The 57,671-nt window shown below is 49.8% G+C and carries 54 protein-coding genes, 1 pseudogene and 1 other annotated feature (2 of these 56 running past the window's edge); of the genes and pseudogenes, 36 read left to right on the top strand and 19 right to left on the bottom strand.

From position 1 onward, the window contains the following. Both WKJ03_RS09305 and WKJ03_RS09300 read left to right on the top strand, forming a co-directional pair. A protein-coding gene (locus tag WKJ03_RS09305) for a sensor histidine kinase (protein WP_337841916.1) crosses the window boundary here: on the top strand, positions 1–124 show its end. 908 nt of this gene lie to the left of the window's left edge; 124 of the gene's 1,032 nt are visible here — the last part of the coding sequence; its start codon lies beyond the left edge, outside the window; it ends in the stop codon at positions 122–124. Next, positions 105–827 (top strand): LytTR family DNA-binding domain-containing protein, encoded by a 723-nt coding sequence (locus tag WKJ03_RS09300; RefSeq protein ID WP_337841915.1) that lies wholly within the window; start codon positions 105–107, stop codon positions 825–827. The genes WKJ03_RS09305 and WKJ03_RS09300 overlap by 20 nt, the downstream gene beginning before the upstream one ends. A 1-nt stretch (position 828) precedes the next feature. On the opposite strand, the gene WKJ03_RS09295 is transcribed toward WKJ03_RS09300, so the two are convergent. Together WKJ03_RS09295 and WKJ03_RS09290 are read right to left on the bottom strand one after the other, a co-directional pair. Then, a complete protein-coding gene (locus WKJ03_RS09295) occupies positions 829–1,404 on the bottom strand; it encodes a hypothetical protein (protein ID WP_337841914.1) in 576 nt (191 codons plus the stop codon). Further along, positions 1,388–1,903, bottom strand: coding sequence for an RNA polymerase sigma factor (locus WKJ03_RS09290; protein WP_337841913.1), 516 nt, complete (start codon positions 1,901–1,903; stop codon positions 1,388–1,390). The genes WKJ03_RS09295 and WKJ03_RS09290 overlap by 17 nt, the downstream gene beginning before the upstream one ends. A 240-nt stretch (positions 1,904–2,143) precedes the next feature. Between WKJ03_RS09290 and WKJ03_RS09285 the strand changes: the two genes are divergently transcribed. Next, the gene (locus WKJ03_RS09285) at positions 2,144–2,422 is read left to right on the top strand and encodes a superinfection immunity protein (RefSeq protein ID WP_337841912.1); all 279 of its coding nucleotides are present in this window, start codon (positions 2,144–2,146) and stop codon (positions 2,420–2,422) included. A gap of 81 nt (positions 2,423–2,503) precedes the next feature. Here the strand turns inward: WKJ03_RS09285 and glyS are convergent, their stop codons facing one another. From glyS to dnaA, 8 genes are all read right to left on the bottom strand, one after another. Then, on the bottom strand, positions 2,504–4,558 hold the full coding sequence (gene glyS / locus WKJ03_RS09280; RefSeq protein ID WP_337841911.1) for a glycine--tRNA ligase subunit beta: 2,055 nt from the start codon (positions 4,556–4,558) through the stop codon (positions 2,504–2,506). A gap of 2 nt (positions 4,559–4,560) precedes the next feature. Next, positions 4,561–5,481 (bottom strand): glycine--tRNA ligase subunit alpha, encoded by a 921-nt coding sequence (glyQ, locus tag WKJ03_RS09275; RefSeq protein ID WP_337841910.1) that lies wholly within the window; start codon positions 5,479–5,481, stop codon positions 4,561–4,563. Positions 5,482–5,580: 99 nt separating this feature from the next. Beyond that, positions 5,581–6,954: a reverse transcriptase domain-containing protein gene (locus tag WKJ03_RS09270; protein WP_337841909.1), complete on the bottom strand. Its 1,374-nt coding sequence runs from the start codon at positions 6,952–6,954 to the stop codon at positions 5,581–5,583. Beyond that, positions 6,951–7,514, bottom strand: a complete 564-nt coding sequence (locus WKJ03_RS09265; protein WP_337841908.1) for an SLATT domain-containing protein — start codon at positions 7,512–7,514, stop codon at positions 6,951–6,953. Before WKJ03_RS09265 ends, WKJ03_RS09270 begins: the two co-directional genes overlap by 4 nt. 327 nt (positions 7,515–7,841) lie before the next feature. After that, entirely contained in the window at positions 7,842–10,262 is a 2,421-nt protein-coding gene (gene gyrB, locus WKJ03_RS09260; RefSeq protein ID WP_337841907.1) for a DNA topoisomerase (ATP-hydrolyzing) subunit B, read from the bottom strand. A gap of 1 nt (position 10,263) precedes the next feature. Further along, positions 10,264–11,364: a DNA replication/repair protein RecF gene (gene recF / locus WKJ03_RS09255; protein WP_337841906.1), complete on the bottom strand. Its 1,101-nt coding sequence runs from the start codon at positions 11,362–11,364 to the stop codon at positions 10,264–10,266. 3 nt (positions 11,365–11,367) lie between these two features. Continuing rightward, positions 11,368–12,480, bottom strand: coding sequence for a DNA polymerase III subunit beta (gene dnaN, locus WKJ03_RS09250; protein WP_337841905.1), 1,113 nt, complete (start codon positions 12,478–12,480; stop codon positions 11,368–11,370). A 15-nt stretch (positions 12,481–12,495) separates the two neighbouring features. Beyond that, complete coding sequence (gene dnaA, locus WKJ03_RS09245; protein WP_337841904.1) at positions 12,496–13,854, bottom strand: chromosomal replication initiator protein DnaA; 1,359 nt, start codon at positions 13,852–13,854, stop codon at positions 12,496–12,498. Positions 13,855–14,303: 449 nt separating this feature from the next. Here dnaA and rpmH point away from each other — a divergent pair, with 449 nt between their 5' ends. From rpmH to mnmE, 5 genes are all read left to right on the top strand, one after another. Beyond that, positions 14,304–14,441 carry a 50S ribosomal protein L34 gene (rpmH, locus tag WKJ03_RS09240; protein ID WP_337841903.1) on the top strand — a complete coding sequence of 46 codons (138 nt, stop codon included), beginning with the start codon at positions 14,304–14,306 and terminating at the stop codon, positions 14,439–14,441. Between the two features lie 13 nt (positions 14,442–14,454). Further along, entirely contained in the window at positions 14,455–14,826 is a 372-nt protein-coding gene (rnpA, locus tag WKJ03_RS09235; protein WP_337841902.1) for a ribonuclease P protein component, read from the top strand. After that, entirely contained in the window at positions 14,778–15,041 is a 264-nt protein-coding gene (yidD, locus tag WKJ03_RS09230) for a membrane protein insertion efficiency factor YidD (RefSeq protein ID WP_337841901.1), read from the top strand. The genes rnpA and yidD overlap by 49 nt, the downstream gene beginning before the upstream one ends. Positions 15,042–15,044: 3 nt before the next feature. Further along, positions 15,045–16,679 carry a membrane protein insertase YidC gene (gene yidC / locus WKJ03_RS09225; RefSeq protein WP_337841900.1) on the top strand — a complete coding sequence of 545 codons (1,635 nt, stop codon included), beginning with the start codon at positions 15,045–15,047 and terminating at the stop codon, positions 16,677–16,679. Positions 16,680–16,766: 87 nt separating this feature from the next. Continuing rightward, positions 16,767–18,131 carry a tRNA uridine-5-carboxymethylaminomethyl(34) synthesis GTPase MnmE gene (gene mnmE / locus WKJ03_RS09220; protein ID WP_337841899.1) on the top strand — a complete coding sequence of 455 codons (1,365 nt, stop codon included), beginning with the start codon at positions 16,767–16,769 and terminating at the stop codon, positions 18,129–18,131. Positions 18,132–18,191: 60 nt separating this feature from the next. Here the strand turns inward: mnmE and WKJ03_RS09215 are convergent, their stop codons facing one another. The 3 genes from WKJ03_RS09215 to WKJ03_RS09205 all read right to left on the bottom strand — a co-directional run bounded on the left by WKJ03_RS09215 (position 18,192) and on the right by WKJ03_RS09205 (position 21,011). After that, positions 18,192–18,677: a YbhB/YbcL family Raf kinase inhibitor-like protein gene (locus WKJ03_RS09215; protein ID WP_337841898.1), complete on the bottom strand. Its 486-nt coding sequence runs from the start codon at positions 18,675–18,677 to the stop codon at positions 18,192–18,194. Between the two features lie 14 nt (positions 18,678–18,691). Continuing rightward, the gene (gene trxC, locus WKJ03_RS09210) at positions 18,692–19,126 is read right to left on the bottom strand and encodes a thioredoxin TrxC (protein ID WP_337841897.1); all 435 of its coding nucleotides are present in this window, start codon (positions 19,124–19,126) and stop codon (positions 18,692–18,694) included. Between the two features lie 94 nt (positions 19,127–19,220). Next, entirely contained in the window at positions 19,221–21,011 is a 1,791-nt protein-coding gene (locus WKJ03_RS09205; protein ID WP_337841896.1) for a DEAD/DEAH box helicase, read from the bottom strand. 163 nt (positions 21,012–21,174) lie between these two features. On the opposite strand from WKJ03_RS09205, the gene mioC reads away from it, so the two are divergent. The 16 genes from mioC (at position 21,175) to WKJ03_RS09125 (ending at position 36,721) form a co-directional block, all read left to right on the top strand. After that, a complete protein-coding gene (mioC, locus tag WKJ03_RS09200; protein ID WP_337841895.1) occupies positions 21,175–21,609 on the top strand; it encodes an FMN-binding protein MioC in 435 nt (144 codons plus the stop codon). Between the two features lie 509 nt (positions 21,610–22,118). Further along, complete coding sequence (gene mnmG, locus WKJ03_RS09195) at positions 22,119–24,008, top strand: tRNA uridine-5-carboxymethylaminomethyl(34) synthesis enzyme MnmG (protein ID WP_337841894.1); 1,890 nt, start codon at positions 22,119–22,121, stop codon at positions 24,006–24,008. A 13-nt stretch (positions 24,009–24,021) separates the two neighbouring features. After that, on the top strand, positions 24,022–24,645 hold the full coding sequence (gene rsmG, locus WKJ03_RS09190) for a 16S rRNA (guanine(527)-N(7))-methyltransferase RsmG (protein ID WP_337841893.1): 624 nt from the start codon (positions 24,022–24,024) through the stop codon (positions 24,643–24,645). Positions 24,646–24,667: 22 nt separating this feature from the next. Further along, positions 24,668–25,456: a ParA family protein gene (locus WKJ03_RS09185; RefSeq protein ID WP_337841892.1), complete on the top strand. Its 789-nt coding sequence runs from the start codon at positions 24,668–24,670 to the stop codon at positions 25,454–25,456. 18 nt (positions 25,457–25,474) lie between these two features. Beyond that, positions 25,475–26,365 (top strand): ParB/RepB/Spo0J family partition protein, encoded by an 891-nt coding sequence (locus tag WKJ03_RS09180; RefSeq protein WP_337841891.1) that lies wholly within the window; start codon positions 25,475–25,477, stop codon positions 26,363–26,365. Positions 26,366–26,495: 130 nt separating this feature from the next. Beyond that, complete coding sequence (locus WKJ03_RS09175) at positions 26,496–26,888, top strand: ATP synthase subunit I (RefSeq protein WP_337841890.1); 393 nt, start codon at positions 26,496–26,498, stop codon at positions 26,886–26,888. Positions 26,889–26,890: 2 nt separating this feature from the next. Beyond that, positions 26,891–27,685 carry a F0F1 ATP synthase subunit A gene (gene atpB / locus WKJ03_RS09170; RefSeq protein WP_337841944.1) on the top strand — a complete coding sequence of 265 codons (795 nt, stop codon included), beginning with the start codon at positions 26,891–26,893 and terminating at the stop codon, positions 27,683–27,685. A gap of 52 nt (positions 27,686–27,737) precedes the next feature. Next, complete coding sequence (gene atpE, locus WKJ03_RS09165; RefSeq protein WP_337841889.1) at positions 27,738–27,971, top strand: F0F1 ATP synthase subunit C; 234 nt, start codon at positions 27,738–27,740, stop codon at positions 27,969–27,971. A 48-nt stretch (positions 27,972–28,019) separates the two neighbouring features. After that, complete coding sequence (atpF, locus tag WKJ03_RS09160; RefSeq protein ID WP_337841888.1) at positions 28,020–28,490, top strand: F0F1 ATP synthase subunit B; 471 nt, start codon at positions 28,020–28,022, stop codon at positions 28,488–28,490. Between the two features lie 12 nt (positions 28,491–28,502). Continuing rightward, complete coding sequence (gene atpH / locus WKJ03_RS09155) at positions 28,503–29,036, top strand: F0F1 ATP synthase subunit delta (RefSeq protein WP_337841887.1); 534 nt, start codon at positions 28,503–28,505, stop codon at positions 29,034–29,036. A 14-nt stretch (positions 29,037–29,050) separates the two neighbouring features. Further along, positions 29,051–30,592 (top strand): F0F1 ATP synthase subunit alpha, encoded by a 1,542-nt coding sequence (gene atpA / locus WKJ03_RS09150; protein WP_337841886.1) that lies wholly within the window; start codon positions 29,051–29,053, stop codon positions 30,590–30,592. Positions 30,593–30,646: 54 nt separating this feature from the next. Continuing rightward, positions 30,647–31,507, top strand: a complete 861-nt coding sequence (atpG, locus tag WKJ03_RS09145; RefSeq protein ID WP_337841885.1) for a F0F1 ATP synthase subunit gamma — start codon at positions 30,647–30,649, stop codon at positions 31,505–31,507. Positions 31,508–31,538: 31 nt separating this feature from the next. Next, a complete protein-coding gene (atpD, locus tag WKJ03_RS09140) occupies positions 31,539–32,924 on the top strand; it encodes a F0F1 ATP synthase subunit beta (RefSeq protein WP_337841884.1) in 1,386 nt (461 codons plus the stop codon). Positions 32,925–32,946: 22 nt separating this feature from the next. Further along, positions 32,947–33,363 carry a F0F1 ATP synthase subunit epsilon gene (locus WKJ03_RS09135; RefSeq protein ID WP_337841883.1) on the top strand — a complete coding sequence of 139 codons (417 nt, stop codon included), beginning with the start codon at positions 32,947–32,949 and terminating at the stop codon, positions 33,361–33,363. A 262-nt stretch (positions 33,364–33,625) separates the two neighbouring features. Then, complete coding sequence (gene glmU, locus WKJ03_RS09130) at positions 33,626–34,990, top strand: bifunctional UDP-N-acetylglucosamine diphosphorylase/glucosamine-1-phosphate N-acetyltransferase GlmU (protein WP_337841882.1); 1,365 nt, start codon at positions 33,626–33,628, stop codon at positions 34,988–34,990. Between the two features lie 144 nt (positions 34,991–35,134). Next, positions 35,135–36,721: a winged helix-turn-helix domain-containing protein gene (locus WKJ03_RS09125; protein WP_337841881.1), complete on the top strand. Its 1,587-nt coding sequence runs from the start codon at positions 35,135–35,137 to the stop codon at positions 36,719–36,721. Here the strand turns inward: WKJ03_RS09125 and WKJ03_RS09120 are convergent. Continuing rightward, positions 36,687–37,751, bottom strand: coding sequence for a serine hydrolase (locus WKJ03_RS09120; protein WP_337841880.1), 1,065 nt, complete (start codon positions 37,749–37,751; stop codon positions 36,687–36,689). The genes WKJ03_RS09125 and WKJ03_RS09120 overlap by 35 nt on opposite strands. A gap of 138 nt (positions 37,752–37,889) precedes the next feature. Further along, positions 37,890–38,075 carry a hypothetical protein gene (locus tag WKJ03_RS09115; protein WP_337841879.1) on the bottom strand — a complete coding sequence of 62 codons (186 nt, stop codon included), beginning with the start codon at positions 38,073–38,075 and terminating at the stop codon, positions 37,890–37,892. Between the two features lie 143 nt (positions 38,076–38,218). Between WKJ03_RS09115 and WKJ03_RS09110 the strand changes: the two genes are divergently transcribed. The 8 genes from WKJ03_RS09110 (at position 38,219) to glmS (ending at position 47,981) form a co-directional block, all read left to right on the top strand. Next, positions 38,219–38,788 (top strand): DUF1439 domain-containing protein, encoded by a 570-nt coding sequence (locus tag WKJ03_RS09110; protein ID WP_337841878.1) that lies wholly within the window; start codon positions 38,219–38,221, stop codon positions 38,786–38,788. Positions 38,789–38,895: 107 nt separating this feature from the next. Beyond that, positions 38,896–39,684, top strand: a complete 789-nt coding sequence (locus WKJ03_RS09105) for a DUF4198 domain-containing protein (protein ID WP_337841877.1) — start codon at positions 38,896–38,898, stop codon at positions 39,682–39,684. Between the two features lie 8 nt (positions 39,685–39,692). Then, the gene (locus WKJ03_RS09100; RefSeq protein ID WP_337841876.1) at positions 39,693–40,589 is read left to right on the top strand and encodes a hypothetical protein; all 897 of its coding nucleotides are present in this window, start codon (positions 39,693–39,695) and stop codon (positions 40,587–40,589) included. Further along, the gene (locus tag WKJ03_RS09095; RefSeq protein WP_337841875.1) at positions 40,589–41,884 is read left to right on the top strand and encodes a DUF2271 domain-containing protein; all 1,296 of its coding nucleotides are present in this window, start codon (positions 40,589–40,591) and stop codon (positions 41,882–41,884) included. The genes WKJ03_RS09100 and WKJ03_RS09095 overlap by 1 nt, the downstream gene beginning before the upstream one ends. Positions 41,885–42,072: 188 nt before the next feature. Beyond that, positions 42,073–44,379: a TonB-dependent hemoglobin/transferrin/lactoferrin family receptor gene (locus tag WKJ03_RS09090; RefSeq protein WP_337841874.1), complete on the top strand. Its 2,307-nt coding sequence runs from the start codon at positions 42,073–42,075 to the stop codon at positions 44,377–44,379. Between the two features lie 135 nt (positions 44,380–44,514). Beyond that, positions 44,515–45,258 carry a ZIP family metal transporter gene (locus tag WKJ03_RS09085; protein ID WP_337841873.1) on the top strand — a complete coding sequence of 248 codons (744 nt, stop codon included), beginning with the start codon at positions 44,515–44,517 and terminating at the stop codon, positions 45,256–45,258. Between the two features lie 108 nt (positions 45,259–45,366). Continuing rightward, positions 45,367–46,137 carry a DeoR family transcriptional regulator gene (locus WKJ03_RS09080; RefSeq protein ID WP_337841872.1) on the top strand — a complete coding sequence of 257 codons (771 nt, stop codon included), beginning with the start codon at positions 45,367–45,369 and terminating at the stop codon, positions 46,135–46,137. A gap of 14 nt (positions 46,138–46,151) precedes the next feature. Further along, positions 46,152–47,981, top strand: a complete 1,830-nt coding sequence (glmS, locus tag WKJ03_RS09075; protein WP_337841871.1) for a glutamine--fructose-6-phosphate transaminase (isomerizing) — start codon at positions 46,152–46,154, stop codon at positions 47,979–47,981. Positions 47,982–48,275: 294 nt separating this feature from the next. On the opposite strand, the gene WKJ03_RS09070 is transcribed toward glmS, so the two are convergent. Both WKJ03_RS09070 and WKJ03_RS09065 read right to left on the bottom strand, forming a co-directional pair. Next, positions 48,276–48,998, bottom strand: a complete 723-nt coding sequence (locus WKJ03_RS09070) for a CBS domain-containing protein (RefSeq protein ID WP_337841870.1) — start codon at positions 48,996–48,998, stop codon at positions 48,276–48,278. A gap of 60 nt (positions 48,999–49,058) precedes the next feature. Continuing rightward, positions 49,059–50,274 (bottom strand): annotated as a pseudogene (locus tag WKJ03_RS09065) (IS3 family transposase). Next, positions 49,881–49,997: a sequence feature (AL1L pseudoknot), on the bottom strand. Its footprint overlaps the pseudogene before it by 117 nt. Before the next feature lie 334 nt (positions 50,275–50,608). Between WKJ03_RS09065 and WKJ03_RS09060 the strand changes: the two are divergent. The 4 genes from WKJ03_RS09060 (at position 50,609) to WKJ03_RS09045 (ending at position 55,821) form a co-directional block, all read left to right on the top strand. After that, positions 50,609–51,748 carry a DNA cytosine methyltransferase gene (locus tag WKJ03_RS09060; RefSeq protein WP_337841869.1) on the top strand — a complete coding sequence of 380 codons (1,140 nt, stop codon included), beginning with the start codon at positions 50,609–50,611 and terminating at the stop codon, positions 51,746–51,748. Between the two features lies 1 nt (position 51,749). After that, a complete protein-coding gene (locus WKJ03_RS09055) occupies positions 51,750–53,150 on the top strand; it encodes an ATP-binding protein (RefSeq protein WP_337841868.1) in 1,401 nt (466 codons plus the stop codon). Continuing rightward, on the top strand, positions 53,147–54,115 hold the full coding sequence (locus WKJ03_RS09050) for an O-methyltransferase (RefSeq protein ID WP_337841867.1): 969 nt from the start codon (positions 53,147–53,149) through the stop codon (positions 54,113–54,115). The genes WKJ03_RS09055 and WKJ03_RS09050 overlap by 4 nt, the downstream gene beginning before the upstream one ends. A 1,100-nt stretch (positions 54,116–55,215) precedes the next feature. After that, the gene (locus WKJ03_RS09045; RefSeq protein ID WP_337841866.1) at positions 55,216–55,821 is read left to right on the top strand and encodes a 2Fe-2S iron-sulfur cluster-binding protein; all 606 of its coding nucleotides are present in this window, start codon (positions 55,216–55,218) and stop codon (positions 55,819–55,821) included. Between the two features lie 298 nt (positions 55,822–56,119). Here the strand turns inward: WKJ03_RS09045 and modF are convergent, their stop codons facing one another. Both modF and WKJ03_RS09035 read right to left on the bottom strand, forming a co-directional pair. Further along, the gene (gene modF, locus WKJ03_RS09040) at positions 56,120–57,574 is read right to left on the bottom strand and encodes a molybdate ABC transporter ATP-binding protein ModF (protein WP_337841865.1); all 1,455 of its coding nucleotides are present in this window, start codon (positions 57,572–57,574) and stop codon (positions 56,120–56,122) included. A gap of 24 nt (positions 57,575–57,598) precedes the next feature. After that, positions 57,599–57,671 carry the 3' end of a dienelactone hydrolase family protein gene (locus WKJ03_RS09035; protein WP_337841864.1) on the bottom strand. The gene runs 839 nt beyond the window's last position, so only the last 73 of its 912 coding nucleotides appear in the window; the start codon falls outside the window, past its right edge — the gene reads right to left on this strand; the stop codon is at positions 57,599–57,601.

Raw genomic sequence — 57,671 nt, 5'->3', positions numbered from 1 at the left:
TCTGCAGCAGCGCTGTCAGCAGATACTCGGCTTGCCGATAGCAATTCTGGCAGGGACCGATCATTTCGAAGTGAAGCTGCCACTACAACAGAAGGAGGCCGCAGGTGCGTTACTTGCTGATTGAAGATGAAGTATTGGCGGCGGAAAAGCTACAGGCGTTTATGACTCGTTACCAACCAGAGGCACGGATGGTTGCGCAGTTAAGCTCGGTGGCACAAGTGCTGGCATTTTTCCAGGCGCCGGAGCCTCTGGATTTAATAGTGGCAGATGTGGAACTGACCGACGGCCAGGTGTTTCACGCGCTGGAGCGACTGCAGCTGCCTTGCCCTGTGTTATTCAGCACGGCCTACGATCAGTACTGGATGCAGGTATTTCAATACCAGGCGGTGGATTATCTGCTGAAACCCTATACCTACAGTCGTTTTACTGAAGCGATGTCGAATCTGGAACAGCGCCGTTTGCAGCAGCCTTTTCACCACAAAGCGGGGTTTAAGAAACGATTTTTGATTCGTCAGAACCAGCAGTTGCTGGTGCTGCCGGTGGAACAGGTATGGCTGATCCAGGCTGCTGGCGGCGCTCTGGTCGCCACAGACCTGCAGGCACGGCAACATGTGCTGCAGGAGACGAACCTTTCTGAGCTGGAAGCCCAGCTCGACCCACAACAGTTTTTCCGGTTAAACCGCAGTGATCTGATCCATATAGACGCTGTAACGCGTATTGAGCCTTACACTAAAGACAGCCTGGCGGTGTTTTGTGCAGGCAGCAAGGAAGCTCTGCTAACCAGTAAAACCCGCACCGCCGCCTTCCGGCGCTGGCTGAATCAATAACTCAGCCAGCCGCCAGCTCGCTGATCAAAGTCTGCAAATGCTCCAACTTTGCTTTGGCCACTTTTTTCTTATGTTCTAACCAGAGCCAAGCTGTCAAACAGAGCGGAGTCACCAACAGACTGTATGCATTTAACAAGGCTTCAGGAACCTGCTGTGGCTGCCACCAGGCCAAGGCCCACATCAGCAGGATGAAAAATAACAGGGCGACACAGCTGTACTGGTTGTAACTTAAATAACGGACTGATGCTTGCTGACTGCGCAACCTGAATTGCAGCAAACCCGAACTGCTCCAGTCGGCATAAGCCAATAAAGGTAAATGCAACTTCCAACTTAATACTGCCTGCACCAGAGCACCTACAACCAAAAACACTGCAGATAAGCCCCCTAACCAGGTTGGCAGTAGCAGCCAGGCAGCTCCGGCTCCAGCCAGCATCACCACACTGGCAATCAGTTCAGCCACTGCAACCCAACGTCGTCGTTGCTGGCGCTGCAAGGCAGCCGAAAGATCCAGCTCGACCTGAGGCTGCTGCTGTTGCCAGCTTTTGGCGAATTCAGAAAAATCAACGGGCTCTGACATGGTCTAACAACTCCTGTAATTCTGTTTTGGCCCGGCTTAGCCGAACCCGCACTGCGCCATGGCTTAAACCCAGGATGTCTGCTATCTGCTGTGGGTCTGTATCTTCCATGGCCAGCAAGACAACCTGACGGTGTGCAGGTGACAGTTGCTGCACCGCCTTCAACAATAGGTTACTTTGTTGCTCTGAAGCCCTCAGCTCTGAAGGGCAAGGCTCCACCAACTCGTCCGGTAAATCCTGTTCTTCCAACGACTGCCAGCGCTGTCGGCTGGCCCTGGCTATATGATCCACAGCCACATTGTGCATGACCCGAAACAGGTAAGCGCGCTGATTTTCAGCGGCTGCCAGTCGCTCGGCCGAATGATACAAGGCCAGGTACAATTCCTGCGTCAGGTCCTGTCGTAATGAGGGGTCCGCTTCATAACCCAACAAGGTTCGGCTGATAGCCGCTTTGTACTGTTGCCATAATGCCAGCACCTGCTGATGGGCTGTTTTGCTCATAGTTTTATCGCTTTCTTCCCTGTATCTGTATCGACCATACCTTGCCCTAGTCTGCCCTAACTACGAATTTGTTACAAAAAAATAAAAAATATTTTCTGTAACAGTTTGAGGTGATTCAACGACTTAAGTTACGAACCCAAAAAAATCAGCAGACATCTTGAGTCCCTTGGGTGAGTTAGCCGCTTGTCCAAGGGCAGAAAATTAACCAACAAATTGAAATCAACTTACGGAGTGTGACATATGGAATTTATCAACGAATTTACCGCGAAACTGATGGCGATGAACGGCTTTACATTGGCAGGCTTTATCCTGCTGTTTTTACTGGTCTGGTTTTTGCCAACTCTGCTCGCCAGTTTGTTTAACCGCAAGCATTTGGGAAAAATTGCCCTGCTGAATATTCCGGCGGGATTTTCCTGGATTGCCTGGGTAGCATTGATCGGCTGGGCCGCCACAGGAAAGCTAACCGACGCCATGGCGCGTAAGGCCAAGTTGCCAGCGAAAGAACATGCGGCCCACTAACCCAGTCACGCCAGTCGCCTTTCGCAGAAAATAAAAAAGGAGCATCAGCTCCTTTTTTATTGGGGTGTTGTCAGCGCTGTATTACTGCAGTACAGAAATATCGGCAACTCGCAGGAATAAGTCGCGTAAACGCGCCAACAAAGCCTGACGGTTTAACCGTACCGCAGCGTCTTCGGCATTCACCATCACCTGATCAAAGAACTGATCCACAACGTCACGCAGTGCCGCTAAATGCGCCAGCGCTTCTGTGTAGTTGTCGACTTTCGCCTGATACGCCAGCTCCGCACTGATGGCGCTGTACAGTGCTTTTTCGGCCGCTTCAGTTAACAGCGCTTCATTGACCCTTGCAGGGATGGCTTCGGTTACTTTGGCCAGAATATTCCCCACCCGTTTATTGGCGGCAGCCAATGCCAGCGCAGCATCCAGTTTACGGAACTCAGCCACAGCTTTAACCCGGCGGTCAAAATCGGCCGGGTTGGTTGGACGACGCGCCAACACAGCCTGGATTACATCGACACCCACACCTTCAGCTTCATACCAGGCGCGGAAGCGGCCCAGCATAAAGTCCAGTACTTCATCAGACACTGTCGCCTGGGTCAGTTTGTCACCAAAGGTGGTTTTGCTGAACTCAATCAGTTCGACCAGGTCCAGTGGCAGTTGTTTCTCAACCATAATACGCAAAGCACCAATAGCGGCACGGCGCAGGGCAAAGGGGTCTTTATCGCCTTTTGGCGCCTGACCAATACCAAAGATACCGACCAACGAATCCAGTTTATCGGCAATAGCTACAGCACAGGCTTCCAGCTGGCTTGGCAGGCTGTCGCCAGCAAAACGAGGCTTGTATTGCTCGTTCAGCGCCACAGCAACTGCCTCGGCTTCACCATCCAGCCTGGCATAGTGCATACCCATCACGCCCTGCACCTCCGGGAACTCGCCAACCATATCGGTCATCAGATCCGTTTTGGACAACAGACCAGCACGTTCGGCATGCTGTGTATCGGCGCCAATTTTACCGGCAATAAAGGCCGCTACTTTGGCAATACGCTCAGACTTCTCCAACAAAGTGCCCAGCTTTTGCTGGAACAGCACTGTGCCTAATGACGGCAGACGGTCCACCAGTTTGGTTTTACGGTCTGTCTGGAAAAAGAACTGCGCGTCCGTCAGACGTGGACGTACCACTTTTTCGTTGCCGCTGATGATTTGGCTTGGGTCTTTGCTGGCAATGTTGGCGACAAAAATGAATTTGTTCAGCAACTTGCCGTCTTTACCCAGCAGCGGAAAGTACTTCTGATTGTCCTTCATTGTGGACACCAGCGGCTCAGGTGGCACTTGCAGGAAGCGCTCTTCAAAACTGCCTACCAGCACCACAGGCCACTCGACCAAAGACGCCACTTCGTCCAGCAAGTCTTCATCCATCGGCACTACACCGTTCAGGCTGGCCGCTGTTTTCTCCACTTCCGCGCGAATAAAGGCTTTGCGCTTGTCGTAGTCTGCCACCACATAAGCTTGTTCTAAGGTCGGCAGATAGGCATCCGCATCAGCAATTTCAACCAGTGCTGGCGCATGAAATCGGTGACCAGGCGTCACACGGCCTGCGACTTTACCCAGCACTGTGGCCGGCACCACGTCCTTCCCAAACAGCATAATGACGGTATGAACCGGGCGGATAAACTCGGCGTCGTTAGCCCCCCAACGCATGGGTTTGGCGATAGGCAACCTGGCCAGCGCAGTTGTCACTACCTGCTCCAGTAAAGTTACAGTCGCAGCGCCCAGCACCTTCGCGGTATGAATCAGCCAGGCACCTTTATCTGTTTCCAGCTTTTGAGCCTGGTCTACAGTAATGCCATTGGCTTGTGCCCAGGCCTGTGCCGCTTTGGTAGGATTGCCTTGTGCATCAAAAGCACCGGCTAAAGACGGGCCACGTTTTTCCACTTCTTTATCGGCTTGCTGTTCGGCCAGGCCGTTCACGCGCACGGCTAAACGACGCGGAGCGGCATACCAGTGACTGCTGGTAAAAGCTAAATCCAGTTTGCTCAGCTCATCTGTGATGTTCTGCTGCAGCGCTGTGGCTAAGGTCTTCAGCGCCTTTGGTGGCAACTCTTCAGTGCCAATTTCTACAAAAAAATCTTGTGCCACTGTCAGGCCTCCTGGCTTTGTTTACTGCTACGGCATAACGGGAAGCCCAGCTTTTCGCGCGCGGCGTAATAGGCTTCAGCACAGGCTTTGGCCAGAGTACGGACCCGCAGAATGTAACGCTGACGTTCAGTCACGGAGATGGCGTGACGGGCGTCCAACAGATTAAAGGCGTGCGAGGCTTTCATCACTTTTTCATAGGCCGGCAATGCCAGGCCCGCTTCAATCAAACGCTGGCTTTCCGCTTCGCATTGGTCGAAGTACGCAAACAATGCCGGTACGTCGGCGTATTCAAAGTTATAAGTGGATTGTTCAATCTCGTTTTGCAGGAACACGTCACCGTAAGTCACACGACCTAACGGACCGTCAGTCCAGACCAGATCGTAAATAGAATCGACGCCCTGAATATACATGGCCAGACGTTCTAAACCATAAGTAATTTCGCCTGTGACCGGACGGCATTCTAAGCCCCCCACCTGCTGGAAGTAAGTAAACTGAGTCACTTCCATGCCGTTGAGCCAGACTTCCCAGCCCAGACCCCAAGCGCCCAGCGTTGGCGATTCCCAGTTGTCTTCCACAAAACGGATATCGTGAACCAGGGTATCAATGCCTAGTTCACGTAATGAGCCAAGATACAGTTCCTGAATATTGTCTGGTGATGGCTTTAAGATCACCTGGAACTGGTAATAATGCTGCAGACGGTTTGGATTTTCACCGTAGCGGCCATCGGTCGGACGGCGACAGGGTTGCACATAAGCGACGTTGGTTGGCTCTGGGCCTAAGCTGCGCAGAAAGGTCATAGGGTGGAAAGTACCGGCCCCTACTTCCAGGTCCAGTGGCTGCACAATAACACAGCCCTGACGCGCCCAATAATCTTGTAATGCCAGGATTAACCCCTGGAAGGTCTTGATGTCGTACTTTTGCATTCGCCTGACCTGTGACTTCAAAAAATGACTGAAAAGTATACCCATTTGCGGCCTTGAACTGTAGCGCCAAGCCGCGTTTTTTAAGGGTTTTATTCAGATTTAAAGGCTTGAAGAGTCTTGAGAGGTGTCTTGCTCTAACTCTTTGATGATATCTCTGAGTTTCATTTTGAATAAGGAGTCAATTTGCGCATCACTTAGTTTGTCCACTTTATTCGCTCCTAAGTAACGTCGAAGAATCAACTTTTTCTCTACGGTGCTCATAGTGTCAAAGTTAACCACATATTTATGAGTAGATTTGTCTGTTCTACGCGCTTCATAATATGCCTTTAGAACCTTTTTAACTTTTATCTTATCTTTGATCCCTGCCCTAATAAGCATACTGTTCACAGTCGAATCAATATGACGAAAACTGGTTGTATTATCAGCTTGTGAAAAATAAAAAACCCAACCGAGCCTTTTTGATTGGAAAATACATCCCGAAAGTTTCAAGTTCAAGCGCCACTGACAAACGTCAAGAGCTTTTATTCGATCAGCAGCATTTTTTGAAAGTTCATTTTTATATTTATAGGCTGTTAGTACAGAGGCAATCTTCGATTCAAAATTTTTTATGCTGCTATCTTTAGGAGATATGCGACCAGCTTTGAATGAATACCCCAAATACTCAAAACCTTTTGAAACAGGTTCAACCTGAGTCTTAGAGCCAATTAAATCCCTTTCATGTGGTTCTAAAAGTTTGCTCTTTAAATAACTAATAGCCCGCTCATAGATGGCTTCCGAGTCTTCCGTATTACATAGGATTAGAATATCGTCAACATACCTAGTGTAGTGAAGACTAGGGTCTTCATAAAAATGTTGGTCAACATCTGAGATATAAATTTCAGCTAGTAAGTTTGATATGGATAGTCCTTGCGGCACACCTTTGTCATTAATGCTTGCGCTCACTCCCCCCCTCGGCACAGTAGGCGTTCTGATAGCATTTTGAATCAAAACTAACATTTGTTTTTTTCGTATCTTTTTCTTAAGTATCTTTAACAGCTGCTCGTGAGGTATTGATGGATAAAAGTTCTTCAAATCTATTTTGATAAAAGCATCGTAACTACCACTTTTGACAGCCTCAACAACACGATTAATTTTAATTTGAGGAATTTCAGTAATTGCTTGCGGATATAGTTTTGCAAGCAGCTTTGACAGCGCTTTAAGGATTACTCGGTCTCGTATTGTCGGGATAGATAACACTCTTGGGGGTTTGTTTGCGCCTTTTGAGATAAGTTTCTCTTTATACTGTGAGAATCTATAGCAATTAGAATGAATCCTTTCAAGTGCAGCCGAAATATCCTGCTTTGCCTCTTTCTCATAAATAAATGCGCGGCAGTTATCTATACCTGTTGCAGTACTATCTTTTATATATTTGGCATAAATCCCTAGTAATGAAGACAGCTTAAATAATTTGCTAAACTCTCGGCTCGCACTCATATGGAATACATTCCGAAAATAATGATTAGAGGTGTGATGATGAACGCAATTAAAAACAACCAAACAGCTGTTTTGACTACATAATAAAAAATGAACTCATGCCAGGCTGGCTTTCTAGTTGTCGAATTTTTGACTCTAAATGTCAAATCATCAAATTCAGTATGGTTTTCGCCTTTAGCTATGATTAATTGATATCTGTCGTCTACTTTACTGAACTCATCGATGGGAATCTCATTTTTAAATTCGAGTTCTCGGTACAAGTTTTGTAGTTCTAGGTAGTTCTTTCTCATTTCAATTTCGCGACCACGATAATCACGGTTTGATACAACCAACGATAGAACCAGTACGAATAGAGAAATGCACGTTAATAGAATGTCGCCGTTACTACCAAAAATCATAGGGAAGCGGATCATTACTATTGAAGATATAACTGTGATCAATGAGTACCAAATTAGTAGATACTGACTGGCTTTGTTGAGAAACATTAACCTTTCGTGGGCCATGATTCGCGCTTTGTAGGTAAACCACGCTTTATTCTTTAATGCATCTACATTTTTCATCCTTGAACTGCTCGGTGGGAATAATTAAGCACGTTAATACTTCAAATTGCTTCGAAGTCAAAACAAACACAAGTGTTGTTCATTAGATCCATCTCTAACCCGAAAGCTAGAAACCTGACACCCACCGAGCAGTTAAATAGTAACAAAGAATGACACAAAAATGCTGCAGAATGTACCCATCTAAACACTAATATCCCATCAAGGCCCTGTACAGCAATTCATTCATGGCCAAAGCAGTTAACTAAAGTGAAAATTTTGGTTTGTAACAGTATTAAAAAAGCAGGCTTTGTTTAGCCTGCTTTTTGTTTTTCCAGTTAACCAGAAAATTTACACATCCAGATTCGCGACTTTCAGTGCGTTCTCTTCAATAAAGTTACGACGAGGTTCTACTTCATCCCCCATCAGCGTGTTAAACAACTGATCGGCTGCGATGGCATCTTCAATAGTGACACGCAGCATACGACGGGTGTTTGGATCCATGGTGGTTTCCCACAGCTGCTCCGGGTTCATCTCCCCCAGACCTTTATAGCGCTGAATATACAAACCTTTTTTCGATTCAGCCATCAGCCATTCCAGCGCTTCAGCAAAGCTCTGCACTGGTTTGGTTTTTTCACCACGACGGATGTAACCACCTTCTTCCATCAGGTCACGAATCGCGTTGCCTAACTCCACAATACGCCCATAGTCGACCGAGTTGATAAAGTCATAATGCAGCGCATATTCGTTGTCGATGCCGTGCTGACGAATAATCACTTTTGGCACAGATAACTGACGCTCACGGTCTTCTGTGACTGCAAAACTGTAGCTGGAACCATCACCTTCACGTTCTTGCAGACGAGTCACCAGGTTTTTCACCCAGGCCTCTGTCGCTGCGGCATCTTTGCAGATGTCCACAGTGACAGCTGGCACATACACCAACTCAGTCAGCAGATTGATTGGGATCTTACGACTTAAGCGGGCAATAATGCTCTGTACCTTATGGTACTGCTGCACCAGGCTTTCCAGTGCTGCACCGCCAATACCTGGTGCATCGGCATTCACATGCAGGCTGGCTTCATCCAGCGCCAAAGTGGTCAAGAATTCAGTTAAGGCTGAATCGTCTTTAATATACTGTTCCTGCTTGCCTTTCTTCACTTTATACAGTGGTGGCTGCGCAATATAGATATAGCCCCGCTCAATCAGCTCAGGCGTCTGGCGATAGAAGAAGGTCAGCAGCAAAGTACGGATGTGGGAACCGTCAACGTCGGCGTCCGTCATCAGAATGATGCTGTGATAGCGGGTTTTATCCGGGTTGTATTCTTCGCGACCAATACCACAACCCAAGGCCGTGATCAGGGTCCCCACTTCCTGTGATGAAATCATTTTGTCGAAACGGGCTTTTTCCACGTTCAGGATCTTACCTTTCAACGGCAGAATGGCCTGGTTTTTGCGGTTGCGTCCCTGCTTGGCCGACCCCCCCGCAGAGTCACCCTCCACCAGGTAAAGTTCGGATAACGCCGGGTCTTTTTCCTGGCAGTCCGCCAGTTTTCCTGGTAATCCTGCGATATCCAATGCGCCTTTGCGGCGGGTCATTTCGCGGGCTTTACGGGCAGCTTCACGGGCACGGGCTGCGTCGACAATTTTGCTGACGATGATTTTGGCTTCACCCGGGTTTTCCAGCAGGTACTCGTTCAGCTTCTCGTGCATCGCACTTTCAACCGCCGATTTCACTTCGCTGGACACCAGTTTATCTTTGGTCTGCGAGCTGAATTTCGGGTCTGGCACTTTGACAGAGATAACGGCGGTCAGGCCTTCACGGGCGTCATCCCCTGTGGTCGCCACTTTCATTTTTTTGGCAAAACCTTCGGCTTCCATATAAGTGTTCAGTACCCGCGTCAAAGCGGAACGGAAGCCAGCCAGGTGAGTACCACCATCACGCTGAGGGATGTTGTTAGTGAAACAGTAGATGTTTTCCTGGAACGAGTCATTCCACTGCATCGACACTTCCACTGAGATACCATCTTCTTCACGCTGGGACGTAAAGTAGAATGCTTTCTGGTGCACAGGGGTTTTGGTACGGTTCAGGTACTGCACAAAGGCTTCGATACCACCTTCATATTTAAAGTGGTCTCGCTTATCTTCCCGCTCATCGGTCAGAATGATGCTGACACCAGAATTCAGGAATGACAGTTCACGCAGACGCTTGGCCAGAATATCGTAGTGGAAGTTGATGTCGCTGAATATGGTCGGGCTTGGCCAGAAACGAATTTCAGTTCCCGTGGAATCAGTTTCACCAACTACAGCCAAAGGTGCATCCGGCACACCTAAGCGATAGATTTGAGAATGCACCTGGTTTTTGCGGCGAATGGTCAGTTCCAGTTTGTCAGACAAAGCATTCACCACCGACACGCCCACACCATGCAAACCACCAGACACTTTATAAGAGTTGTCGTCGAACTTGCCACCGGCGTGTAACACCGTCATGATCACTTCGGCTGCTGACACCCCTTCTTCGTGCATATCGGTTGGAATACCACGACCATTGTCGCGTACTGATACTGAACCATCGGAATGGATGGTGACAAAAACGTCAGAGCAATAACCCGCTAAAGCTTCGTCGATGGAGTTGTCCACCACCTCGAATACCATATGGTGCAGGCCTGAGCCATCATCCGTGTCACCGATATACATACCGGGTCTTTTACGTACTGCATCAAGGCCTTTTAATACTTTGATACTCGACGAATCGTAATTATGTTCTTCGGCCATCTCATTCTGTCCGTTTTGTTATCTGCCCTTGTTCCACGTGAAACAATGCCGGGTTTTGTTCCGGTACTGATGGTAAAACCTGGTCAGCATTAATCGCAGTAATAAACACCTGCGAGTTAATGGTGTTTAAAAAACTAAAAATATGACGCTTGGAATTATCATCTAATTCCGACGCCAAATCATCTATTAATAACACCGGCCGCTTCTGGCCGTAGCTATAAATTAAGTTGTTTTGCGCAACCTTCAGCGCAAACAATAAAACCTTGAGTTGCCCGCGCGACAGCAGTTCTTCCACAGCCTGCTGCTGTACTTTCAGCTTTAAATCAGCTTTTTGTGGGCCATATTGGCTGTGCCCCAGACGTAAGTCCTGACTGAAATTCTGCTGCAACAGTTGTTGCAATTCTGCAGCACTCTGTATCCGCTCAGGCCAACCGGCGTAAAGTTGCAGTTCCAGCTGTTCTGCCCAGTTGATAGTGGTCATCAACGGGCTTAACGCCTGAGTGAGTGTCTCAATATAACTTTGGCGTAGACCATGCAGTTCAAAAGACAACTCTGCCAGATTCTGATCCCAATAAGCATATTCGTCGTTGTAACGCCTCTGGGTTTTCAGCAGTGCATTACGGTGTTTCAGGATACGTTGCAGTTTGCTCCACAACGGAAAAAACCGTTGTTCCACGTGAAACAACCCCATATCAAAAAACTGTCGCCGCTCTTTGGGCCCCCCCAGTAACAACTTAAAGGTCTCAGGTGTCACCAGCTGCACAGGCAACAACAACGCCAAATCAGATAAACGCTGCAGGTTGTCGCCGTTCAACCGCATCAGCAAATCCTGCTCCCGCTGGCGTTGTATACCTAAACTGGCGGCCTGGCCGGCCAGATCGATACTGGCATGCAGAATAAAGTCGTCCGTATTATGCCGAATGATTTTATCCAGACGGTTACTACGAAAAGAGCGGCCATGCGCAAGCAGATACACAGCTTCCAGCAAACTGGTTTTACCGCTGCCATTGGCACCACAGACCAGATTAATACCGGGATGCGGTGCTAATTCCGCCAGTTCAATATTGCGGAATCGATGCAACCGCAGCGAGCGTAACGCCATAATTTACAAACGCATTGGCATCACAACGTACATAGCACCAGTGTGGTTACCCACACCTTCGACTAACGCACTGGAGTTGGCGTCACTTAAATTCATAATCACCAAATCGGTTGACAGCGTGTTCAGGACATCCAGCAAATAACCCACGTTAAAGCCGATTTCCAGCGCCTCACCAACATACTCCACTTCGATCACTTCTTCGGCCTGTTCATGTTCAGGATTATTCGCCACTATCTGCAGCTCATTCTGGCCCGACAGGGTAAAACGCACGCCGCGGTATTTTTCGTTCGACAGAATGGATGCCCGCATGCAGGCGTCTTTTAAGACGTCACGATGTGCCGTTACCTTTTTTGTGCTGTTACGTGGTAACACACGACGGTAATCAGGGAAACGACCATCAATCAGCTTACAGCTGAAGCTAAACTGGCTGTCGGTCAGCCGGATATGGTTTTGCCCTAAACTCAGTTGAACCAGTTGCTCATCTGCGCTTAGCAGGCGCATAATTTCCAGCACACCTTTGCGCGGAATAATAATTTGTTTCTGATGGCCAGATGTCGCGGCGACATCCAGCGTGCTTAACGCCAGACGATGACCGTCTGTTGCGACAGCACGCAATACACCATTGTCCACTTCAAACAACAGGCCATTCAGGTAATAACGCACGTCCTGATTCGCCATCGAAAAAGCCGTGTCATCCAGCAAATGCCGCAACTGCTGACGTTCGAGTTGCAATTCGACCTCTCCAGCCCAGCTTTCCAGGTTCGGATAGTCGTTAGCGCTCAGCGTTGACAGGGTAAATTTACTTTTGCCTGTGCTGACCACACAGTTGTCTCCCTGCACGACAACGTCAAGCAGACTGCTGTCCGGCAAACTACGACAGATATCCAGCAACTTTTTGGCTGGCACTGTAATACGGCCTGGCACCTGAACCTGCTGCACCGGGGCATGGGCAACCAACTCAATTTCCAGATCGGTCCCGGTCAGCACTAACTGACCTTCGGCAGTGACTTCAATTAAGACATTCGACAAAATAGGCAAAGTGTGACGACGCTCAATAGCACCAGATACCATTTGCAATGGTTTCAGCAGAGCGTCCCGGTCAAGAGTAAATTGCATCATCAGTCCCTAGTGTTATGAAGACAAAGTCCGGATTAAATTCTGGAAATCTTCTTTTATTTCATGGGTTTCTTCTTTAAGCGACTCAATCTTACGGCAGGCGTGCAACACTGTGGTATGGTCGCGGCCACCAAAAGCATCACCAATTTCCGGCAAACTGTGGTTGGTCAGCTCTTTCGCCAGCGCCATTGCCATCTGCCTGGGCCGAGCCACTGAACGGCTGCGGCGTTTTGATAATAAGTCAGCCACCCTGATCTTGTAATACTCAGCCACAGTTTTCTGAATATTTTCAATGGTGACCAACTTGTCCTGCAAAGCCAGCATATCGCGAAGCGCTTCACGGACAAAATCAATGGTGATAGGACGACCGGTAAAATTGGCATTCGCCGAGATACGGTTTAACGCCCCCTCTAATTCCCTAACATTGGAACGAAGCCGTTTGGCGACAAAAAAAGCCACTTCTTCAGGCAAACGAATGTTAATTTCCTGAGCCTTACGCATCAGGATCGCAACGCGGGTTTCCAGTTCTGGAGGCTCAATCGCAATAGTCAGACCCCAGCCAAAGCGGCTTTTCAGCCGCTCTTCCACACCATCAATCTCTTTTGGATAACGATCACTGGTCAGAATGATCTGCTGATTGCCTTCAAGCAAAGCATTAAAGGTATGGAAGAACTCTTCCTGTGAACGGTCCTTTTTGGCGAAAAACTGAATATCATCAATCAGTAAGGCGTCCACTGAACGGTAGTAACGTTTGAATTCTTCAATGGCATTGTTCTGCAGTGCTTTGACCATGTCCTGTACAAAACGCTCAGAATGCATATAGATAACTTTGGCATCGGGTTTCTTCGCCAGAATGCCGTTACCGACTGCATGTAATAAGTGGGTTTTACCTAAACCAGTTCCACCGTAAAGGAACAAAGGATTGTACGCTGAACCAGGGTTGTCGGCCACCTGACGGGCGGCCGCCCGAGCCAGCTGGTTTGATTTACCTTCGACAAAGTTATCAAAGTTGTGTTTAGGATTCACATTGCTGTTCACAATGGTTTTTGGTGCTGGCTCGACCACGGCAGCCACCGGATTAGCCACGGCCACTTTTGGCAATGTCTGCACAGGTGCAGGGCTGACTTTTTGCGAAGATCCAACGTCGAAACGTAAACGGGGCGCATGATCTCCACAATACCCCTGGATCAACTCATTGATCCGGTTCAGGTATTTGTCGCGAACCCAGTCCAGTACAAAACGGTTGGGTGCATACAACGTCAGGGCATCATCAGAACTATCGGCTTGTAACGGACGGATCCAGGTACCGAAATCGCGGGCAGGTAACTCAGCCTGCAAAGCTTCAAGGCAGTTTTTCCAAACGGATTGATACACCTTTATCTCCAGAAAGCCCCTGTTTATTCTGATGAAGTCGGGCCGGCGTCAATGAAACGAGCAGCATTATGAACTGACTTTATCCACAACTTCAATATTGACTTTTGCAAAAATCACTGCTGAAGCAGGCAGCGGCCAAAAATGACTAATAACTAACTAATTTAATTGAAAATTAATTAGTTATACCAATTAGAAATAGCGCAGTCTCTGCTTAAACTGAGCAGACCTCCGGTGGTATTTAGTCACATTTTATTCAATGCGAAATGGCTTGCTTGTGGACAACTTTCAGCTGAATGAAAAAAATACAAGGATCAGAGGGTGGAAAGGTGAGGATCTGCGTTGACAAGACGCAAAGGCTCCCTTAAAATTCGCGCTCTTTTTTAATCGCTGCGTTTTGGTACTTACTAAAACACAGACCCTTAGTAAATATCGACCGGACGGACGAAGTTATGAAAAGAACCTTTCAACCTAGCGTTTTAAAACGTAAACGCAATCACGGCTTCCGTGCTCGCATGGCTACCAAAAATGGTCGTCAAGTATTAGCACGTCGTCGTGCTAAAGGCCGCAAACGCCTGACTCAAGTTTAAGCTTGGTCGCTGCGTGGTCAGCTACACATTCAGCAGGGAGTTACGGCTGTTAACTCCCAGCGAATTCAACAATGTCTTCCAGGAACCCTTCAGGGTATCTTCTCCTCTTTTCACCATCCTCTGTAAAGCCAATCAAAGGCCTGCGCCCAGATTAGGTCTGACCATCGCTAAAAAACGTGTTAAATTAGCCACGCAACGCAACCGGATTAAACGCTGCTGCCGCAATAACTTTCGTTTGCATCAGCATGAGTTACCACCGGTCGATTTGGTGCTTTTGGTCAAAGGCGATATCAGTACAACGCCGAATGCAGAATTGCATAAGCAACTGGAAAAGTTATGGGGCAAGATCAAACGCCAATATCAGGCATTACAGCAAAATTGCTGATTAAAGCCATTCGGGGTTATCAGCTGGTGCTCAGTCCGATGCTTGGCTCCAATTGTCGTTTTTACCCAACCTGCTCTCACTATTCCATTGAAGCCATTGATCGTTTTGGTGCGGTAAAAGGCAGTTGGTTAACCGCCAAACGTCTATTAAAATGTCACCCTTTACATCCCGGTGGTGAAGACCCGGTTCCACAACAGCAGAAAGAGACTAACTAACAGATGGATTCTCAACGCAGTTTATTAGTGATCGCCCTGGCTTTTGTCAGCTTATTATTATGGCAAGCCTGGCAGACGGACCATGCGCCCAAACCTGCCCCAGCAACAGCGACACAAAACGGCCAGCCAGCGGGCAATTCTGCCGAATTACAGCTGGGTAACACCAGCAGCAGCGCCAAGCCAGCAGTAACTGCTGTCACAGCACAACAGATTAAGGTGCGTACTGACGTACTGGAGCTGGTGATAGACACCAAAGGCGGCGATATCGTTGACCTGAAACTGCCAGCTTTCACTCTGGCCTTGAACAACCCTGAACCTTATCAGCTGATGCGTAAACTCAATGGTTTTGAGTATGTAGCACAATCAGGTTTACTGGCAGACGGTCCAGATGACAAGCGCAACAATGGTCGCCCTGTCTACTCCACAGGTCAAACTCAGTACCAACTGGCTGAAGGGCAAACAGAACTGGTTGTGCCGCTGACTTATCTGCATAACGGTCTGGAAATTGAAAAGCGTTATGTATTTACCGCAGGCAAATACGATGTCCGGGTAGAATATTTGCTGAAAAATACTTCAGACCAGACCAAACTGGTGCAGCCCTATCAACACCTGATCCAGACCATAGAAGGTGGCAAAACCAGCAGCATGATGATGCCGATTTACCGCGGCGCCGCTTACTCCACCAGTGAAAAACGTTATGAAAAATACGACTTCGAAGATATGCAGGAAACCAACCTGTTGTCTCCGACCAAAGGTGGCTGGGTTGCCATGCTGGAACACTATTTTGTTGCTGCCTGGATCCCACAAAAAGACACAGATAATCAGCTGTACAGTCTGGTGAACAATGGCAATGGTGTAATTGGAGCCCGAGGCCCGGAAGTCACTATTCCAGCGGGCGAAACCCAGACTTTAACTTCCGTTTTTTATGCTGGCCCTAAAGATCAAGACCACCTGGCTAACCTGGCGGATGGCCTGGATCTGACAGTGGACTATGGTTTCCTCTGGTTTATTTCTCAGCCTTTGTTTGCGTTGTTGACGCTGATCCAGGGTTTTGTCAGTAACTGGGGTGTGGCCATTATCATTATTACTCTGTTAATCAAAGGTTTGATGTTCCCTCTCACCAAAGTGCAGTACGAATCTCAGGCGAAGATGCGCAACCTGAAGCCGAAAATGGATGAAATTCAGGCCCGCTACAAAGATGACCGGCAGAAACTGGGCCCGGCCATGATGGAACTGTACCGCAAGGAAAAAGTTAACCCTATGGGGGGCTGCCTGCCAATGCTGATCCAAATGCCGATTTTCCTGGCGTTGTACTGGGTCTTCGTGGAAAGCGTGGAATTACGTCAGGCGCCTTTTGCCTTGTGGATCCAGGATTTGTCGGTTCAAGACCCCTATTACGTACTGCCGGTTTTATATGGCATCAGTATGTTTATTATGCAAAAGCTGACACCTATGACAGTGACAGACCCTATGCAACAGAAGATCATGTTGTGGATGCCAGTGGTATTCTCAGTATTCTTCCTCTGGTTCCCAAGTGGCCTGGTGTTGTACTGGGTGGTCAGCAACCTGATTTCTCTGGCTCAGATGCTCTACATTTATCGTGGCATGGAGAAAAAAGGCCTGTATAGCAGGGCTTAAAAGCGTCACCGTCTGACCAAGGCCTGCTGGTACCCTCACCAACAGGCCTTTTGTTTATCTGCAACCTGTTGGTAAAGAAGAGGTTTTATGTACAGTACAGACACTATTGCCGCTCAGGCCACCGCAACAGGCCGGGCAGGCGTAGGTATTATCCGGGTATCAGGCCCTGCTGTAACCGCGGTGGCACAGGCTCTGTTAGGTAAAGTGCCCAAAGCACGATATGCCGAATACCTGCCTTTCCTCGACCATCAGGGTCAGGTGCTCGATCAGGGCATAGCACTGTACTTCCCTGGGCCTAACTCCTTTACCGGCGAAGATGTGCTGGAACTGCAAGGTCATGGTGGGCCTGTGCTGCTGGATATGTTGTTGCGCCGGGTGCTGATGTTAAAAGGAGTTCGCATCGCCCGCCCAGGTGAGTTTTCTGAACGGGCTTTTCTCAATGACAAGCTGGATTTAACCCAGGCCGAAGCCATTGCCGACTTAATTGACGCCAGCAGTGAGCAGGCAGCCCGTTCAGCCATGCACTCTTTGCAGGGTGAATTCTCGCGTAAAATTCATGATCTGGTAGAGAAAGTCATTTATCTTCGAATGTACGTCGAAGCGGCCATTGATTTTCCGGATGAAGAAATCGACTTTTTATCCGACGGCAAAGTCTCAGGCGATTTAAGCGACATTATCAGTGATTTAAACGCAATTCAGCGCCAGGCCACCCAAGGCAGCATTTTGCGTGAAGGCATGCGCGTGGTGATAGCCGGCCGCCCTAATGCCGGTAAATCCAGCCTGCTGAACGCGTTGGCTGGTCGTGAAGCGGCTATTGTGACCGAAATTGCCGGTACCACCCGGGATGTCTTGCGGGAACATATTCATATTGACGGCATGCCGCTGCATATCATCGATACCGCAGGCCTACGCGAGGCCACAGACAAAGTGGAACAGATCGGTATCGAGCGCGCCTGGCAGGAAATAGAGCAAGCCGACCGCGTATTGTTTATGGTCGACGGCACCACCACTCAAGCCAGCAGCCCAGCTGAAATCTGGCCAGACTTTATTGCCCGTTTACCGAAAGATCTGGGTCTGACCGTCATTCGCAACAAAGCAGATTTAACAGGTGAAACTGTCGGCGCCAGTAGTAGTGGAGAGTTCCCGGTATTTCATATATCAGCCAAAACCAACTCTGGGATAGCTGAACTGCGTGAGCATTTAAAAGCCTGCATGGGTTTTGACGGAACAGGTGAAGGCAGCTTTATTGCCCGACGCCGTCATTTGGATGCATTAGCCCGCGCAGCCGAACATCTGGCCATTGGAGAACAGCAGTTGCATGACCACCTGGCTGGCGAATTGCTGGCAGAAGAGCTGCGACTGACGCAACAGCATCTCAATGAAATAACCGGGGAATTCAGCTCGGACGACCTGTTAGGCCGGATTTTCAGTTCATTCTGTATCGGTAAATAAAACGGGGAATAGAAACGGAAGCCCCTCACTCAGGGAGTGGCGGAGCTTCCATGGATTGGTTTATCGGGCATAGGTCGCCGTGATTGTAGCTTTGCCTAAAGCGTTGGCATTCAGCATAAAACCTACCACCGCAGCGCTTGCTTCGTCGGGCACAGCCAGAGTTTCTGTGGGCAGCGCCCAGACTGTAAACTGATAGCGGTGCATCCCGTGGCCTGGCGGCGGACAAGCACCGCCAAATTCATATAAACCATAGTCATTGCGTAAAGTTCGGGCTCCAGTGGGTAGCGCTCCACTGCCGGCCCCTTGCGCCAGAGCAGACACAGTTGCAGGAATATCCAGCACCAACCAGTGCCAAAACCCCGACCCGGTCGGCGCATCCGGATCAAACACTGTCACCGCAAAACTTTTGGTGCCCGCTGGTGCATCTGACCATGCCAAAGCTGGCGATTTATTAGGGCCGTCACAGCCAAAACCATTAAACTCAAAGGTTTTGGCCATAAAATGGCCTTCTTTAATATCCGGGCTGGTTAACTGAAATTGGCTCATAGGTCATTCCTTTTTTAAGTGGACTGCCAGCTATGCTGCTGCAGCCATTGATAAAACATCTGTTTTGGCATGGCTCCCGACTGCTGTGCAACCTGTTTTCCCTGCTTAAATAACATCAAAGTTGGAATAGAGCGGATCTGAAACTGTGCCGCCAGTTGCTGCTGTTGTTCGGTATTGACCTTAGCAAAACGAAAACGCGGCTCCAGTTCAGCGGCGGCCTGGCTGAACACAGGTGCAAAACTCAAACAAGGTCCACACCAGCTGGCCCAAAAGTCGATCACCACAGGAAGCTCGGATTTCTGCACGTGATTCACAAAGTTATCAGCCGTCAGCTCTATGGCTTTCCCCTGAAACAAACTTTGTTTGCAGCGACCACAGTTGGGTTTATCAGCGATTTTAGCCGGATCAATACGGTTAAGGGTGGAACAGCTGGGACAAGCAAGGATCATGGACTACCCCTTCAGGCAATTTCCATTCAATATGGGGCTAAAGATCACAAACTCAAGCCGAAAAAAAGCCCGGCATGCCGGGCTTTTTCACTTATTAATCACGTGGTTTACGCGGTGGGCGTGGAGCCGCACCAGGACGAGGCCCAGGTCCGGCTGGACGACGTTCACCTGACGCTGACGCCGGAGCACCGGTATCAACACTGATATTCAGCTTCTGCTTACGCACATACACCTTCTTCAAATGCTGGAAGATTTCATTTGGCATACTGGCTGGCAGTTCTACAGTACTGAAATGGTCGAACAGTTTGATGTTACCGATAAACTGGCTGTCGATATTGGCTTCATTGGCAATAGCACCAACAATATCGCCAGCGCGAACGCCGTGCTCTTTACCCACTTCGATGCGGTATGTGGTGTAATCCCCTTTCATTTCACGACGTGGCGGGCGCGGACCCCGTTCTGACCGATCACCACTGCGTTCAGGCCTGTCACCACGCTCAAACCGCTCGCGGCGTGGACGGTCGCCAGTATCACGGTCACGGCTGTGCGGTTCACGGATTTCAGGGAACTGAGAAGCCACATTTAATGGTTGATCTTTTTGTGCCAGATACAGCAGTGCTGCTGCTAAATCTGCATCCGTGGTGTCCATCGAGTCGCGCCATTCATTGATCAGATCCTGGAAGAAACTCAGGTTCTGCGTTTCGATGGTTTGTGCCAGGGTTGCACGGAAGGATTCGATACGACGCTGTTCAATGACCTGGCCAGACGGCAGCGACATTTTTTCAATTGGCTGACGGGTTGCGTGTTCAATGGTACGCAGTAAACGACGTTCACGTGGCGATACGAACAGAATAGCTTTCCCTTCGCGGCCAGCACGGCCAGTACGACCGATACGGTGCACATAAGCTTCGCTGTCGTATGGAATGTCGTAGTTGACCACCAGGCTGATGCGCTCGACATCCAGACCGCGGGCAGCTACGTCAGTGGCGACGATCACATCCAGTTGGTCGGCTTTCAGACGGCGAATGGTCTGTTCGCGGTGCGCCTGATTCATATCACCATTCAGGCAGGCAACGGCATAACCACGGGCACCCAGCTTTTCAGAAATTTCTTCTGTGGCACTTTTGGTACGAACGAAAATGATCGCTGCATCGTACTCTTCACCTTCCAGCACGCGGGTTAATGCATCCAGTTTCTGATTGCCATCCAGCATCACGTAACGCTGTTGAATACGCTCAACAGTGCTGGTCTTGGATTCAATCTTCACTTCCTGTGCGCCACCTAAATGCTTTTGAGCAATGGCACGGATTTGTGGTGGCATAGTGGCAGAGAACATCGCGACCTGACGGCCTTCCGGCGTCGCGTCCATAATGGTCTGAACGTCGTCGATAAAACCCATACGCAGCATTTCATCGGCTTCATCCAGTACGATAGCGCGCAGTTTATCCAGCACTAAGGTGCCACGATCCAGGTGATCCAGAATACGACCTGGTGTACCGACGATCACCTGAGAGCCACGTTTTAACGAACGCAGCTGAGTGGAATAGTTCTGACCGCCGTATAAAGGCAGTACATGAAACTCTGGCATGTAACGGGCATAAGCCTGAAAGGCTTCGGCTACCTGAATAGCCAGCTCACGGGTTGGCGCCAGAACCAGGATCTGTGGTTCAGATTGCTTTGGATCCAGGCGGGCTAACAGCGGCAACGCGAAAGCCGCTGTTTTACCTGTACCGGTCTGGGCTTGACCTAACAAGTCTTCACCAGCCAGCAATTTAGGGATAGCCGCTTCTTGAATAGGTGACGGATGCTCATAACCTAATTCTGTCACAGCGCGCAGAATTGGTTCTGGCAAGGCCAGCTGGGAAAAAGACATGGACTCAGACATAAATTGTAAAAACCTCAATAACACGCAGGCCTAAGGGGTTGTGCTATTGTAGTTTTACTGAGCCTGCACAGCAGTAAAAATACCCAAAAAGAGCAGAAAGCCTTGGCTTTGCTCTTTTTAATTCCAGTAGTATAACCAATCATTTACCTACATGAGTTGCAGTATGATTGAGATCCTTGTTGGCAGCCAAATGGGTGCTGCTGAATACACAGCAGAACAAGTAGCTGAAGCTTTGGAAAAAGCGGGTTATGAAGTCAAGCTTCATCTCACCCCTGAATTGACACAGCTGACCAGAAATTCTGTCTGGTTAGTCGTCACCTCGACGTATGGCGCAGGGGATCTGCCCGATAATATCCAACCCTTTGCGGATCAGTTAGCACAAAACGGCGGCGATCTTACCACAGTTTCTTATGCCGTGATCACATTAGGTGATACCAGTTACGATACTTTTTGCATGGCAGGCCGCACTATGGCCGCATTATTGGCTCAGAATGGCGCAAAACTATTGCTGCCGAATCTTGAAATTAATGTGCTGGATGCTGATTTACCTGAAGATCAGGCACTCGCCTGGCTACCACAATTCATCCAGACGCTCTAATCAGCACATGGCTACCTTTATAAGGCTGGACTTCCCAGCCTTTTTCATTTCAGATCAGTAAAACACAGCCTGGATCAGCGCTGCACGATCTTAACCCCAGCTTTGGATCCAGATATTCATAATTTATCCACACAAAGCACCATTTTTTAGATCGCTTGTGGAAAAACCTTTGCAAAACTTCAGTAAAAGCTGAATTTATCCTCTGAATAAAAAAATCGTTTGGCAGGCTTGTGGATAAAACAACAAGTTGATCACTGGAAACATTCGACAGGATCCAAGCTTGATCACATGATCTGATCTTAGATAAGTGCTTGATCTGGAATGTGCTATTTGAGTTACCCACACAAAACAGGCTGTATAAGAATAAACATAATAAAAAGATCTCTTTAAAGATCCTTTCTTATATAGAGATCCGATACCGATCCTGATCCATCGGAAAGCGTTCACACGGCACCGAGATCCGGTTACAATACGTGCCCTTTTTCAGGCTGGGTAAGATCGAGGCAACTATGCTGTTTCAGGAAAATTTTGACGTGATCGTGGTCGGTGGTGGTCATGCCGGCACAGAAGCCGCATTAGCCGCTGCCCGCATGGGCATGCAAACCTTATTACTCAGCCACAATGTAGAAACCCTGGGCCAAATGTCCTGTAACCCGGCCATAGGCGGTATAGGCAAAGGTCACCTGGTGAAAGAAATTGATGCTTTGGGTGGTTTAATGGCCCAGGCGGCAGACAAAGCCGGTATTCAGTTCCGTACGCTGAACAGCTCAAAAGGCCCCGCGGTACGCGCTACCCGCGCTCAGGCTGATCGTGCTTTGTACCGAGCTGCAGTGCGCCATGTCTTAGAAAACCAGCCCAACCTGAAAATATTCCAACAGGCCTGTGATGATCTGATCGTTGAAAACGATAAGGTCTGTGGTGTTGTAACCCAAATGGGCCTGAGTTTCCGTGCTAAAGCTGTGGTGCTGACTGTAGGGACCTTTCTTGGTGGCCAGATCCATATAGGCCTGCAAAACTTCAGCGGTGGCCGTGCCGGGGATCCGCCATCGATTGCATTGGCACGTCGTTTACGCGAATTACCATTCCGGGTCGGTCGGCTGAAAACAGGCACGCCACCGCGCATTGACGCCCGTTCTGTTGATTTTTCAGTGATGCAGCCTCAGCCAGGTGACAACCCGACGCCTGTGTTTTCGTTTTTAGGATCCCGTGCCGATCATCCGGTACAGATCCCTTGTTACATCACCTACACCAACGAACAGACCCATGACATCATACGCAATGGCCTGGATCGCTCGCCAATGTACACAGGTGTGATTGAAGGCATTGGCCCACGCTACTGCCCATCGATTGAAGACAAGATCACCCGTTTTGCAGACAAAGACAAACACCAGATCTTTATCGAGCCTGAAGGTTTAACCACTCACGAGTTATACCCCAATGGTATTTCAACCAGTTTGCCGTTTGACGTGCAGTTAAACCTGGTGCATTCAATCAAAGGTCTGGAAAACGCGCATATTACCCGGCCTGGTTATGCCATCGAATACGATTTCTTTGACCCGCGCGATCTGAAAACATCGCTGGAAACCAAATTTATCAGCGGGTTATTTTTCGCTGGCCAAATTAACGGCACTACGGGCTATGAAGAAGCTGGTGCTCAGGGTCTGATTGCTGGTATGAACGCTGCGCTGCTGGCGCAGGGCAAAGAATCCTGGACCCCAAGCCGTGACCAGGCCTATGTCGGCGTATTGGTGGATGACTTGACCACCATGGGAACCAAAGAACCTTACCGCATGTTCACCAGCCGGGCTGAATACCGCCTGATGCTGCGTGAAGACAACGCCGACAGCCGTCTGACTGCAAAAGGCCGTGAGCTGGGCTTGGTTGACGATGTGCGTTGGGCTGCCTTCAACCAGAAAATGGAACAGATTGAACTGGAACGTCAGCGTCTGAAACAACAATGGATCCATCCACAACACGCGGCACTGGCTGAAGTGAACAGTCTGCTGAAGACTCCACTGAGCCGTGAGGCCAGCCTGGAAGAATTGATCCGTCGTCCGGAAGTAACTTATGCGGATCTGATGGCTATTGAGAAGGTTGGGCCTGGCCTTGCACATGCGGAAGCCGCCGAGCAGGTTGAAATCCAGATTAAATACGAAGGTTACATCAACCGCCAGCAGGACGAAATTGCCAAGCAGGAACGCAATGAAACCACCCTGTTACCACAAGGTTTTGATTACAAAGCCGTGAAGGGGTTGTCCAACGAGGTGGTACTGAAGCTGAACCAGGCGCAGCCACAAACGGTTGGTCAGGCGTCGCGGATCTCCGGCATTACCCCTGCTGCAGTGTCGTTGTTATTGGTGTACCTGAAAAAACAAGGTTTGCTGCGCAAGTCGGCTTAATCACGGGATCTTCATGCTGGAATTACTCAAAGGGCTGGTTGCGCAAACCAGCCTGACTTTATCTGAGCTGCAACTGCAGCAACTGCTTGCCTACGTGCAGCTGCTGGACAAATGGAACAGTGCCTACAACCTGACCTCCGTCCGTGATCCGAAAGAAATGCTCGTCAAACACATCATGGACAGTCTGGCCGTTGTGCCTCATGTGCAGGGCAAAAGAATCATCGATGTGGGGACCGGTCCAGGTTTACCTGGTGTGCCTTTGGCCATAGCTCTGCCAGAGAAAAACTTTGTGTTGCTGGACAGTCTGGGCAAACGTATCCGTTTCCTCAATCAGGTGAAACTGCAGCTGAAGCTGAGCAACATCGAACCTCTGCAAAGCCGGGTGGAAGATCATGATCCACAAGGTGGATACGATGCGGTGTTGTCGCGCGCTTTCGCTTCGATGACCGATATGGTGAACTGGTGTCAGCATTTGCCACACCAAAGCGGCCAGTTTTTGGCCATGAAAGGCGCCCTGGTGCAAGAAGAAATTGCAGCTTTGCCGAATTTTGTTAAAGTTGTCGGCAGTTATCCGCTGTCCGTACCAACACTCAACGCTGAGCGTTACTTGGTGGTATTGGAGAAAAATCAAAACTAATCAGACGCTTATTGGGGTTTTTGTGGGAAAAGTCATCGCGATTGCCAACCAGAAAGGGGGCGTGGGGAAAACCACGACTGCGGTCAATCTGGCTGCGTCCATGGCTGCCACCAAACGCAAAGTGCTGTTAATTGATTTAGACCCCCAAGGTAATGCCACTATGGGCAGCGGCGTGGATAAATACGCCGTGCATGCCACGGCTTATGAACTTTTGGTTGAAGAAAAACCTTTAGCCGAAGTGGTCGTCAAAGAGACTGCTGGCGGTTACCACCTGGTGGCGTCCAACTCAGATGTGACAGCGGCGGAAGTCCGGTTACTTGACGTGTTTGCCCGCGAACTGCGTTTGCGCACTGCGCTGAAAGATGCACGTAATCACTACGATTTTATTTTTATTGACTGCCCGCCATCGCTGAACATGCTGACCGTCAATGCAATGGCCGCCGCAGATTCCGTGCTGGTACCAATGCAATGCGAGTACTATGCGCTGGAAGGTCTGACCGCCTTGATGGATACCATCAACAAACTGGCGGCAGTGGTGAATGCTGATCTGAAAATCGAAGGTATTCTTCGTACCATGTATGACCCGAGAAACCGTCTTGCAAACGATGTTTCAGAGCAACTGAAACAACATTTTGGTGACAAAGTTTATCGGGCTGTGATTCCTCGTAACATCCGTCTGGCAGAAGCACCGAGTTTCGGCACGCCTGTGATGTATTACGATAAAAGCTCCACCGGAGCTAAAGCCTATCTGGCACTGGCCGGCGAAATTTTGCGTCGGGCTGACAAAAAAGTGGTCAAAGCCGCTTCCTAAGCAAGGAAAGAATTCAAGATGTCGTTAAAAAAGCGTGGCCTGGGCCGTGGCCTGGATGCATTACTGACCACCAAGCCTGCATTGGAACAACAAGCTCAATCTGAGAACCCGCTCAGTGCCAATGAGCTGAAAAAGTTGCCGATCGAATGGTTAAAGCCTGGAAAGTATCAGCCACGCAAAGACATGTCGCAGGACGCGCTGGACGATTTAGCCAATTCCATCCGTGCTCAGGGCGTTATTCAGCCGATCGTGGTCCGCCAGTTAGCGACTGAGTCTTATGAGATCATTGCCGGTGAGCGGCGCTGGCGTGCCAGCCAGTTGGCTCAGCTGGCCGAAATTCCTTGTATTGTCAAAGACGTGCCGGACGAAGCTGCTGTTGCTATTGCATTGATTGAAAACATCCAGCGCGAAGACCTGAACGCCATGGAAGAAGCGGTGGCCCTGCAGCGTTTACTGGACGAGTTTGAACTGACGCATCAGCAGGTCGCTGACGCGGTAGGGAAATCCCGCACCACAGTGACCAACCTGCTGCGTCTGAATGCTCTGAATGAAGACGTAAAACTGTTGCTCGAGCACGGTGATATTGAAATGGGTCATGCCCGTGCCCTGTTGGCATTGGATGGCCTGATGCAATCAGACGCTGCCCGCACTGTGGCGGCCAAACAACTGACAGTTCGTGATACCGAAAACCTGGTGCGTAAATTATTAGAACCTTCCCCACAACCTGAGCCTAAAGCGAAAGATCCGGATGTTGCGTCACTTGAACAGCGTTTGAGTGAGCGTTTTTCAGCCCCTGTGCTGATCAACTACAACAAAAAGGGCAAAGGAAATCTGGTCATTTCTTATACCAGCCTGGATGAGCTGGATGGCATTCTGCAGAAATTACAGCCTGGTGCTGCTGAAAGTTAAACTGTAGTTTTTCAATCTCTCAGACAAAAGTCGCAGCAAGGCCGCTTTTTCTTGCAAAAATAAGGCAGATAAGTATACTTGCGCTGGCCTAAAACTATTCAATATTGACGGGTTCAACGAGCGATAAAAAGTGGTTATAACGCATAAAAAAAGCCCTTTATCGCTAATCCTGAAGTTGTTGCTCAGCCAATTTGTGGCTGCCGCTGCGATCACAGCAATAGTTTGGCTGGCAATGGATGGACGATCCGCAAAATCTGCTTTGTTGGGACTGCTCTGTGGCATGCTTCCCCACACCATCTTTGCCTGGTATGTGTTCCGCTTTCACGGTGCTGATCAGGTGCAAATTATCCTGAAATCAATCTACCGGGGCGAAGCCATCAAGTTTCTGTTTATTGTGCTGCTGGTGACAGCAGTACTGAAAACCGTAGCAATAGTGCCTTGGATCTTTTTCAGTGCATTTTGTGTCGCGCTGCTGCTACAGGTTGTGTTACCGCTTTTGATTAACAACGATAATTGGGAATGAAAATGGCATCAGGTGCTGAGCTTACAAGCAAAGAGTATATTACTCACCACTTGACCAACTGGAGAATTGGCGAGGGCTTTTGGGCCGTTCACGTCGATACTCTGGCATGGTCTGTCCTCCTTGGTTTGGTCTTCCTGTTCTCTTTCCGAGCAGTAGCCAAAAAAGCCACTACCGGCGTGCCAACCAAATGGCAATGTGCGGTTGAAATGGTGGTTGAATTTATCGACAGTACTGTCAAAAGTACCTTCCACGGTAAAAGCCCTGTCATCGCACCTTTGGCCCTGACAATTTTTGTCTGGGTTCTGCTGATGAACTTTATGGACTTAATCCCGGTGGACTTCCTGCCTTGGACTGCCCAACAAGTGGGTGCAGCCATGGGGTATGATCCGCATCATGTTTACATGAAGGTAGTTCCAACCACAGATCTGAACATGACTATCGCTCTGGCGCTGGGTGTGTTTATTCTGATGATTTATTACTCGATCAAAATTAAAGGCGTCGGTGGTTTTATCAAAGAGTTAACCACTCAGCCATTTAATACCCCTTGGTTATACTGGTTCAACTTCATTCTGGAAGTTGTCGCCCTGCTGGCCAAGCCGCTGTCTCTGGCCCTGCGTTTGTTCGGTAACATGTACGCTGGCGAACTGATCTTCATCCTGATCGCTATGGTAGGCATATTCCAGTTACCTATGCATTTCGTCTGGGCTGCGTTCCACTTATTAGTTATTCCATTGCAGGCATTTATTTTTACAATCCTGACTGTGGTGTACCTGAGCATGGCGCACGAAAAACACTAATTTCGTTATAAAAATTTCGTTTTAACTTTAACTTAGAAACTTGGAGAAAATCATGGAAATGGTATTAGGTTTAAAACTGATCGCAGTTGCCTTATTAATCGGTTTAGGTGCTCTGGGCACTGCAATCGGCTTCGGTACTCTGGGCGGTAAATTCCTGGAATCTGCAGCTCGTCAACCAGAACTGGCTGGCTCTTTACAAGGTAAAATGTTCATCGTAGCGGGTCTGATCGACGCCATCGCGATGATCGGTGTTGCTATCGGTCTGTACATGCTGTTCGCAATGTAATCAGGCGAGACAACACAACTTTTACTAGCAAATTAAGGAGAAGCGGCCGTGAATATTAACGCCACTCTCATTGGTGAATTAATCGCATTCCTGGTGTTCGTACTGTTCTGTATGAAGTACGTATGGCCACCAATCATCGGCGCGATTGAAGCCCGCCAGCAAAAAATTGCAGACGGTTTAGCCGCGACAGATCGCGCTGAACAGGACCTGCGTTTGGCGCAAGAGAAAGCGAAACAGCAGTTGACTGAAGCAAAAGCCCAGGCTTCTGCGTTAATCGACCAGGCGAAAAAGCGTGAACAGCAGATTATCGACGAAGCTGCTGTGAAGGCTCAGGCAGAGCGGGACAAAATCCTGGCTCAGGCGAAAGCCGAGGTTGAAGCTGAACGGATCAGAGCGAAAGAAGAACTCCGCAAGCAAGTGGCTGCCCTGGCAGTGGCTGGTGCTGAGAAGATTCTGCAGCGTTCTATTGATGAAGCTGCACACAGCGACATCCTGGAAAAGCTGGTCGCAGAACTTTAATGAGGATGAGCCATGTCTGAACTGACTAATTTAGCTCGTCCGTACGCCAAAGCTGCGTTTGAGTTTGCGGTAGAACACAAAGCGCTGGATGCCTGGCAAGGTATGTTGTTTTTCGCTGCTGAAGTAGCGAAAAACGGCTACGTTGCTGAGCAACTGCACAACGGTGCTGCTGCAGAGCAACAAGCTGCGTTCTTTATTCAGGTTTGTGGCGAGCAGTTAGATGCTCATGGCCAGAACTTCGTTAAAGTCATGGCGGAAAATCATCGCTTGCTGGCGCTGCCAGCCGTGTTTGATGCCTTTGTTGCATTAAAAGCCGAGTACGAAAAAGAGGCGACCGTTGAGGTGGTTTCTGCGTCTGCGCTGAATGCAGCACAACAGGACAAACTGGCTGCGGCTTTATCGCAACGTTTAGCACGCAAAGTAAAATTGAACTGTAGTGTAGACCCGACCGTCGTTGGCGGCATGTTGATCAAAGCCGGTGATATGGTGATCGACGGCTCGGTTCGTGGCAAGTTAGACCGTTTAGCTACTGCACTGCAGTCATAATTGGGGATTAGAGCATGCAACTGAATTCCACTGAAATCTCTGAACTGATCAAAAAACGTATTGAACAGTTCGAAGTTGTCAGTGAAGCTCGCAACGAAGGTACTATCGTCGCTGTAACCGACGGTATTATCCGCATCAACGGCCTGGCCGATTGTATGCAAGGCGAAATGATTGAGCTTCCTGGCAACCGCTACGCTATCGCACTGAACTTAGAGCGCAGCTCTGTAGGTGCCGTAGTGATGGGTCCATATGCGGACCTGCGTGAAGGTACTAAAGTTAAAGCCACTGGCCGTATCCTGGAAGTTCCGGTAGGTCCAGGCCTGTTAGGCCGTGTGGTAAACACCCTGGGTGAGCCAATCGATGGTAAAGGTCCAATCGATGCAGCTGGTTTCGCTCCGGTAGAAAAAATTGCTCCAGGCGTTATCGACCGTCGTTCTGTAGACCAACCTCTGCAAACCGGTTACAAGTCTGTGGACTCGATGATCCCAATCGGTCGTGGTCAGCGTGAATTGCTGATCGGTGACCGTCAGACCGGTAAAACGGCTCTGGCCATCGACGCCATCATCAACCAGAAAGACTCTGGCGTAAAATGTATCTATGTCGCTATCGGTCAGAAAGCTTCGACCATCGCTAACGTAGTACGTAAACTGGAAGAGCACGGTGCCCTGGCGCACACTATAGTGGTTGTTGCTTCTGCTTCAGAAGCTGCTGCCCTGCAATTCCTGGCGCCATACTCTGGCTGTACTATGGGTGAATTCTTCCGTGACCGCGGTGAAGATGCGCTGATCGTATACGATGACCTGTCTAAGCAGGCTGTTGCTTACCGTCAAATCTCTCTGCTGTTACGTCGTCCGCCAGGCCGTGAAGCTTACCCAGGTGACGTATTCTATTTACACAGCCGTCTGTTAGAGCGTGCATCACGCGTAAACGAACACTATGTTGAGCGTTTAACTAACGGTGAAGTGAAAGGCAAAACCGGTTCTTTAACTGCGCTGCCAATTATCGAAACTCAGGCTGGCGACGTTTCTGCGTTCGTACCAACCAACGTAATTTCGATCACTGACGGTCAGATCTTCCTGGAATCAGGCCTGTTCAACGCAGGTATCCGTCCAGCGGTTAACGCTGGTATTTCGGTATCCCGTGTTGGTGGTGCTGCTCAGACCAAGATCATCAAAAAGCTGGGTGGCGGTATCCGTCTGGCCCTGGCTCAGTACAACGAACTGGCAGCATTTGCTCAGTTCGCTTCAGATCTGGATGACGCGACCCGTGCTCAGTTAGAACACGGTCAGAAAGTGACAGAGCTGATGAAGCAGCTGCAATACGCTCCAATGGGCGTAGCTGATATGGGTGTGTCTATTTTCGCGATTGAAAAAGGCTACATGAAAGACATCGAAGTAGCGAAAATCCTGGATTTCGAAGCTGCTCTGATCGCTTACATGCACGCTGAACACGCCCAGTTCATGGCTGATCTGAACAAAACCGGTAACTACAACGACCAGATCGAAGCGACTTTAAAAGGCGCTATTGAGAAGTTTAAAGCGACTCAAACCTGGTAAGCCTGTTGGGCGGGGCTTGCCCTGCCCGACCGTTGAAATATTCGGAGATTAGTCATGGCCGGCGCAAAAGAGATAAAAAGTAAGATCGGGAGTATTAACAATACTCGTAAGATCACCAGCGCTATGGAAAAGGTGGCAGTCAGCAAAATGCGCAAAGCGCAAGAGCGGGTTGCACAGTCTCGTCCATACGCGGAAAGTATGCGCAAAGTGATCGGCAATATCGCAAACGGCAACATTGAATACCGTCACCCGTTCTTAACAGAACGTCCGGTAAAAAATGTCGGCTACATTGTGATATCGACAGACCGTGGCCTTTGCGGCGGCTTGAATACCAACGAGTTCAAACGTATTGCCAATGACATGAAAGGCTGGAAAGACCAGGGCGTACAAGCTCAGGTCGCAGTGATCGGTAACAAAGCCACGGCGTTTTTCAAACGTTTCGGCGGCAAAGTACTGGCACAGCAAACCGGCCCGGGTGATAACCCGCGTCTGGCTGACGTAATTGGCTCAGTTCGTGTGATGTTAACCGCATACGAAGAAGGCCGTATTGACCGCTTGTTCCTGGTATTTAACCGTTTTGTGAATACCATGAAGCAAGAGCCGGTGATCGAACAACTCTTACCTTTGCCAAAAGCAGACGTAGCGGCGAAAAGCCACAGTTGGGATTACATCTACGAGCCGGATCCAAAAGTGATTTTAGATAAATTACTGGACCGTTACGTAGAGTCTCAGGTGTACCAGGGCGTAGTTGAAAACGCGGCCAGCGAACAAGCGGCCCGTATGGTAGCGATGAAAGCTGCTACCGATAACGCCGGTAACTTAATGGATGACCTGAAACTGGTTTACAACAAAGCTCGTCAGGCAGCTATTACCCAGGAACTCAGCGAAATCGTCGCTGGTGCCGCTGCGGTTTAAGGCTTAGGTTACAGAAATTAGAGGAATTAACATGAGTCAAGGTAAGGTAGTCCAAATCATTGGCGCCGTTGTGGATATCGACTTTCCACAAGATGCGGTACCTGGTATCTACGCCGCTTTGAACGTAACTGGCGGCGACCTGGCTGGCTTAGTACTTGAAGTACAGCAGCAGTTAGGTGGCGGTACTGTACGTGCTATCGCGTTAGGTTCCACCGACGGTCTGCGTCGTGGTACCGAAGTAGCTAACACTGGTAAGCCAATCGAAGTTCCAGTAGGTAAAGCCACACTGGGTCGTATCATGAACGTTTTGGGTGAGCCAATCGACGAAGCGGGCCCAATTGGTGAAGAAGAGCGTTGGGCTATCCACCGTTCTGCACCAAGCTACGAAGATCAGGCTGCGTCAAACGCCCTGTTAGAGACAGGCATCAAGGTTATCGACCTGGTATGTCCGTTCGCTAAGGGGGGTAAAGTGGGTCTGTTCGGTGGTGCCGGTGTTGGTAAAACCGTAAACATGATGGAACTGATCCGTAACATCGCGATCGAGCACAGCGGTTACTCTGTATTCGCCGGTGTAGGTGAGCGTACCCGTGAAGGTAACGACTTCTACCACGAAATGAACGATTCAAACGTTCTGGACAAAGTATCACTGGTTTACGGTCAGATGAACGAGCCACCAGGCAACCGTTTACGCGTCGCTCTGACCGGTCTGACAATGGCCGAGAAGTTCCGTGACGAAGGTCGTGACGTTCTGTTCTTCGTCGACAACATCTACCGTTACACCCTGGCCGGTACTGAGGTATCTGCACTGTTAGGCCGTATGCCTTCAGCTGTAGGTTACCAGCCAACTCTGGCGGAAGAGATGGGCGTTCTGCAAGAGCGTATTACTTCCACCAAAACTGGTTCTATCACCTCTATCCAGGCCGTTTACGTTCCTGCGGATGACTTGACTGACCCGTCACCAGCAACCACCTTCTCGCACTTAGATGCGACAGTGGTACTGAGCCGTAACATCGCTGCTCTGGGTATCTACCCAGCCATCGACCCACTGGATTCAACGTCCCGTCAGTTGGACCCGCTGGTGATCGGTAAAGAGCACTATGAAGTGGCCCGTGGTGTTCAGTCAGTACTGCAACGTTACAAAGAACTGAAAGACATCATCGCGATCCTGGGTATGGACGAGCTGTCAGATGCTGACCGCACTACCGTATTCCGCGCTCGTAAGATCCAACGTTTCCTGTCACAGCCATTCTTCGTTGCTGAAGTGTTCACTGGCTCACCAGGTAAATACGTTCCGCTGAAAGAAACTATCCGTGGTTTCAAAGGCATCCTGGACGGTGAATTCGATCACCTGCCAGAACAAGCCTTCTACATGGTTGGTTCTATCGACGAAGCGATCGAAAAAGCGAAGAAGCTGTAATTTACAGCTTTAGGAGAGCGAAATGGCAATGACAGTACAACTGGATGTGGTAAGCGCCGAAGAGCGGATCTTTTCTGGTCTGGTGGAATCCATTCAGGTTACAGGTAGCGAAGGTGAGCTGGGTATTTTACCTGGTCACATTCCGCTTCTGACTGGCATCAAGCCAGGTATGGTCCGTATCGTCAAACAGGCCGGTGAAGAGCAGCTGCTGTATGTAGCTGGCGGAGTGCTGGAAGTGCAGCCTCATGCAATCACTGTGCTGGCGGACGTAGCCGTACGCGCTGAGGACTTAGACGAGCAAGCCGCTTTAGCTGCACAGAAAGGTGCAGAAGAAGCGATGCAACATGCAGGTGCAGACTTCAACTATGCTGAAGCTGCTGCCCAATTGGCCGAAGCAATCGCCCAGTTACGTCTGATCCAAAAAATGCGCAAGAAGTAATTGCTACACCAAGCGTTTTGAAAAGCCACCTTCGGGTGGCTTTTTTATTCCGGACTTCCTGTCCTCCACCCTCCGGGCCATCGTCGCTTGGCTCCGATGTTCAACATCGTTCCTGACGATGTTGTATTTCAGGCATCCTGCCTTACACCCAAAGGGCCAGGCTGCGGTTGTTAAAATCCTCTGCCGGCGCATCATCTATTCACTGAAATTTCAGTTTGAATTCGTTAGAATCCGCACATTACACCCTGCTTAAGGAAAGGTTATGGCTTTAAATGTTGTGATTCTGGCGGCCGGTAAAGGCACCCGGATGAAATCTGCGTTACCCAAGGTACTGCACAAAGTGGCAGAACGTTCTATGGTGCAGCATGTGATTGATACGGCGCGCTCATTGGGCGCTCAGGCCGTCAATCTGGTGTATGGCTATGGCGCAGAGCAGTTGCAGGCCGCATTAGGTGAGCAGCCGCTGAACTGGGTGTTGCAGGCTGAGCAGTTAGGCACAGGTCATGCGGTGCAGCAGGCGGTGCCTCATATCGCTGACAGCGATGTGGTGCTGGTGCTTTACGGTGATGTGCCACTGACCCGCAAAGAAACACTGGAAGCCCTGTTAGCGGCCCGTCCGGCCGATGGCCTGGCCATTCTGACAGTCAAGCTGCCCAACCCGACAGGTTATGGCCGCATTATGCGCACCGACGGCAAAGTGGTGGGTATTGTGGAGCAGAAAGACGCCAGCCCTGAGCAGCTGCTGATCAACGAAGTGAACAGCGGCATTATGGCGCTGCCAGGCAAACAGCTGAAACAATGGCTGGGCCAACTGCAAAACAACAATGCACAGGGCGAATTCTACCTGACCGATATTATTGCGATGGCGCATGCAGACGGCGTCGCTATTGCGACCGCGCATCCGGCCAACCCTATTGAAACTGAAGGGGCCAACAACCGCGTGCAACTAGCGCAGCTGGAACGCGCTTATCAGGCCCGCAAAGCAGAAGAGCTGATGCTGAACGGCGCTAACCTGCGCGACCCGGCCCGCATTGATGTGCGTGGCGAAGTCACAGTCGGCAGCGACGTGATGATCGACGTGAATGTGATCTTCGAAGGCAAAGTGGTTTTGGGCAACGGCGTGATCATTGGGGCCAATAGCATTTTGAAGGACTGCACTATCGGCGATAACACCGAAATCAAACCGAACAGCATGGTGGAATCATCCAGCATTGGCGCTGGTTGTTCCGTCGGGCCTTACGCCCGCATCCGGCCAGATTCTGTGCTGGCAGACGACAGCCATGTCGGTAACTTTGTAGAGCTGAAAAAGGCTCAGCTGGGTAAAGGCTCCAAAGCCAACCATCTGACCTATCTGGGTGATGCGGTGATTGGCAGCAAAGTGAATATTGGTGCCGGTACCATTACCTGCAACTACGACGGTGCCAATAAGTTTGTCACCACCATTGAAGACGGCGTTTTTGTCGGCTCCAACAGTTCCTTAGTGGCGCCTGTGACCCTGGGCCAAAACAGCACTGTCGGTGCCGGCTCAGTCGTCACCGCTAGTGTGGCGGCAGACGAACTGGTGGTAGCGCGGTCGAAGCAGCGTCATATCAGTGGCTGGAAAAGGCCGGTGAAACAAAAGAAATAACACCAAGGGCTCAGCCCTTAGTTCGTTGCAACAACAAGTCCCCGCTAACACCGGGGATTTTTTGTTGCCGGAGCTATGTATACTGGGGCTCAGCTTTTTGTGTCGCAGTGAGGCTGCGAATGCGTAGCCATGCAAAGGACCAGGATGAATTCGATACCGCCCCTGTATATTCAAACCGCCGATCTGCAGATAGACAGCAGTCGCCACAGCGTGCGCCGTAACGGCCAGGCGATAGCGCTCCCGCCTTTGTCCTATAAGTTCTTGCTGGTGCTGGTGAGCGCACGGGGTCAGGTAGTCAGCACCGATGAACTGGCGGAAAAAGTCTGGCAAAAAAGTTATGTCAGCGACGAAACCATTAGCCAGCGCGCCTCGTTGTTACGCAAAGCGCTGGCGGACACTGCCGATCGTTACTTCGAAGCGATTCGGGGTACGGGCTACCGTTGGGTGGCGGACGTCGTTCTGTTGGACAGTCTGACAAGCGTCACCGCACCACCAGCTGATCGCCGCCGGATGGCTAAAGTGCACAAAGCCTTGTTGGCTGTAGCCGTGGTGGCCATTGTGGCTGCGTTGCTCGCCGCCTATCTGGTGCAGCGAACGCCGGCCAGCACAGACACCAGCAGCCAGCCCAGCCAGCCGCTGTCGGATCATGGTTTGCTGCTGCAAAAAGCCAAAAGCTATGCGGCACAATTTAATGCAGCCGCCAATCCGCATGCCATTCAACTGTTTCGTGATGTGCTGGCACTGGACCCTGGCTCGGACAGTGCGAAGTTCGGGCTGACGGTCGCTTTATTGCATCAGGTCTCGAAGTTTAACGGTGACCCCACTTTGCTACAGGAAGCCGATCAGCTGTCTGCTACTCTGCTGGCGGCGCAACCGGATAGCGCCAGGCGGCTCTGGTTGCGGGCATTTTATTTTGATGTGCTGGGCCAAATTAATCAGGCTATTGCTTTGTATGAGCAGGCGCTGGTGCAAGACCGCCAGTTAACCGAAGCCAAAGGCGGGTTGGCTTACCTGTACCGGCAAAAAGGCCGATTGCATGAAGCGCTGCATTTAAACATGGATATTGTTGGCACCGAGCTGCACTACCAGTTTTTGCAGGTGGCCGAATGCCTGGCGTTGGCTGGACTAACAGAGCAGGCCCGGGAGTGGCACCAGCGGGCTTATCAGTTAGCACCGGATTCTGCCGTGGTGATTGCCGCGCTGGCCAGGTTTGAGCTGACAGAAGGCAAGGACGAAGCTGCTGCAAAGCTGTTAACGGCACTGCATAACAAAGGCATGGGATCGGCCCACAGTTATGAAATTGCCGCCATTCTGGCGCTGCGCCAGCAACAGCCGGAACAAGCGCAGGCTTTACTGCAGCAGGCGGCCAGTTTAAGGCCGGAGTCCGAATACACCAGGGCCTGGCTTAGCTGGTTTCAACGCGACACTCAGCAACAACAGCCGATCCAGGTCAGTGTCGAGGACTGGCCTGATTTATGGGTGTACCGCGCTATCAGCCTGCTGGCCAGCCACCAACGGCAGCAAGCCATCGAAGCGCTGCAGCAGGCTCAGCGCAATGGTTATCTGGATTATCGTTTTATTCAGCAGTTGCCAGTGTTTCACCAGCTTGACGACGAAGCCGCCTATCAACGCAGCTTGCAGGCAATGGCGCGTGCTGCCGACAGCGAACGCGCCAAAATTGCGATCTACGTGTTGCCTAAACTGAACGGGCTGATAGTGCCGGCAAAATAACTGTCTGCATCAGCCGGTGAATTTGCTGGTGCATGTACTTGGTGTTGTAGGCGCTGCTGGTGGTGACCACTGTGGCATTGAAAGCCGGGATCACAAACAGGTAGTTGCCACCGTTGCCTGCCGCCGCATAAGCCTGCACGGTTTTGCCATTGAGCTGATAGGTAAAAATCCACCAGGTTAAGCCGTAATCGGCATGCAGTTCAGGCATAGCTTCTGAATAAGCGGTAAAACTCTTTTGCAGCCAGTCGGCGCTGACCAGCGATTTGCCCTGCCATTGGCCTTTATTCAACATCAACTGGCCAAGTTTCAGTAAATCAGGCGCTTTTATCCTCAGTCCGCCGCCGCCCTGTGTCAGTCCTTTGGGGCTGTAAGGCCAACTAACCTCCTTGATGCCTAAAGGCGTAAATAACTGCTGCTGAGCGTAATCCGACAGCTTCATTTTTGTTTTGCGCTCGATAGCAGCGCCAGTCAGAAACACACCAGCGGTGCAGTACGCAAAATCCCGGCCGTAGGGCTGATCTGCCGGTGCTTTTTCCCAGGGCGCATGGCCACGTTCGGGCAGATTCAACACAAAAGACAGCCAGTCCGCCTGCAGGTACATACGTTCTTCATTGCCGGCCGAATAGTCAGTCCAGTCGTTGCATTCCAGCGGGTTGGTCATGCTGAGCAGCTGGAAAAAAGTCATGACTGATTTTGCTTTGGTGGCAAATAGCAGCGGCTGGTAGTCAGCGAACAGCGGCAACACCAGATCCTGTTCTGATGTAAACAACTGCTGTTGCAGCGCAATACCAAACAGCAGGCTGGTGACCGACTTACTCGCTGAACGAATGTCATGCAGCTCATTGGCTGAGCTGCCGTTAAAATACTGCTCGTACAGCAACTGGCCGTTTTGTTGCACTAAAATGCCTGCCATTTTCTGCAGGTTCAGCGCCTCAATCTCTGCCTGAATAGCCAAAGGTTCAGCGGCCTGCAGCAAAGGGCTCAGGCTTAAGGTGGCACTGAAGAAGAGTTTTTGTAACAGTGGTTTCATGACCTGGTCTCCTGATGTTGGACCCGGCCAGCTTGCGTGAACTAGTGTTTTTTTGCCTGAAGCTTTGCTGAAGAAGCCTGAAGAATGGCGGAAAATGGGCCTTTTACGGCAGCTTTAAGGTTCCAGATGGAAGCTTGGTTAAAATAATGCCGTCAGCAGGCTCATTGGAAAAATCAGCTCAGGCACCAGCAAGGCCTGGTGATGTAAACTCAGGCTGAGCCACTGCAAGGCAGCATCAAAAGCCGTCATCAACACCACCAGCAAAACGAAAGTTTGGGCCAGTTGTCTGAAGCCTGGTAACTGGAAGGGGTCTTTGGTTTTCATGCCATCTGCTCCTGTGTTCACTAGGACTTAGTCGAAGCTGTGGCAAAAATAGTTGGAAGCCGTCGCAAAAAAAATTGTGAACTCAGGCCGGGTTCAGCTTGATTACCTAAAGTTCACTCATTCGTTCAGAGGATTAATTCAGCATGAAAACCACAGCAGTCTCTGCAATTGCCACTTTGGCTTTACTGGCCGGTTGCAGCCAGATGAACCGGATTGATTTATACAGCCTGAGCCAGCTGGAACTGCAACAGCAGCTGGATCAGCAATTACAGGCGCAGGCTCAGCGAGGCCGTTTATTGGGGGTGCCGCTAAGCCTGACCACCAAAGAGCTGCAACTGCAGATCGCGCCGGGGCAACAGCAGCAGGTGGAACTGAAACTGGAGATGGCGGCAGAGCTGGATGCGGTATTGTTGCCGCTGCGCACCGATCTGATGCTGCACCTGGCGGCCACGCCTTATTTTGATGATCAAAAAAATGCGGTGTACCTGTCCAACCTGCAAATACTGGATTCCAGCCTGGGTTCAGGCAATCAGCAATTTAAACTGCAGCCCTTGTCTGAACAGGCCAAACAACTACTGGCCATGACACTGCAAGGTCAGCCTATTTACCAGCTGGATTGCGACAGTTTCAGCCAGCGTATGTTGTGTGATGTACCGTTAACCTTGCAACTGCAACCCGGCAAATTGCTATTGAAGCCAAATTACCCGGATTAAATGTAAATATAGATCAGCAAGATAAGATCTAGTTGCAAATAGTTATCATTTGATCAAGAGTGGCGCTCCTAAAATAAATGAGAGTAATTCTCATCTTTGGAGCTGCTATGTTGAATCTAAAACCGGCCCTGCTGCTGACTTTTTGCCTGGCCAGCACGGCGGCCATCGCCCACACCCCGTACATGGCCCCTGCCAGTTTTGAACCTGTAAATAACTGGGTCACGCTGGATGCCGCCTTTGCAGAAAAATTCTTTTTGCCCGAAGTGAAGTTCGACCAAAGCGAATTCAGTGTCACCCAGCCGGATGGTCAGCAGGTCAAACCCAAAGAGCTGTTTTTGGGCAAAACCCGGACCATGCTGGCACATGAATTAACCTCTGAAGGCACTTACCGTTTCAGCACGGGCCAGCGTTATGGCGCTGTATTTCGCAGCTGGCAGCAGGACGGCAAAGTAAAAAACAGCCGTGATCCCAATGAAGCCCTGCCTGCAGGCGCCAGGCTGCTGGCGCATTTCCAATCCGTGACGCTGGCCGAAACCTATGTCAGCAAAGGTGCTCCGGATAAAGCCGCACTGAAAGCGCATGGCAAGGGACTTGAACTGGTCTTTGTCAGCCACCCGAACGATTTGTATATCGACACCCCGGTACGAGCCCGCCTGCTGTTTAACGGCCAGGGCCTGGCCGGACAAAAAGTGGAGTTGTTTCAGGCCGGTCAGGCTGAGCCTGAAAGCAAAGCAGTGCAGCAGCTGACCACTAACGCCCAGGGCGACATTGAATTCAGCGTGAAAAATAAAGGCAGTTACCTGCTGCTGAACCGTTACCGCACCGACGCCCCCGCTGGTGCCAAAGCCCCGACTTATAGCTACAGCTACACAGCTGTGGTTGAAATTACCGAATAGGACAACTTATGAAAACCATGAACAAAGCCCTGAGCCTGTTTCTTGCTGTCAGCAGCTGTTACCTGGTGGCGGCAGAGCCAGCCAAATCCAAGGCAGTGCATCAGCCAACGCCGGAAAGCAAAGCCAGTTTTATCCGTGATTACGACCTGAACAAAGACGGCACAGTGACCGCAGAAGAATTTGCTCAGGTGCGTCAGCAGCGTTTCAGCTCGGGTGATGAAAACCAGGACGCTGTGTTGCAACTGGACGAGTATGTTAACGAATACGCCAACCGGCTGGATAAACGCCTGCATGCAGAACGTGAAGGCCAAATTAAACAAACGCATACCCGCATTGGTGCGTTGGATAAAGACAAATCCGGCAGCATCAGCCTGGCGGAATACCAGGATTCGGGTGAGCGCGCTTTTAACTTTATCGACACCAACAAAGATGGCGTGATTAGCAAAGCGGACCCAGCGCCGAAACGCCCTGCCAGTGAAAAGCCTGAACCTGTGCGCGCCCGTCCGGCGCTGGTGATGCCAACCACCCACAGTGTGGCTGGAATGCTCGCTATGTATGACAAAGATGGCGACGGCAAGGTGACTAAAGAAGAATACCTGGCGGAGCGCGCCGCTGCGTTTAAGCGTACCGACCTGGATGGCAATGGTGACTTAAGTGCAGACGAATACCTGAACGAGTTTGTTGACCGGCTGGACCGCCAAATTGCCAAAACCCGCGCTGGTCAGTTAAAGCAGGCCGAAGTGCGTTTTGCTGCGCTGGATAAAGACAAAAATCAGCAGATCAGTGCTGCTGAATACCAGGCATCAGGTGATCGCATGTTTGCGCGTTGGGACACCAATGCGGACAAAGCCGTCAGCATGAAAGAAGCCCTGCCAGCTATTGAACCGTCGCAGCGGGCCGACTAATGCGTGCATTTGCTCTGATGCTGGTGCTGAGCTTTGCCGGCCAACTGCAGGCCAAGCCTTACCAACAGCAATGGTTGGATGCAGAGCTGGTTGTCGATGTGGCCGTGCCGGCGCAGCAATGGCAGCAGCAGTTGCCCAAGCTGCAACAGTGGCTGGCTACTCAACAGCAGAGTTACCTTGAGCCAACCAGGGAGCTGCAGCAGCAGTGGCAGCAGCGCTGCGAGCAACTGCGCCAGCAATTGCTGAATGGCGTCAGTTGTAGGCTTGGTTCTGCAGTCCAACAGTGGCAACAGGCAGTGCAAGCGAAGCAGCTGCCTGACCGGGTGGCACTGCGTCAGCACAGTCGGCAGCTGAACAAATTGCCTGCGACGGATCCACAAATCCTGTGGCATTACTCAGGGATCGCCAGGGCTGAGCTGGCTCAACAACTGACGGCGCAGCTGCAGTTGCTGTGGCCGGACGCGAACAGCTTCCAACTGAAACTGGCTGGCCTGTCATGGTATCAGGGCGCAGAGCAGGTGATGCAGCTCGGCGAAACCGGCTTGCAACAGCTGCGGGCGCGGCAGTTGTTTCTGGCGGAGTCGGAGCTGACACCTGGCTACCAGGTGGCACACCGCACCTACAGCGCAGTGCTGAACCCAGCCGATGGCTGGCCGGTGGAATATGGCCCGCAGGCGACAGTTGCAGCGGCCGATCTGGTGCAGGCCTGGGCGCTGGCACAAAGCCTGGCGGTTCTTGCTCCGCAACAAGGGCTACAGCTGGCAAACCAATTGCAAAGCGCGGCCTTGCTGCACACAGAGCAAGGCCAGCTACAAGCCTCAGCCCCCTGGTATGCCATGCTGGCGGATCCAAGCCAGCAGCACAGTCAGCAGATGCAAATCCGCTATTTATTGCCGGAATTACCGGGTGAGGCACGGCGGCCTTATCTGTCGCTCTGGCTGGCCGATGAGCAACAACAACTGGTGCGGCAGCTGGAAGTGTCGGGTGTCCAGCAACGCTGGTGGCAGGAATTACGGCATTGGTGGCGTAAACAGGCCAGGCAAGCGCCGGAGCAATTCGACAGCCTGGCGGGGGCCACCCATAAAGCGGGCTGGCAGCAATTGCGCTGGGATGGCCGCAACCTGAGCGGCGAGGTGGTGCCTGCCGGGCGCTACTGGTTACATCTGGAGATAGCCAGAGAACATGGCGGGCATCAGCACCTGAAATGGCCACTCGACTGGCAGCCGTCTCTAGCGGCGCAGCAGCACAAAATCAGCGGAGAACTCAGTGCTATTGAATGGCAACTGGCCGACTAACTAATGCTGTTTTCCCTTCTGCAAACCTCGCCTGAATAAGGCGAGGATTTCTTCGTTCATCTTAATTAACTAATTGATTTTTATCGAATAAATCTCAAATATTTTGTTGAGAATAATTCTTATTTGATCTAACCTTGCCGCCAACAAAAACACATTCAGAGTTATTTCTGAACACGAAGGACCTACCTATGCTGACAAAAAAATCTCTGCTGGCGCTGGCGATCGGTACTGCAGTTATCACCCCGCTTTATGCCCAAAGCTCCACCACTGAACTGGAAGCTGTCACAGTTTCTGCTGACGCGCTGGACAGTCAAAAATCGACCACTGCTGCCACAGTGGTAAAAAAGGCGGACGAACTGGAAAAAGAACAGGCACAGCAGCTGCAGGATTTAGTGCGTTATATTCCTGGTGTCACGCTGACCGATCAGGGCCGTTTTGGCTCCTCAGGTTTTAATATCCGTGGCCTGGAAGGCAATCAGGTGGCCATTACTGTTGACGGTTTGTCAGCGGGCGAAACCTTAAACCCGTCTACCTACGCGTTTTATGATTTCTTCGCCGCTGGCCGCGGTGGTGTCGACCCGGATCTGGTCAAACAAATTGAAGTGGTTAAAGGCGCAGACGCCATTGCCGCCGGCAGTGGTTCTTTGGGGGGCGCGGTGCTTTTTGTCACCAAAGACCCGGCCGATTTTTTAACACCCGAAGGCGATGATGCGGCGCTGAAGCTGAAGGCCGCTTACAACGGTGCCAACGACGAACTGGCCACTACCCTTACCCTCGCTGGCCGTGCTGGTGCCTGGGAAGCCTTGCTGGTGGGCACCCTGCGTAATGGCCATGAAATGGAAAACTACGACGACTCGGCAGAGAAACAGGCCATTACCGGCTCGGGTCGTCCAGTGGCAGACCCACTCGACAATCAAAGCCATAACATTCTGGCCAAGGTAAAGTACCAGGCATCCAAGCGCCATGAGCTGGGTTTAACGGTTGAATCTTACAAAGCCGATACCGACACCAATAACCTGTCCTGGTTAAGCCGCAGCTACCTGACCCGCAACAGCGATGACCAGGTAAAACGTCAGCGCATTGGTTTAAACCACCAATGGCTGGCCGAAACCCCCTGGTTTGACAGCCTGAGTTCCAGCCTGGATTTCCAGACCACAGAAAACAATGCCTACACCCTGATGCTGGCACCGGCCAGTACAGCGCGGCTTTGCTCGCCTGGCCCTTGCTACCGCAGTGAAGACCGGGATTATCAGCAAGACTTAATGAAGTTTGCCTTTGCCTTCGACAAAGAGCTGGGCGGCGACATCAGCCAGCAGTTGTTGTACGGCGGCAGCTATGAACAGCGCTCAGTGGATTTCTCTGCTGTGGATACCAGCTATGTTGGCGAAACCTCAGAAATTGCCCGTCAGGACATTGACCCGGATTTTGTGCCAGAGACAGATGCCGATTCACTGGCTTTGTATGTGCGTGACCATATTCAGTTTGGCCAAAGCAAGTTCAGCCTGCTGACCGGCGCCCGCTATGACCATGTCAGCTACAGCCCGACTGTGGGTGAAGGTTTTAACGACCCAACCGGCTCAGTGCGCGATTTATCATTCAGTGCCCTGACCGGCCAGCTGACCGGCCGCTACCAGCTGGATCCGAATCAACGGCTGGAAGCTCAGGTCGGCCGGGGCTTCCGTGCACCTAGCACCGAAGAGCTGTATTTCCAGACGGCCAATGTCAGCCGCACTGAACAGGCAACAGGCGTGGTGGTGGACGGCTTAAACAGTGCGCTGTCTAACCCGGATCTGGAAGCGGAATACAGCACCAACCTGGAATTGAGTTACCTGTGGCAAGGCGAAAAAGGTCGGGTCCGTGTGGGTGTGTTCCATGATACCTACGACAACCTGATCACTCAGGTGACCCAAGTGCAAAACCCGGAAACGGTGTACGAAAGCTGTACCAGCTTTGGTTGCACAGTCACCCAAGGCAACCCATACACAGTCAACGACAACGTGGGTAAAGCCACAGTCAAAGGGGTAGAGCTGGAAGGCAGCTGGCGCGTCACGCCGGAATTTGAACTGCGGCTGGCTTACAGTCACCTGGATGGTGAAAAAGACAATGGCGACCCGCTGATCACCGCCAGTCCGGACAACCTGGTGTTAGGTGCGCAGTACCAGCTGACCAGCTGGTGGCATTTACACAGCAATTTGTCTTACACCGCCAAAGTTGAGGCCAAAGACGCCTACGAGACCGACGAAAACGGCGACCAAAGCGCATTAGTCACCTACTTGCCAGGTAGCTCTGTGGTGCTGGATCTGGTCAGTAACTTCCAGCTTGGCGACAGCTGGCAGGCCAGCCTGGGCGCTTACAACCTGCTGGACCGCGAGTACTACCGCTGGGAACGCATTCGTTACGCCGCCAGCAGCCGCAACAATATCAGTGCGGATGGTATTCAGCGTTACAGCGAACCTGGCCGCTACCTGCGTGCCAGCATTAGCTACAGTTTTTAGTTCCTCACCTTTCCCTGTCTGGGCCTTTGCTCAACCACCTGCTGTGCAGGTGGTTTTTTTCGTTTAAGCTGCCATCATTCACAGATCAAAGTTATAATGTCACACCTTTTCCTGCCCAGTACCGGATGCCCAGCCATGATTGAGTTGTACAGCCTTAGTGCCGCTGCATTAGTGATGCTGGTGTCGTTATCCGGTGCCGTGTTGTTTTTATTGCCTGAGCGGCGTTTGCAGGCTTTTCTGCCGCTGATCCTCAGCCTGGCGGTGGGCGTGCTGCTGGCCAATGCATTTTTGCATTTGTTGCCGGATGCGCTGGCGATGCAGCATGAAAGCCGGCCCGTGCTGGGCTGGGTGCTGGCTGGACTTTTGGGTTTTTACCTGCTGGAACGCCTGTTGAAACACAACCACCCCGAACTGCCCGGGCCGCAAAGTTACGGCAAGGTCAATCTGGTGGCCGACGGTGTGCACAACTTTATTGATGGCGTGCTGATTGCGGGCAGTTTTCTGGTCGACCCTATGCTAGGTGTCACTACCACAGTGGCCATTCTGATCCATGAACTGCCGCAAGAAATCTCCGACGTGGCGGTATTGCTGCATGCCGGATTCAGCCGTAAAAAAGCCTTATTGTTCAATTTACTCTCTGCCAGTGCCTGCCTGGTTGGCGTGGTGGTCACCCTGATCATCAGCCATTGGATCAGCCCCAACCTGAGTTATCTGCTGGCGGTCACCGCCGGTGCTTTTATCTACCTGGCCAGTGCCGACTTGATGCCATTGCTGCGGCAACAACAGCAAAACAACAACCTGCTGCAACCGCTGTTTATGCTGTTGGGTGTACTGCTGATGTGGCTGCTGATTGGGCCAGAACACGGCCATCAGCACTAAAACACCGCCGAATTTCAACCATCCACTTCGCTGAACTAGCTTTCACTCTTGCACTTAAGTTTCGTTCATGTAAAATAACTTTCGAAACGAAACTTAAGTGAATGGCAGATGAACAAACGTAACACCCAGCAGCGCCGCCGTCTGATCCTCGACCTGTTAAACCAACAGGGCGAAGTCAGTGTTGAGCAGCTGGCTGCGCACTTTGACACCTCTGAAGTCACTATCCGCAAAGACTTAACCGCGCTGGAAGACAATGGCTTATTGCTGCGTCGTTATGGCGGTGCTGTGCTGGTGCCGCAGGAGCTGATCCATGAAGCTGCTGTCGAACAAGTTTCACAACGAAAGTTACAGCTGGCCAAAGCCGCAGCGGCGCTTATCCGCGACCATAACCGTATTATCCTCGACAGCGGCAGCACCACAGCGGCGCTGTTGCCTGAGTTATCGCATAAAACCGGCCTGGTGGTGATGACCAACTCGCTGGCTATTGCCAATGCGCTGCGCGAGTTGGAAAACGAACCTACTTTATTGATGACAGGTGGCAGCTGGGACGCCCAGTCGGAATCCTTTCAGGGCCAACTGGCAGAGCAGATGCTGCGCGCCTATGATTTTGACCAGTTGTTTATTGGTGCCGACGGCATTGACCTGCAGCGCGGTACCACCACCTTTAACGAACTGACCAGCTTAAGCCGGGTGATGGCCGATGTGGCCCGCGAGGTGATAGTGATGGTCGAATCCGACAAAATCGGTCGGAAAATTCATAACCTTGAATTGCCCTGGTCTGTGGTCAGTGTGCTCGTCACCGACGACCAGCTGAGCCCTGAGGCAAAACAAGCCATAACAGCTCATGGCGTCAAAGTGATTTGCGCCCCTCTTGCTTAACCGGAGTAGAACAAATGTGTGGAATTGTAGGTGCAGTAGCACAACGTGACGTAGTAGAAATTCTGGTCGAAGGTTTACGCCGCCTGGAATACCGTGGTTATGACTCTGCCGGTGTGGCGGTGTTAGATGGCACCGGTGAACTGCAGCGCGTGCGCCGTTTAGGCAAGGTGAAAGAGTTGTCGGACGCCATTAAAGCTCAGCCTGTTCCTGGTGGCACCGGTATTGCGCACACCCGCTGGGCCACTCACGGCGAACCGTCTGAGCGTAACGCTCACCCTCATGTGTCCGGTAAAATCTCTGTGGTGCACAACGGCATTATTGAAAACCACGGCCCACTGCGTGACATGCTGAAGGCCAAAGGTTATGTGTTTAATTCCGACACCGACACTGAAGTGATCGCCCACCTGGTGGAAGAAGAGCTGAAAAACACCGGTTCGCTGCTAACCGCCGTACAAACCGCAGTCAAGCAGTTCAGCGGCGCTTACGGCACAGTGCTGATGGACAAAACCGACCCAAGCCATTTAGTGGTGGCCCGTTCTGGCAGCCCGCTGGTGATTGGTTTTGGTATCGGCGAAAACTTTATTGCTTCAGACCAGCTGGCCCTGTTGCCGGTCACCCGCCGTTTTATGTTCCTGGAAGAAGGCGACGTGGCTGAAGTGACCCGCCACAGCGTCACCGTGTACGACAAAAACGGTGTGCAGGTAGAGCGCACTATTACCGAGTCAACCGCCAGTTATGACGCCGGTGACAAAGGCCAGTACCGTCACTTTATGCTGAAAGAAATCTACGAGCAGCCAAGTGCCATTATCAACACGCTGGAAGGTCGTTTAGGCAGCGACTCTGTGCTGGACGAAACCTTTGGTAACGGCGCCGCCGAGCTGTTTAAACAAGTGCGCCATGTGCAAATTGTCGCCTGTGGTACCTCGTACCACTCCGGCATGGTGGCCCGTTACTGGCTGGAGTCCTTAGGTGGTATTTCCTGTAACGTCGAAATCGCCTCCGAGTTCCGTTACCGCAAATCCTTTGTGCAGCCAGGCAGCCTGCTGGTCAGCATTTCGCAATCAGGCGAAACGGCCGACACCCTGGCGGCACTGCGCTTAGCCAAAGAAGCCGGGTATTTAGGCAGCCTGACCATTTGTAACGTGGCGGGCTCGTCCTTAGTGCGTGAATCAGACCTGGCCTTTATGACCCGCGCTGGTGCTGAAATTGGTGTGGCCTCTACCAAAGCCTTCACCACCCAGCTGGTTGGCTTAGCCATGCTGACGCTGGCCATTGGTAAATACAACGGCCTGACCGCCACTCAGCAACAAGACATGGTGCAGGCGCTGAAATCGCTGCCAGCCAAACTGGAAGAAACCTTAACCCTGGCGCCAAAAATTGAAGTGCTGGCCACAGAGTTTGCCGACAAACACCACTCGTTGTTCCTTGGCCGTGGCGACCAGTACCCAATAGCGATGGAAGGTGCGCTGAAGCTCAAAGAAATTTCTTACATTCACGCCGAAGCTTATGCCGCAGGTGAACTGAAGCACGGTCCGCTGGCGCTGATTGACGCCGACATGCCGATTATTGTGGTGGCGCCAAACAACGACCTGCTGGAAAAGCTGCAGAGCAACGTAGAAGAAGTGCGGGCCCGTGGCGGTATTTTGTATGTGTTCGCTGATGTGGACGCCCATTTCAAATCAGACGCCACCCAGCGGGTACTGAACGTACCACACGTGCACCCGCTGATTGCACCTATCGTCTACACCATTCCGCTGCAGTTATTGAGCTACTACGTCGCCATTATCAAAGGCACAGACGTGGACCAGCCACGCAACCTGGCCAAGTCGGTGACTGTGGAATAGGATTTTGTTTTTATTGGAAAATGATGTGGGATGAAAATAAAGATTCATCCCACAAAATAAAGCCTCATCATTGAAAATATAATTTCATCATCAAAGGCCCCATACAATTGGGGCTTCTTTATTTACGGCGCCTTGAAAATCAGCGACATTTCAATTGATATATATTTTTGCATGTGCGATGTCTTCATGACGCATAAATGGCCTAGCGCTTAGGCTCACATATACCAAATTTGGAGTGCAGCGGAGCATTTGGTATAATTGTGTAGCTGATCGTTAACGTAGCTGTAGGAACCGCTAATTTGCTGACTCCGCCATGTCAACGACGAAACTTACAACTAGTTCTGATCTGCTGACTATTCCTATAAAGTATTTGTCATCCGATACAACAGGCAATGCCTCTACATTAAGCTCTTCAATGATTTTCAACGCTGTTAGTTTTTCGGTGTTCGGATTAACAGCATTATTTATAGATACAAAACTGGGAATACCAAGATCAATAATGGAGTTCATTGCTCGTTTCTTAACCAAGCTTAAAAAATACTTACCGCTGAGTTTTGTATTTTGCCCTAAAAAGTATCGTTTATAGTCTTCTACACTTAACATGCCCACAAATATAGGATTGCTTTCCCCTCGCTCATCATCTTCACATTGATCCTCAATGATAATAAACCTGAAAGGACGGTAGGTTGGAAATGTCTCCAAGCTATGTATGTCATCTTCGTGTGCATATATACAATCGACGCCTATGCTCAGTATTTCCCCTTCGGAAGACAGCTTTGAAATTTGTTTTGATATAGTGGATCGAGAGGTTTCTCTCAGCTTCAGGGACAAATCCCCAACACTGAACTCAGCCAGATTTCCCGACACAAGCAACCATATGAGAAATGGGGTCAACCCCACAACCACATCAATTGCTTTCACTTCATACTTGCCGCCACTCTTAGCACGAATGATTAAAGACGCACCTACGACAAACATAAAAGTAATAACTAATAAGAATTCGCTACCACTGAACATTTTGTTGGGTATCCTAAATTATGAATCGTACCGGTACATTCGGAGGCGGATTTGTTTGAGTCATGCTGCCGTATCTTGCCTTAATTGTCGATAATAGTTTTCCTCATATTCAGCTGGCGGGATATCACCAATGGCGCTCAGCAATCTTCTGTTGTTAAACCAATCAACCCAATCTAATGTGGCAAGTTCAACCTGCTCCAGCCCACGCCAAGGGCCGTCTTTATAGATCACCTCGGCTTTGTACAAGCCGTTAATCGTCTCAGCCAAAGCATTGTCATATGAGTCGCCAACACTGCCGACAGACGCGGTAAAACCAGCTTCTGATAATCGCTCTGAGTAACGTATTGAGACATACTGGCTTCCTCTGTCACTGTGATGAATGACGCCTTTAGGCTTACCTCTCGCCCATAGAGCCTGCTCCAGTGCATCCAGAATTAACTGCGTCTGCATCGATTTCATGACCCTCCAGCCCACAACTTTACGGGAAAACACATCGGTGACGAAGGCGACGTAAACGAACCCTGACCAAGTGGCCACGTAGGTAATGTCCGCCACCCAAAGCTGGTTTGGCCGGCTTGCGGTAAACTCCCGGTTCACCAGATCCAGCGGCTTTGCAGCGCTCTCGTCAGGGATGGTCGTAATACACTGGCGACCACGCCGAACGCCCTGGAGCCCAAGGACTTTCATCAGCCTGACAACGGTACAGCGAGCCACCGTAAAGCCCTCACGCCCCAGTTGTTTCCAGACTTTCCTGCTCCCATAGCATTGCCGATTGTCCTGCCATACGCGCAGAATTTCAGGCTTTAGCGCCTCATCCTGGTGATAACGCTGACAACGCAGCTCTGGCTGAGCTTCCAATGACTTGCACCGGTAATACGTTGATGGCGCGATCTGCAGCACATGACAAATCGGCTCGACACCATGCAACGCTCGGTGCGAATCAATGAACTGGATTATTTCTTCGGTTTGCGGTCGAGCTCCGCCTGGGCAAAAAATGCAGCTGCTTTCTTCAGGATCTCGTTGGCCTGCTTAAGCTCTTTGTTTTCGCGCTCAAGTTGCTTGATTTTGGCTGCGGCATCGGTGGTAACACCAGCTCGTTTACCTGAATCGACCTCAATACGATTACCCAAGCCCTCAATGTCTCAGGAGTACAGCCAATTTTGGATGCAATAGAGACCAGCGCAGCCCACCTGGATGGGTGATCATGCTCTGAGGTCAAAACCATGCGAACTGCGCGCTCGCGGACTTCTGCGGAATACGTTGTTCTTTTGTTCATGGACTAATTCTCTCAAGAAAATTAGCCTCCGACAAACCCGGTATGATTCATATTTAGCATAAATGCCAATTGTGGAATGGACACTATAAATGGCATTTTAGTTGAACTCGTGAGAAGCTCTATTCGTTGGTCTACCAATATTATCAGCCAAAGTACAAATGAATATAAGGCTATCGTTCACCCAAAATCACAGGATGGAAGGCTAAAGTGGATATCTAGGATCAGGTCTGCGTTGTACTCATCATGTGTATAGAAAGTCTCGGTCTACGGTCGACAGAATCGGTAAACGATGTCAAAATATGATGTAAGGTAGTGTGGGCTAAAGGTGAATGGTGTGCGCAAAAATAATACGATAGTCGATTTGTTTTCCGGTTGTGGCGGTTTTGGACTTGGAGCCGAATACGCCGGCTTTCATACATTGGCTGCCATTGACATCGATCCCATATTACAGTCGTCCTACAAAAAGAATTTTCCCAAAACTAAAGTTATTTCTGGTGATTTGGCCAAAATGGACAAAGATTCATGGAGAATCATTCTCAAAGGAGAAGAAGTAGATGGTGTCATCGGAGGGCCGCCTTGTCAGGGCTATAGCAGGATTGGTAAATCAGATGTAAGTGACCCTCGTCGGTCGCTTGTTGCTCATTTCTTCCGCAATGTGAACTTGTTAAAACCAAAATTCTTTGTAATGGAAAATGTGGAAGGAATTCTTGACTCAAAAAACCTCTCAGAGCTAGAGAGTGCGATCAATACAGTGAGTAAAGATTTTGTAGTATTGGATCCATTTATTATAGATGCATCAGACTTCGGAGCCCCAACTGTCAGGAAAAGAGTAATTGTTGTAGGTTATAACCCAAGTCACGTTGCTAACATTTCTGCTGAAGATTTTAATATAAAAATTAATAAAGTGAATGTCCGAGATGCGATATCAGATTTACCAGCCCCTATTCCGCAGTCGAACGATCCAGATAATTATGGGTGGGCAAGTTATAATAATGATGTCCAGCTATCGAACTATGCAAAAGAAATGCGAAAAGTAAGAAGGAATTTAGGATGGAACATTGCTATTAATAAAATCCGAAACGGCGAAGTTAGTGGTTTCTTTGACACAGTTCATTCACAAACCGTAAAAGAGAGATATGCAGCAACCAGGCCTGGAAGCACAGACGTCGTTAGCCGGTCAAAAAAGCTAAGTTGGGATGGTTTTTGTCCTACTCTGAGAGCTGGCACGGGTTCTGATAAAGGTAGTTATCAGGCTGTCAGACCGATTCACCCCGAACAACAAAGGGTTATTACAGTACGAGAAGCTGCTAGATTACAAGGATTTCCTGATTGGTTCGTATTTCATCCTACAAAATGGCATAGTTTTAGAATGATTGGAAATAGCGTATCTCCATTAGTTTCAAAAGAGATACTGAAAATAATAAAGAATAAATTTATAGTTGACATGAATAAAGTTGAAAGGAAGCAAGGTTAGCATGAACAACAAAATAGCAGATTTTAAGCCAACAAAAAGATTTTTTGTTGAAATGCTTACTCGAGATATAGATCTAGAAGACGCCATTCTTGATCTATTAGACAATTGTCTCGATGGTGTTGCAAGGACCCAAAAGAAAAATCCTGATGAAATAAATTACAATGGATATTGGGTAGATATTGAGTTTTCGAAGACAAAATTTACAATTTCAGATAACTGTGGCGGAATCCCAATCAGTAGTGCGGAGTATGCTTTCCGCATGGGGCGACCTTCAGATGCTCCGAGAGAAAAACTAGCTACTGTGGGTGTGTATGGTATCGGAATGAAGAGGTCAATTTTCAAGATTGGTCGTCATTGTGAAATAGATACAAAACACGGTTTAAATGATGCATTCTCAATTGTGATCAATGAAAGCTGGCTGTCTAGTGATAATACGTGGAGTATAGATCTACAAAATTCGTTTGGTTTTAGTGAAGTCAATGGCACAAAAATATCAATTTCAAAGCTGAATGAATCAGTGTCTGCTAGGTTTGACAATAAAGAATTTAAAACTAGTTTAATAAATAAAGTTATATATGCCTATTCTTATATAATTGCTAAAGGGTTTCAGGTTAAAATAAATGGTGAAAAAATAAATCCTAACCCAATTACACTTCGTTATGAACTTGAACATGATAGTGGGCATGCGATACAACCCTACATATACAAAGCAGTAATTGATGATGTCGAGGTGAATTTAATTGTAGGGTTTGCAGCACCTTTGGTAACTGAACAAGAAGAAGAAGAAGAAAAAAAAGAACCAAGAAATAGGTCTGAGAATGCTGGTTGGACAATTGTTTGTAATGACAGGATCGTTGTTTATAAGGACAAATCTGAGCTTACCGGCTGGGGGGTTGACTATGCCCGGTACCATACACAGTTTATCTCTATAAGTGGTATTGTATATTTTAAGTCGAATGATCCAGAGAAATTGCCGATTACAACGACGAAACGAGGCGTAGATGTAACATCCCCTTTATTTCTAAAAATACGAAAACATATAATAGAAGGAACGAAGTTATTTATTGATTACACCAATAAATGGAAAGGTGAGGAATTGATCAAACAGAGCAATTCTAGATTACTAAAGAGTAGCAGTGCGACACCATTAGAAGTAATTGATAAGTTTTCTCAGAAAACAGAATCATGGACTAATGTAAAAAACAGGACAAATGAACAGAAATTTAAGCCATCATTGCCTGTGCCTTTTACTAATAACTCTGGCTCAAAGAAAATAACTTTTTCCAAAGACGTTGATTCTATAGATTTGGTCGCTGAGTACTTAAATGTTGGTGACGAGTACACATCAAACCAAGTTGGAGAACTTTGCTTTGATTTTGTTTTGCGCGAGGCATCAAGATGAGTTCCAATGTTCCTTACCATTTGCGTACAAACAAATCAATTGATAGGCAAATATTTTTCGAAATTTTGAGTCTTCTTAAAGTCCCGTCAAAGATACAAGATTATAAGTACGTTAGCCTTGGTGGGCCAATGCTTGAAGATCATCATTTACTTCATAGTAGTCTTGGAATATCAAATTTAGAATCTTTAGAAAGGGACAAATCGGTATTTTCAAGGCAGCAGTTTAATAAGAATTTTAAATGCATTTCATGTGTAAATACCAGTATCAATGATTATATAAATGCATTTGAGAGAAATTCTCCAACAATATTTTGGCTTGATTATACTGATACAAAATGGGGTTCACAGTTTAGAGCATTACACTTGTTATTGGGGAAACTCGATGCATATGACATATGCAAGTTCACGATAAATGCCAACCCAGATGTGTTGAGTGGTGATGCAAATGGATCAAGCAAAGTAGATGTTTTTAAAAAGAAAGCAGATTGTCGTTTCCTTAATGAAAATCTTATAGAGAATGATGTTTCTACGATGGACCGTTTTGCTAAAACATTGACTGATATGATACAGACAGCGGTAGAGTCTGCATTGAAGACATCCGAAGAGTTAATTTTCAAGCCATTATGTATCTTTCGCTACATCGATAATAGACATCAGATGTTATCGATTACAGGGATAATTCTTAGGGAGGATACTGAGACTACATCACTGTTGGAGAGATCTCATCTTGATGTTAAAGATCACATTTGCAAATCATGGCAGGATATACATGAGATAAATGTTCCTGATCTCACTTTAAGAGAAAAGTATGAGATCAATAGAAATCTACCAGGTACACAAGTTGATGAAATAATTGATTTGCTTCCATTTGAAATAGATAAAAGTCCGACAAAGGTTCGTGCTGCATTATCAAACTACATAAAGTACTATCGGTATATGCCTAATTTTCAGCGAGTTTCGCTCTAAATAATATCAATAATTCTGGTATTTAACTGTTCTTTTCTTTCTTCTTTCTAAGAGGTGTCAAAGAAAATGAGCTACAACGGATGGAGCGAGCTGAACACCAGCGCAAATCCTTGTTGGTTGAATGTTCTGAGTGTTGATATTTATCGCCTGTGGTGAAACTTTATTTTCAATTTCTCAAGAGCATTCAATCTAGTCTAATAGCTGCATGATGAAACTTTAGGTTTGCCTCAAATCGCGATAATTTGGCAGGATGTTTGCTCCAGAAGGTTTCATGTTAAGTCTTTATTTTTAAACGACAAATGACTGAAGTCAAAAACTGGGTAGGGTAATGAAAGGCTCCTTTAGCGGAGCCTTTTGACTGTTATGAAACACTGAGATCATCCCGGGCAGGGTTAGTTGACACTGAGCAATCGCAAGGTCCAGTAGGAAGCGGCTCATTCCGGACCTAAGGGAGCTCACGAAGTCCGAAACTAAATTCTGGAGGGGCTGGCGGCGCTAAATCCAGAAAAAACTGCTGAAAACGGGCGCAGGGGTGACACAGGTTTGGAAAATGTCTGGAGATCAAGCAAATAAAAAGGACTTAAGCAATATAAATCAATTGTTTAGCCTTTTTTTTGGTGGTGTAATCTTATTTGCATCAAGCAACGGTCAAGCAATTTTGTTTTTGCAAAATCAAACAAAGGCTAAAAATAAATATTATTTTAATCATGTACTTAATCGGCATTGCGCTTAAATTCAACCCATTCGGTTTCCTGTGGTAAGCGGCACAGTTCCCTCACCAGGCTGATTAAATCTTGATTGTTTAACTCAATAGGCATCAGTCGGACTCCCTGAGGCTTTAACTAAACGGGTTTTGCCTGTTAACAGCTCTTGCATCATGCTTTGTTTGATTGCCATTGAGTGGTTTCTTCCCTTGCGGATGCTTACGGCACTGAATACCGAGCTGGAGAAAATTTGGTATTTGATCGACATACCTTAGCAGGAATGCCTGGTTTGGCGAAGAGAGGTTTAACGCGACTCTATGGCTAGTGGGGATATGCTTGTAATTCGGCGTTCAATTGGTCAAGGTGGAGCTTCTACTGTTTTCTGAGTGCGCTAAGGTGATAAAAATCTCGACCAGCCAGGGGCTTGAGTTTGTGCAGCAGCATGGGCAAAGCATTCTGGATGCCAGTATTGAGGCGGGTTACCCCATTTTGCATAGCTGTCGCTCCGGCCGCTGTGGTTTGTGCAAAGCCAAATTGCTGGCGGGCGACACTCAGTGTTACCGGCGTGAGGAGTTGCCTGCTGCGCTCTGTCAGGACCAGTGGATCCTGACCTGCAGCCGCACGGCGCTTTCGGATGTTCAGCTGGAGCTGGGCGCTGGCCAGCCGATGCCGCTGGCCAAAGCGGTGAAACTGCCTTGTGTGATCCGTCAGCTGAGCGAAAAAGGCCCGTACCTCTTGTTGGTTAACCTGCAATTGCCTTTGGTGTGCAGAACCCGTTATCAACCGGGTCAGCGCCTTTGTGTGCTGAATGCGGCTGGTTTGTCCGGCACTTATCAGGTGGCGGCTGTGTTGCCGGAGCAGCGCCAAATTCAACTGCAGCTGGCGCGGCACGCCGACAGTGCTTTGCAGCACTACTGGTTTGCCGAAGCCCAAATGGACGATGTGCTGACTCTGCTTGGCCCTTTGGCGCCTGTGCCGGAAGCTGCGGCAGACGCGGATTAAGTCCGCAGCCGAAGCTTTGCTTTCCAGGTGCTAGAGCACCGATTAGTTTAAGAAGTGAGCAGCAGAGCAGCCTGAAAAAGGCTCAATCAAGGCGTAACAGCGAAGGAATAGTGGGGCTCTTTCGAGCTGTTACAACGCGGAGTGAGGGTTTTTCAGGCGCTCCCGTACGGGCGAAATCAGAATGGCCGCATGCGGTGTTAGATTTTCTCGATTTAGGCCCACTAAACCTTCAAAAATCTGCCTTGCCTGCGGCCATTCTGACTTTCGCTGCTGTCGCTTTTTTAAACTATTCGGTGCTCTACGCCTGGTAGTGCGTCATATCCAATACCCTGTCGACCCCAGCTATTTTGTCGTCCGGGTGGTGGTTGACGTACAGCAGGGTGGTTTCGCCCTGTTGGCTCAGAATGTTCAGCAGCGCCAGTACTTTCAGCCGGTTCAGCGGGTCCAGACCATTGCAGGGTTCGTCTAGAATCAGCAGGCTGGGGTGTTTCACCATAGCGCGGGCAATCAGCACCAGCCGCTGATCACCAAAAGACAACTGCTGGAACGACTGCTGCGCCTGATCCGCCAAAGCAATCAGCTGCAGCCATTGCTGGGCCAGCTGAGTCTGGTGCAGCGTGGGTTGTTCATACAAACCTATGCTGTCGTAAAAGCCGGATAACACCACATGCAGCACAGGGCAGCTAACGCGGTATTGCAGTTGCAGGCTGTTGGAAATCAGCCCTATGTGTTTTTTGATATCCCAGATGCTTTCGCCCTGACCGCGCTGGTAACCCACCACTTCTAAATCATTGGTGTAGCAGTGTGGGTTGTCGCCAGTCAGCATCGACAGCAGGCAGGTTTTGCCGGAGCCATTGGGGCCGACAATCTGCCAGTGCTCGCCGCGGTTCACCTGCCAGTTCAGGCCCTGAAACACCACCCGGTCATCGTAGTGCACTTTACCGTTACGCAGCCGCACCAGCCGCTGCTGGCCATCTGGCAACGGCGGGGTAAAGCGGTCCTGGTCTTTAGCCGGCAACTGCTCTGGCGGGTTTTGTAAGGTGCTGAGTTTGTTCAGCTCAGCCAAATCGGCCGGGTCCAGCCCCTGCCCCTGATTTTGCCAGGCCAGCTCACCATGGTTCAGGTAAAGCAATTGCCGGGTAAAGCACGGAATTTCACTGTGGCGGTTGGTCACCAGGATCAGGGTGAACTGCTGCTGGTGCTGTTGCAGCCAGTCGCGCAACGCGGCCTCGCTGGCGGCGTCCAGGCCGTTGTAGGGTTCGTCCAGAATTAAGTAGTCTGGCTGGCTTAATAAAGCCCTCAGGATCAGCACTTTGCGGCTTTCGCCTGTGGAGAGCGCTAAAAAAGCGGTGTCCAGCCTGGGGCTGAAGTTCAGCAGTGTGGCCAGTTGCTGCAGCTGGTGTTCAAGGGCGTTTGACCAGAGCGGGAAGTCACGCTGAATAATGTCGCGGGCACTGCTGGGGTTGGGCAATACATCCAGAATATCGGCGTCGTCTTTACGTTTTTCGGCCTCAATCAGTGCTTTTTGCTGCTCGGTGCTCACCCAGGCGACTTTTTTTCCAGTGGCAGAGGGGCTGACGAATTCGCCGCTTTGGCACTGGCCTTCACCCGCCAAAATGGCGCTCAGCGCCGATTTACCGCTGCCATTTGGCCCCAGCAACACAGTGTGCTGGCCCGGCGCTATCGTCAGCTGCTGCAGCTGCATCCGGTAATCTTTCCCCAACACAAAGGTGCAGTGCTGCAGCTTAAACATCTGTGGTCCTTTCCTTGTTAGTGATTAGCTTAAATGCTGGTTAAAAAACGCCAGGGTACGTTGCCAGGCCAGTTCGGCTGCGGCCTGGTTGTACCTT

Source organism: Rheinheimera sp., from assembly GCF_037442525.1.
Taxonomy (GTDB): Bacteria; Pseudomonadota; Gammaproteobacteria; order Enterobacterales; family Alteromonadaceae; genus Pararheinheimera.
Note: the sequence above shows the minus strand (reverse complement) of the source record. Positions and strands in the feature narration are given on the sequence as shown.

Coding starts and splice junctions, on each gene's coding strand:
- WKJ03_RS09295 (WP_337841914.1), bottom strand. CDS start 1,404: ATGTCAGAGCCCGTTGATTTTTCTGAATTCGCCAAAAGCTGGCAACAG.
- WKJ03_RS09290 (WP_337841913.1), bottom strand. CDS start 1,903: ATGAGCAAAACAGCCCATCAGCAGGTGCTGGCATTATGGCAACAGTAC.
- WKJ03_RS09285 (WP_337841912.1), top strand. CDS start 2,144: ATGGAATTTATCAACGAATTTACCGCGAAACTGATGGCGATGAACGGC.
- glyQ (WP_337841910.1), bottom strand. CDS start 5,481: ATGCAAAAGTACGACATCAAGACCTTCCAGGGGTTAATCCTGGCATTA.
- WKJ03_RS09270 (WP_337841909.1), bottom strand. CDS start 6,954: ATGAGTGCGAGCCGAGAGTTTAGCAAATTATTTAAGCTGTCTTCATTA.
- WKJ03_RS09265 (WP_337841908.1), bottom strand. CDS start 7,514: ATGAAAAATGTAGATGCATTAAAGAATAAAGCGTGGTTTACCTACAAA.
- gyrB (WP_337841907.1), bottom strand. CDS start 10,262: ATGGCCGAAGAACATAATTACGATTCGTCGAGTATCAAAGTATTAAAA.
- recF (WP_337841906.1), bottom strand. CDS start 11,364: ATGGCGTTACGCTCGCTGCGGTTGCATCGATTCCGCAATATTGAACTG.
- dnaN (WP_337841905.1), bottom strand. CDS start 12,480: ATGCAATTTACTCTTGACCGGGACGCTCTGCTGAAACCATTGCAAATG.
- rpmH (WP_337841903.1), top strand. CDS start 14,304: ATGAAAAGAACCTTTCAACCTAGCGTTTTAAAACGTAAACGCAATCAC.
- yidD (WP_337841901.1), top strand. CDS start 14,778: ATGGGGCAAGATCAAACGCCAATATCAGGCATTACAGCAAAATTGCTG.
- yidC (WP_337841900.1), top strand. CDS start 15,045: ATGGATTCTCAACGCAGTTTATTAGTGATCGCCCTGGCTTTTGTCAGC.
- mnmE (WP_337841899.1), top strand. CDS start 16,767: ATGTACAGTACAGACACTATTGCCGCTCAGGCCACCGCAACAGGCCGG.
- WKJ03_RS09215 (WP_337841898.1), bottom strand. CDS start 18,677: ATGAGCCAATTTCAGTTAACCAGCCCGGATATTAAAGAAGGCCATTTT.
- trxC (WP_337841897.1), bottom strand. CDS start 19,126: ATGATCCTTGCTTGTCCCAGCTGTTCCACCCTTAACCGTATTGATCCG.
- WKJ03_RS09205 (WP_337841896.1), bottom strand. CDS start 21,011: ATGTCTGAGTCCATGTCTTTTTCCCAGCTGGCCTTGCCAGAACCAATT.
- mioC (WP_337841895.1), top strand. CDS start 21,175: ATGATTGAGATCCTTGTTGGCAGCCAAATGGGTGCTGCTGAATACACA.
- mnmG (WP_337841894.1), top strand. CDS start 22,119: ATGCTGTTTCAGGAAAATTTTGACGTGATCGTGGTCGGTGGTGGTCAT.
- rsmG (WP_337841893.1), top strand. CDS start 24,022: ATGCTGGAATTACTCAAAGGGCTGGTTGCGCAAACCAGCCTGACTTTA.
- WKJ03_RS09180 (WP_337841891.1), top strand. CDS start 25,475: ATGTCGTTAAAAAAGCGTGGCCTGGGCCGTGGCCTGGATGCATTACTG.
- atpB (WP_337841944.1), top strand. CDS start 26,891: ATGGCATCAGGTGCTGAGCTTACAAGCAAAGAGTATATTACTCACCAC.
- atpE (WP_337841889.1), top strand. CDS start 27,738: ATGGAAATGGTATTAGGTTTAAAACTGATCGCAGTTGCCTTATTAATC.
- atpH (WP_337841887.1), top strand. CDS start 28,503: ATGTCTGAACTGACTAATTTAGCTCGTCCGTACGCCAAAGCTGCGTTT.
- atpA (WP_337841886.1), top strand. CDS start 29,051: ATGCAACTGAATTCCACTGAAATCTCTGAACTGATCAAAAAACGTATT.
- atpG (WP_337841885.1), top strand. CDS start 30,647: ATGGCCGGCGCAAAAGAGATAAAAAGTAAGATCGGGAGTATTAACAAT.
- atpD (WP_337841884.1), top strand. CDS start 31,539: ATGAGTCAAGGTAAGGTAGTCCAAATCATTGGCGCCGTTGTGGATATC.
- WKJ03_RS09135 (WP_337841883.1), top strand. CDS start 32,947: ATGGCAATGACAGTACAACTGGATGTGGTAAGCGCCGAAGAGCGGATC.
- glmU (WP_337841882.1), top strand. CDS start 33,626: ATGGCTTTAAATGTTGTGATTCTGGCGGCCGGTAAAGGCACCCGGATG.
- WKJ03_RS09125 (WP_337841881.1), top strand. CDS start 35,135: ATGAATTCGATACCGCCCCTGTATATTCAAACCGCCGATCTGCAGATA.
- WKJ03_RS09120 (WP_337841880.1), bottom strand. CDS start 37,751: ATGAAACCACTGTTACAAAAACTCTTCTTCAGTGCCACCTTAAGCCTG.
- WKJ03_RS09115 (WP_337841879.1), bottom strand. CDS start 38,075: ATGAAAACCAAAGACCCCTTCCAGTTACCAGGCTTCAGACAACTGGCC.
- WKJ03_RS09110 (WP_337841878.1), top strand. CDS start 38,219: ATGAAAACCACAGCAGTCTCTGCAATTGCCACTTTGGCTTTACTGGCC.
- WKJ03_RS09105 (WP_337841877.1), top strand. CDS start 38,896: ATGTTGAATCTAAAACCGGCCCTGCTGCTGACTTTTTGCCTGGCCAGC.
- WKJ03_RS09100 (WP_337841876.1), top strand. CDS start 39,693: ATGAAAACCATGAACAAAGCCCTGAGCCTGTTTCTTGCTGTCAGCAGC.
- WKJ03_RS09095 (WP_337841875.1), top strand. CDS start 40,589: ATGCGTGCATTTGCTCTGATGCTGGTGCTGAGCTTTGCCGGCCAACTG.
- WKJ03_RS09090 (WP_337841874.1), top strand. CDS start 42,073: ATGCTGACAAAAAAATCTCTGCTGGCGCTGGCGATCGGTACTGCAGTT.
- WKJ03_RS09085 (WP_337841873.1), top strand. CDS start 44,515: ATGATTGAGTTGTACAGCCTTAGTGCCGCTGCATTAGTGATGCTGGTG.
- WKJ03_RS09080 (WP_337841872.1), top strand. CDS start 45,367: ATGAACAAACGTAACACCCAGCAGCGCCGCCGTCTGATCCTCGACCTG.
- glmS (WP_337841871.1), top strand. CDS start 46,152: ATGTGTGGAATTGTAGGTGCAGTAGCACAACGTGACGTAGTAGAAATT.
- WKJ03_RS09070 (WP_337841870.1), bottom strand. CDS start 48,998: ATGTTCAGTGGTAGCGAATTCTTATTAGTTATTACTTTTATGTTTGTC.
- WKJ03_RS09055 (WP_337841868.1), top strand. CDS start 51,750: ATGAACAACAAAATAGCAGATTTTAAGCCAACAAAAAGATTTTTTGTT.
- WKJ03_RS09050 (WP_337841867.1), top strand. CDS start 53,147: ATGAGTTCCAATGTTCCTTACCATTTGCGTACAAACAAATCAATTGAT.
- modF (WP_337841865.1), bottom strand. CDS start 57,574: ATGTTTAAGCTGCAGCACTGCACCTTTGTGTTGGGGAAAGATTACCGG.